The sequence below is a fragment of the Gordonia sp. X0973 genome, from assembly GCF_013348785.1.
Taxonomy (GTDB): Bacteria; Actinomycetota; Actinomycetes; order Mycobacteriales; family Mycobacteriaceae; genus Gordonia.
Map to the genome: position 1 here is coordinate 1,587,351 of NZ_CP054691.1, position 57,671 is coordinate 1,645,021.

The 57,671-nt window shown below is 67.4% G+C and carries 48 protein-coding genes and 3 rRNA genes (2 of these 51 cut by a window edge); 40 read left to right on the forward strand and 11 right to left on the reverse strand.

Annotated features, from left to right (window positions below; translation table 11 throughout):
* The 7 genes from HUN08_RS07810 to HUN08_RS07840 form a co-directional block, all read left to right on the forward strand.
* Nucleotides 1-355: the end of a branched-chain amino acid ABC transporter substrate-binding protein gene (locus HUN08_RS07810; protein WP_124248215.1), read on the forward strand. Its footprint begins 923 nt before the window's first position; the window shows 355 of its 1,278 coding nt (coding positions 924-1,278); its start codon lies off the left edge, out of view; it ends in the stop codon at nucleotides 353-355.
* A 32-nt stretch (nucleotides 356-387) separates the two neighbouring features.
* Entirely contained in the window at nucleotides 388-855 is a 468-nt protein-coding gene (locus tag HUN08_RS07815) for a phage tail protein (RefSeq protein ID WP_124248216.1), read from the forward strand.
* Nucleotides 856-994: 139 nt separating this feature from the next.
* Complete coding sequence (gene polA / locus HUN08_RS07820; RefSeq protein WP_124248258.1) at nucleotides 995-3,679, forward strand: DNA polymerase I; 2,685 nt, start codon at nucleotides 995-997, stop codon at nucleotides 3,677-3,679.
* Entirely contained in the window at nucleotides 3,679-4,563 is an 885-nt protein-coding gene (locus HUN08_RS07825; RefSeq protein WP_124248217.1) for an ABC transporter substrate-binding protein, read from the forward strand. Before polA ends, HUN08_RS07825 begins: the two co-directional genes overlap by 1 nt.
* A gap of 5 nt (nucleotides 4,564-4,568) precedes the next feature.
* Entirely contained in the window at nucleotides 4,569-5,420 is an 852-nt protein-coding gene (locus HUN08_RS07830) for an amino acid ABC transporter permease (RefSeq protein ID WP_301546942.1), read from the forward strand.
* Nucleotides 5,417-6,178: an amino acid ABC transporter ATP-binding protein gene (locus tag HUN08_RS07835; protein WP_124248218.1), complete on the forward strand. Its 762-nt coding sequence runs from the start codon at nucleotides 5,417-5,419 to the stop codon at nucleotides 6,176-6,178. The genes HUN08_RS07830 and HUN08_RS07835 overlap by 4 nt, the downstream gene beginning before the upstream one ends.
* A complete protein-coding gene (locus tag HUN08_RS07840; RefSeq protein WP_124248219.1) occupies nucleotides 6,175-7,260 on the forward strand; it encodes an isocitrate/isopropylmalate dehydrogenase family protein in 1,086 nt (361 codons plus the stop codon). Before HUN08_RS07835 ends, HUN08_RS07840 begins: the two co-directional genes overlap by 4 nt.
* Nucleotides 7,261-7,275: 15 nt before the next feature.
* Here the strand turns inward: HUN08_RS07840 and HUN08_RS07845 are convergent, their stop codons facing one another.
* The 4 genes from HUN08_RS07845 to HUN08_RS07860 form a co-directional block, all read right to left on the reverse strand.
* Entirely contained in the window at nucleotides 7,276-7,758 is a 483-nt protein-coding gene (locus HUN08_RS07845) for a PPOX class F420-dependent oxidoreductase (protein WP_124248220.1), read from the reverse strand.
* 48 nt (nucleotides 7,759-7,806) lie between these two features.
* Nucleotides 7,807-8,700 (reverse strand): undecaprenyl-diphosphate phosphatase, encoded by an 894-nt coding sequence (locus HUN08_RS07850; RefSeq protein WP_124248221.1) that lies wholly within the window; start codon nucleotides 8,698-8,700, stop codon nucleotides 7,807-7,809.
* A gap of 83 nt (nucleotides 8,701-8,783) precedes the next feature.
* Nucleotides 8,784-9,590, reverse strand: a complete 807-nt coding sequence (locus HUN08_RS07855) for a class I SAM-dependent methyltransferase (protein ID WP_124248222.1) — start codon at nucleotides 9,588-9,590, stop codon at nucleotides 8,784-8,786.
* Nucleotides 9,590-10,120: a 2'-5' RNA ligase family protein gene (locus HUN08_RS07860; RefSeq protein ID WP_124248223.1), complete on the reverse strand. Its 531-nt coding sequence runs from the start codon at nucleotides 10,118-10,120 to the stop codon at nucleotides 9,590-9,592. Before HUN08_RS07860 ends, HUN08_RS07855 begins: the two co-directional genes overlap by 1 nt.
* A gap of 193 nt (nucleotides 10,121-10,313) precedes the next feature.
* Here HUN08_RS07860 and rpsA point away from each other — a divergent pair, with 193 nt between their 5' ends.
* The 3 genes from rpsA (at nucleotide 10,314) to HUN08_RS07875 (ending at nucleotide 13,155) form a co-directional block, all read left to right on the forward strand.
* Nucleotides 10,314-11,780, forward strand: a complete 1,467-nt coding sequence (gene rpsA / locus HUN08_RS07865) for a 30S ribosomal protein S1 (RefSeq protein WP_124248224.1) — start codon at nucleotides 10,314-10,316, stop codon at nucleotides 11,778-11,780.
* 189 nt (nucleotides 11,781-11,969) lie between these two features.
* Nucleotides 11,970-12,461 carry a ferritin gene (locus tag HUN08_RS07870; RefSeq protein ID WP_124248225.1) on the forward strand — a complete coding sequence of 164 codons (492 nt, stop codon included), beginning with the start codon at nucleotides 11,970-11,972 and terminating at the stop codon, nucleotides 12,459-12,461.
* Between the two features lie 100 nt (nucleotides 12,462-12,561).
* A complete protein-coding gene (locus tag HUN08_RS07875; protein WP_124248226.1) occupies nucleotides 12,562-13,155 on the forward strand; it encodes an isochorismatase family protein in 594 nt (197 codons plus the stop codon).
* A gap of 14 nt (nucleotides 13,156-13,169) precedes the next feature.
* On the opposite strand, the gene HUN08_RS07880 is transcribed toward HUN08_RS07875, so the two are convergent.
* Complete coding sequence (locus HUN08_RS07880) at nucleotides 13,170-14,018, reverse strand: NAD(P)-dependent oxidoreductase (RefSeq protein ID WP_124248227.1); 849 nt, start codon at nucleotides 14,016-14,018, stop codon at nucleotides 13,170-13,172.
* Between the two features lie 131 nt (nucleotides 14,019-14,149).
* Between HUN08_RS07880 and coaE the strand changes: the two genes are divergently transcribed.
* Complete coding sequence (gene coaE / locus HUN08_RS07885; protein ID WP_124248228.1) at nucleotides 14,150-15,058, forward strand: dephospho-CoA kinase; 909 nt, start codon at nucleotides 14,150-14,152, stop codon at nucleotides 15,056-15,058.
* 6 nt (nucleotides 15,059-15,064) lie between these two features.
* On the opposite strand, the gene HUN08_RS07890 is transcribed toward coaE, so the two are convergent.
* Nucleotides 15,065-15,595, reverse strand: coding sequence for a DUF402 domain-containing protein (locus tag HUN08_RS07890; protein WP_124248229.1), 531 nt, complete (start codon nucleotides 15,593-15,595; stop codon nucleotides 15,065-15,067).
* A 71-nt stretch (nucleotides 15,596-15,666) separates the two neighbouring features.
* On the opposite strand from HUN08_RS07890, the gene uvrB reads away from it, so the two are divergent.
* Together uvrB and HUN08_RS07900 are read left to right on the forward strand one after the other, a co-directional pair.
* Entirely contained in the window at nucleotides 15,667-17,823 is a 2,157-nt protein-coding gene (gene uvrB / locus HUN08_RS07895; protein WP_124248230.1) for an excinuclease ABC subunit UvrB, read from the forward strand.
* A 131-nt stretch (nucleotides 17,824-17,954) separates the two neighbouring features.
* Nucleotides 17,955-18,401 carry a universal stress protein gene (locus tag HUN08_RS07900; protein WP_124248231.1) on the forward strand — a complete coding sequence of 149 codons (447 nt, stop codon included), beginning with the start codon at nucleotides 17,955-17,957 and terminating at the stop codon, nucleotides 18,399-18,401.
* A 10-nt stretch (nucleotides 18,402-18,411) separates the two neighbouring features.
* On the opposite strand, the gene HUN08_RS07905 is transcribed toward HUN08_RS07900, so the two are convergent.
* A complete protein-coding gene (locus HUN08_RS07905; protein WP_124248232.1) occupies nucleotides 18,412-20,727 on the reverse strand; it encodes an ATP-binding domain-containing protein in 2,316 nt (771 codons plus the stop codon).
* Between the two features lie 80 nt (nucleotides 20,728-20,807).
* Between HUN08_RS07905 and HUN08_RS07910 the strand changes: the two genes are divergently transcribed.
* Both HUN08_RS07910 and HUN08_RS07915 read left to right on the forward strand, forming a co-directional pair.
* A complete protein-coding gene (locus HUN08_RS07910; RefSeq protein ID WP_124248233.1) occupies nucleotides 20,808-21,461 on the forward strand; it encodes a class I SAM-dependent methyltransferase in 654 nt (217 codons plus the stop codon).
* A gap of 147 nt (nucleotides 21,462-21,608) precedes the next feature.
* A complete protein-coding gene (locus HUN08_RS07915; RefSeq protein ID WP_124248234.1) occupies nucleotides 21,609-22,823 on the forward strand; it encodes a Fic family protein in 1,215 nt (404 codons plus the stop codon).
* Nucleotides 22,824-22,837: 14 nt separating this feature from the next.
* Here HUN08_RS07915 and HUN08_RS07920 read toward each other — a convergent pair whose 3' ends face one another.
* Nucleotides 22,838-23,539, reverse strand: coding sequence for an MBL fold metallo-hydrolase (locus HUN08_RS07920; RefSeq protein ID WP_124248235.1), 702 nt, complete (start codon nucleotides 23,537-23,539; stop codon nucleotides 22,838-22,840).
* A gap of 148 nt (nucleotides 23,540-23,687) precedes the next feature.
* Here HUN08_RS07920 and uvrA point away from each other — a divergent pair, with 148 nt between their 5' ends.
* Nucleotides 23,688-26,567, forward strand: a complete 2,880-nt coding sequence (gene uvrA / locus HUN08_RS07925; protein ID WP_124248236.1) for an excinuclease ABC subunit UvrA — start codon at nucleotides 23,688-23,690, stop codon at nucleotides 26,565-26,567.
* A 13-nt stretch (nucleotides 26,568-26,580) separates the two neighbouring features.
* Nucleotides 26,581-27,387 (forward strand): SAM-dependent methyltransferase, encoded by an 807-nt coding sequence (locus HUN08_RS07930; RefSeq protein WP_124248237.1) that lies wholly within the window; start codon nucleotides 26,581-26,583, stop codon nucleotides 27,385-27,387.
* Here HUN08_RS07930 and HUN08_RS07935 read toward each other — a convergent pair whose 3' ends face one another.
* Together HUN08_RS07935 and HUN08_RS07940 are read right to left on the reverse strand one after the other, a co-directional pair.
* Nucleotides 27,388-27,666: a hypothetical protein gene (locus HUN08_RS07935; protein WP_124248238.1), complete on the reverse strand. Its 279-nt coding sequence runs from the start codon at nucleotides 27,664-27,666 to the stop codon at nucleotides 27,388-27,390.
* Nucleotides 27,667-27,696: 30 nt separating this feature from the next.
* A complete protein-coding gene (locus HUN08_RS07940) occupies nucleotides 27,697-28,047 on the reverse strand; it encodes a DUF1844 domain-containing protein (protein ID WP_124248239.1) in 351 nt (116 codons plus the stop codon).
* 282 nt (nucleotides 28,048-28,329) lie between these two features.
* On the opposite strand from HUN08_RS07940, the gene infC reads away from it, so the two are divergent.
* From infC to HUN08_RS07960, 4 genes are all read left to right on the forward strand, one after another.
* Nucleotides 28,330-28,920 carry a translation initiation factor IF-3 gene (gene infC / locus HUN08_RS07945; protein WP_124248260.1) on the forward strand — a complete coding sequence of 197 codons (591 nt, stop codon included), beginning with the start codon at nucleotides 28,330-28,332 and terminating at the stop codon, nucleotides 28,918-28,920.
* Nucleotides 28,921-29,011: 91 nt separating this feature from the next.
* On the forward strand, nucleotides 29,012-29,212 hold the full coding sequence (gene rpmI, locus HUN08_RS07950; protein ID WP_124248240.1) for a 50S ribosomal protein L35: 201 nt from the start codon (nucleotides 29,012-29,014) through the stop codon (nucleotides 29,210-29,212).
* Nucleotides 29,213-29,257: 45 nt separating this feature from the next.
* On the forward strand, nucleotides 29,258-29,638 hold the full coding sequence (rplT, locus tag HUN08_RS07955; RefSeq protein ID WP_124248241.1) for a 50S ribosomal protein L20: 381 nt from the start codon (nucleotides 29,258-29,260) through the stop codon (nucleotides 29,636-29,638).
* Between the two features lie 29 nt (nucleotides 29,639-29,667).
* Nucleotides 29,668-30,459, forward strand: coding sequence for an RNA methyltransferase (locus HUN08_RS07960; protein WP_124248242.1), 792 nt, complete (start codon nucleotides 29,668-29,670; stop codon nucleotides 30,457-30,459).
* 14 nt (nucleotides 30,460-30,473) lie between these two features.
* Here HUN08_RS07960 and HUN08_RS07965 read toward each other — a convergent pair whose 3' ends face one another.
* On the reverse strand, nucleotides 30,474-31,319 hold the full coding sequence (locus HUN08_RS07965; protein ID WP_165353482.1) for a hypothetical protein: 846 nt from the start codon (nucleotides 31,317-31,319) through the stop codon (nucleotides 30,474-30,476).
* 89 nt (nucleotides 31,320-31,408) lie between these two features.
* On the opposite strand from HUN08_RS07965, the gene HUN08_RS07970 reads away from it, so the two are divergent.
* The 19 genes from HUN08_RS07970 to rrf form a co-directional block, all read left to right on the forward strand.
* On the forward strand, nucleotides 31,409-32,779 hold the full coding sequence (locus HUN08_RS07970; protein ID WP_124248243.1) for an acyltransferase: 1,371 nt from the start codon (nucleotides 31,409-31,411) through the stop codon (nucleotides 32,777-32,779).
* A gap of 38 nt (nucleotides 32,780-32,817) precedes the next feature.
* Complete coding sequence (pheS, locus tag HUN08_RS07975) at nucleotides 32,818-33,879, forward strand: phenylalanine--tRNA ligase subunit alpha (protein ID WP_124248261.1); 1,062 nt, start codon at nucleotides 32,818-32,820, stop codon at nucleotides 33,877-33,879.
* Nucleotides 33,880-33,930: 51 nt separating this feature from the next.
* Nucleotides 33,931-36,417 carry a phenylalanine--tRNA ligase subunit beta gene (pheT, locus tag HUN08_RS07980; protein WP_124248244.1) on the forward strand — a complete coding sequence of 829 codons (2,487 nt, stop codon included), beginning with the start codon at nucleotides 33,931-33,933 and terminating at the stop codon, nucleotides 36,415-36,417.
* Between the two features lie 30 nt (nucleotides 36,418-36,447).
* Nucleotides 36,448-37,479, forward strand: a complete 1,032-nt coding sequence (locus tag HUN08_RS07985) for a hypothetical protein (RefSeq protein WP_124248245.1) — start codon at nucleotides 36,448-36,450, stop codon at nucleotides 37,477-37,479.
* Complete coding sequence (locus HUN08_RS07990) at nucleotides 37,479-38,789, forward strand: isoprenylcysteine carboxylmethyltransferase family protein (RefSeq protein ID WP_124248246.1); 1,311 nt, start codon at nucleotides 37,479-37,481, stop codon at nucleotides 38,787-38,789. The genes HUN08_RS07985 and HUN08_RS07990 overlap by 1 nt, the downstream gene beginning before the upstream one ends.
* A gap of 31 nt (nucleotides 38,790-38,820) precedes the next feature.
* The gene (gene argC, locus HUN08_RS07995) at nucleotides 38,821-39,858 is read left to right on the forward strand and encodes an N-acetyl-gamma-glutamyl-phosphate reductase (protein ID WP_124248247.1); all 1,038 of its coding nucleotides are present in this window, start codon (nucleotides 38,821-38,823) and stop codon (nucleotides 39,856-39,858) included.
* The gene (gene argJ, locus HUN08_RS08000) at nucleotides 39,855-41,066 is read left to right on the forward strand and encodes a bifunctional glutamate N-acetyltransferase/amino-acid acetyltransferase ArgJ (protein ID WP_124248248.1); all 1,212 of its coding nucleotides are present in this window, start codon (nucleotides 39,855-39,857) and stop codon (nucleotides 41,064-41,066) included. The genes argC and argJ overlap by 4 nt, the downstream gene beginning before the upstream one ends.
* Entirely contained in the window at nucleotides 41,063-41,953 is an 891-nt protein-coding gene (gene argB / locus HUN08_RS08005; RefSeq protein WP_124248249.1) for an acetylglutamate kinase, read from the forward strand. Before argJ ends, argB begins: the two co-directional genes overlap by 4 nt.
* A complete protein-coding gene (locus HUN08_RS08010) occupies nucleotides 41,950-43,146 on the forward strand; it encodes an acetylornithine transaminase (protein ID WP_124248250.1) in 1,197 nt (398 codons plus the stop codon). The genes argB and HUN08_RS08010 overlap by 4 nt, the downstream gene beginning before the upstream one ends.
* Nucleotides 43,143-44,066 (forward strand): ornithine carbamoyltransferase, encoded by a 924-nt coding sequence (gene argF / locus HUN08_RS08015; RefSeq protein ID WP_124248251.1) that lies wholly within the window; start codon nucleotides 43,143-43,145, stop codon nucleotides 44,064-44,066. The genes HUN08_RS08010 and argF overlap by 4 nt, the downstream gene beginning before the upstream one ends.
* The gene (locus HUN08_RS08020) at nucleotides 44,063-44,572 is read left to right on the forward strand and encodes an arginine repressor (RefSeq protein WP_174900900.1); all 510 of its coding nucleotides are present in this window, start codon (nucleotides 44,063-44,065) and stop codon (nucleotides 44,570-44,572) included. Before argF ends, HUN08_RS08020 begins: the two co-directional genes overlap by 4 nt.
* Nucleotides 44,573-44,646: 74 nt before the next feature.
* Nucleotides 44,647-45,846: an argininosuccinate synthase gene (locus HUN08_RS08025; protein ID WP_124248252.1), complete on the forward strand. Its 1,200-nt coding sequence runs from the start codon at nucleotides 44,647-44,649 to the stop codon at nucleotides 45,844-45,846.
* 7 nt (nucleotides 45,847-45,853) lie between these two features.
* Nucleotides 45,854-47,284: an argininosuccinate lyase gene (gene argH / locus HUN08_RS08030; RefSeq protein ID WP_124248253.1), complete on the forward strand. Its 1,431-nt coding sequence runs from the start codon at nucleotides 45,854-45,856 to the stop codon at nucleotides 47,282-47,284.
* A 110-nt stretch (nucleotides 47,285-47,394) separates the two neighbouring features.
* Complete coding sequence (locus HUN08_RS08035) at nucleotides 47,395-50,373, forward strand: AMP-binding protein (RefSeq protein ID WP_301546943.1); 2,979 nt, start codon at nucleotides 47,395-47,397, stop codon at nucleotides 50,371-50,373.
* 69 nt (nucleotides 50,374-50,442) lie between these two features.
* Nucleotides 50,443-50,658: a Trm112 family protein gene (locus HUN08_RS08040; protein ID WP_124248254.1), complete on the forward strand. Its 216-nt coding sequence runs from the start codon at nucleotides 50,443-50,445 to the stop codon at nucleotides 50,656-50,658.
* On the forward strand, nucleotides 50,655-51,962 hold the full coding sequence (gene tyrS / locus HUN08_RS08045) for a tyrosine--tRNA ligase (protein ID WP_124248255.1): 1,308 nt from the start codon (nucleotides 50,655-50,657) through the stop codon (nucleotides 51,960-51,962). The genes HUN08_RS08040 and tyrS overlap by 4 nt, the downstream gene beginning before the upstream one ends.
* A gap of 451 nt (nucleotides 51,963-52,413) precedes the next feature.
* Nucleotides 52,414-53,934: ribosomal RNA gene (locus tag HUN08_RS08050) — 16S ribosomal RNA — on the forward strand.
* Between the two features lie 481 nt (nucleotides 53,935-54,415).
* A 23S ribosomal RNA gene (locus HUN08_RS08055) occupies nucleotides 54,416-57,545 on the forward strand.
* 123 nt (nucleotides 57,546-57,668) lie between these two features.
* A 5S ribosomal RNA gene (gene rrf, locus HUN08_RS08060) occupies nucleotides 57,669-57,671 on the forward strand (it continues 114 nt past the right edge of the window).
* The 16S, 23S and 5S rRNA genes sit together here, the layout of an rRNA operon.

The following is a 57,671-nucleotide window of genomic DNA, read 5'->3' on the forward strand; positions in this document are numbered from 1 at the left end:
CGCGGTACGCATCGCCGCGGGCAGCGAGGCCAACAACGCGCGGTTCGTCGACCTGGCCGGAGATGCAGCATCCGGCGCGAACCTGTCCTGCTCCTGCGCGCCCGACGCCGACCCCTTCACCGCGGCCTACACCGCCAAGTTCGGTGCGCCGCCCGCCCGGTACTCGCTGGAGGCCTACGACCTCGCGACCATCCTGATCCGCGGGATCGCCGCGAAGAAGCAGAACCGCGAGCAGCTGCGCGGCTACGTCGCCACGTACTCGGGAAACGGACTGTCGCGCCGCTACCAATGGGCGCCGACCGGCGATCTCATCGGCAACTCGGTGTGGCTCTACCGGGTCGTCGAGAAGCACTAATCTCGTCACAGAACCGATCACGAGGGGATCGCATGGGCTACATCGTCGACTTCACCGACGTCTCCACCGTCGGGCTCGAGTCTTCGCCGGTCGCGGAGGCGCTGGCCGGACTGCGCGCGAACGAGGCACGCTACCTCAAGAACAAGTACGACCACGATCTCGACCTCGATCCCGCCGACGAGGCGTCGGCGACGATCGCCTGGATCGACGGTGTTCTCGGTGAGCGCGACATCGCGATTGCCTCACCCGCCTTGGAGGCCTCGGCCTTCGAGGTCGAGGGCATCCGGATGGCGTACGTCTTCTATCGGAGCGGCTTGTCGATCAACGTGATGTACACCGTCGACGACCCGAAGAAGCGCGCCGTCGGCTTCAAGCTTTCGGAGGGGATGGACGTGCCCGCCGAACTCGCCGACAAGTTCAAATTCGCCCGGCAGCGCTCCAAGTTGGCGGGGACGATCCGCGGCTCCTACTTCACCATCAAGGAAGAACATCCCTGGTGACCGGTCGGGGTTCGCCCGGCGTCGATGACCCTCGGCCGGCCGTCGGTGCCCACCACTAGACTTGCGCACTGTGAGCCCAGCGCAGAAGACCGCACCGAAGAATGCCGCCGCGACCACCGGCGACGACCGACCGTTGCTCATGCTCCTCGACGGGCACTCGCTGGCCTATCGGGCGTTCTTCGCGCTGCCCGCGGAGAACTTCAAGACCGCGGGCGGGCAGACCACCAACGCCGTCTACGGCTTCACGTCGATGCTGATCAACCTGCTGCGCGACGAGGAGCCGACGCATATCGCCGCCGCCTTCGACGTGTCGCGGCAGACGTTCCGCTCGGAGCGGTACCCGGAGTACAAGGCGCAGCGCGACAAGTCTCCCGACGAGTTCCGCGGGCAGGTCGATCTCACCAAAGAAGTCCTCGGCGCCCTGTCCATCCCGGTGTTCGCGGTGGAGAACTACGAGGCGGACGACGTCATCGCGACGTTGACCACCCAGGCCCGCGCGAAGGACTACCGGGTCCTGGTCGTGACGGGTGACCGGGACGCGTTGCAGCTCGTCGACCCGGACACCACCGTCCTCTACCCGAAGCGCGGCGTCTCCGAATTGACCCGGTTCACACCGGAGGAGGTGGAGGCCAAATACGGCCTCACGCCGCAGCAGTACCCGGACTACGCGGCACTGCGCGGCGACCCGTCGGACAACCTGCCCGGCATCCCGGGCGTCGGAGAGAAGACCGCCGCGAAGTGGATCCGCGAATACGGCACATTGGCCGGCCTGGTCGACCACGTCGACGAGGTGCGCGGCAAAGTCGGTGACGCCCTGCGAACCCACCTCTCCTCGGTCCTGACGAATCGGGAGCTGACCGAGCTGGTGCGCGACGTCGACCTGCCGCTCGGCCCCGACGACCTCGCGCTGGCCGGCTGGGATCGCGAGCAGATCCACAAGTTGTTCGACGACCTCGAGTTCCGCGTGCTGCGCGACCGCCTCTTCTCCACCCTGTCCTCGCCGGAACCCGAGGCCGAATCCGGCTTCGACGTCGACGGGGAGGTCCTTGCGCCCGGCGGAGTACGCGCCTGGCTGGACGCGCACGCGCGCACCGGGCGCAGCGGCGTCATGGTCAGCGGTCCGCAGCGGGTCGTCGACTCCGACGTCGACGCCGTGGCGATCGCCGCCGCCGACGAGGCGTGCGCCTTCGTCGATCCGACGACGCTGACCCCCGACGACGAGGAGGCGCTCGGCGACTGGTTCGCCGACCCGTCCGCGGACAAGGCCCTCCACGAGGCGAAATGGGCCTTCCACGCGCTGCGCGGGCGCGGTTGGAAGCTGGCCGGGGTCAGCAGCGACACCGCGCTGGCCGCCTACCTCGCGCGGCCGGGGCAGCGGAGCTTCAACCTCGACGACCTCGCCGTGCGCTACCTGCGCCGCGAACTGCGCGTCGACACGACCGCGCCCGACGACGGCCAGCTCTCGCTGCTCGACGGCGACGACGAGAACGACGCGAAGCGCGCCGACGAACTGATGCTGTCCGCCCGCGCGGTCGCCGAACTCGCGACGGCCTTCGACGAGGAGTTGGAGCGCCTGTCTGTGCGTGACCTGCTCGCCGACGTGGAGCTGCCGCTGCTATTCGTCCTCGCCGACCTCGAGGCCACCGGTATCAGCGTCGACACCGACTACCTCTCGACCCTCGAGGAGGGGTTCGCCGAGCGGGTCCGCGCCGCCGCGGACGCCGCCTACGACGTGATCGGCGAGCAGGTGAACCTCGGCTCGCCCAAGCAGTTGCAGACCATCCTCTTCGACAAGCTCGAGATGCCGAAGACGAAGAAGACCAAGACCGGCTACACGACCGACGCCGACGCGCTGCAGAGCCTCTACGAGAAGACCGGACATCCCTTCCTCGAACACCTCCTGGACCACCGCGACGCCACGCGGCTGAAGGTCACCGTCGAGGGGTTGCTCAAGTCGGTGGCACCCGACGGCCGCATCCACACTACGTTCAACCAGACCGTCGCGGCCACCGGGCGACTCTCGTCGACCGACCCCAACCTGCAGAACATCCCGGTGCGCACCCCGGCCGGACGGCAGATCCGCAACGGGTTCATCGTCACCGAGGACATGGCAGGCGGCACCGACTTCGACTGCCTGATGACCGCCGACTACAGCCAGATCGAGATGCGGATCATGGCCCACCTGTCCGAGGACGAGGGGCTGATCGAGGCCTTCAACACCGGCGAGGACCTGCACAACTTCGTCGGGGCGCGCGCATTCGGCGTGCCGATCGACGGGGTGACAGCGGAGATGCGTCATCGGGTGAAGGCAATGTCGTACGGGTTGGCCTACGGGCTGTCCGCCTTCGGTCTGGCCGCGCAGCTGGGGATCTCCCGCGACGAGGCCAAGGAGCAGATGGAGGCGTACTTCGCGCGGTTCGGCGGGGTGCGCGACTACCTGCACAACGTCGTCGACGTGGCGAGGCGCAACGAGTACACGGCCACCGTGTACGGCCGGCGCCGCTACCTGCCCGACCTCAACAGCGACAACTGGCAGCGGCGTCAGGCCGCCGAGCGGATGGCTCTCAACGCCCCCATCCAGGGCAGCGCCGCCGACATCATCAAGGTCGCGATGATCAACGTGCACCGGCGCCTGGGTGCCGACGGGCTGCGCAGCCGCATGCTGCTGCAGGTCCACGACGAGCTGGTGCTCGAGGTGGCGCACGGGGAGCGGGAGGCCGTGGAGGCGCTGGTGCGCGAGGAGATGGGCGGGGCGATCAGCCTGTCGGTGCCGCTGGACGTGTCGATCGGCTACGGCCGCTCCTGGGACGACGCGGCGCACTGATGACCACCCGTCGAGTCGTCGGGATCGCCGCGGCGGCGGTGCTCATGTTCGTCGGCGGGTGTACCAACGACGAGTCTGCGCTGGACACCAAGCCGATCACCGTGCCGGTCTCGGTGCAACCGGACATCGCCGCACTCGTCCCGTCTTCGATCCGCGATGGCGGAGTGCTGATCGTCGGGACGAATGTGCCGTATCAGCCGAACGAGTTCAAGAACCGCAACGGCGAGATCATCGGCTACGACATCGACGTGACCCGCGCCCTGGCCCAGGTACTCGGCCTGCGGGTGCGCTTCGTCGAATCCGAGTTCGCCAAGATCATCCCGGCCATCCAGGCGGGCACCTTCCACATGGGGATCTCGGCGTTCACCGACACCGTCGAACGGCAGAAGCAAGTCGATTTCGTCGACTACTTCACCGCCGGCATCCGATGGGCGCGCCGCACCGGCACCGACATCACACCGGAAACCGCATGCGGCCACCGCGTCTCGGTGAAGGCGGCGACGGTGCAGTTCACCGAAGAGGTACCCGCGAAGTCGGCGGCCTGCGTCAAGCGCGGCGAGAAGCCGATCCGCATGGTGAAGTTCGAGAACCAGGACGCGACGGTCAACGCGGTGCTGCTGGGGCAGGCCGACGCGCTGTCGGCCGACTCCCCGGTCACCGAGTACGCGGTGAAGAAGACCGACGGGCAATTGGAGACGGTCGGGCCGACCTTCGACTCGGCGCCCTACGGAATGCCCGTCGCCAAGGGCTCGGCGCTGGGTCCCGCGCTGCGCGACGCCCTGCAGTACCTCATCGATCACGGCTACTACGGGAGGATCTCCCACCATTGGGGTGTCGCTGCTGGAATGATTCACACGTCGGTGATCAACGGCGCGAAGGAGTAGGACTGGTGGCGCACCCCGCCGAACAGGACGCCCAGATCGAAGCGGTGCCGCTGCGCCACCCCGGGCAGTGGCTGGCGGCCGCGGTCGTGCTGGTCCTCGCCGGGCTCTTCGTCTACGGCGCGGCCACCAACCCCGCATACCGTTGGTCCACGTACGCGGACTACCTCTTCGACACCCGGGTGTTGGCCGGCGTCGGCTACACGCTGGCGCTGACGGTGCTGGCAATGCTGATCGCGGTCGTGTTGGGAGTCGTGCTGGCGGTGATGCGCCTGACCGACAACCCGGTGCTGCGCTACTGCGCGTGGGTCTACCTGTGGATCTTCCGCGGTACACCGGTGTACGTGCAGCTGGTGTTCTGGGGGCTGTTCGGCTCGATCTACAAGCACATCGACCTCGGCATCCCCTTCGTCGCCGAGTTCGCGCACATCAACATCCAGACGCTCAACGCCGCCTTCTTCTTCGCGGTCATCGGGCTGGGCCTCAACGAGGCCGCCTACATGGCGGAGATCGTGCGCGCCGGGATCAACTCGGTCGGACCGGGGCAGACCGAGGCTTCCACCGCCCTGGGCATGTCGTGGGCGCAGACCATGCGACGGACCGTGCTGCCGCAGGCGATGCGCGTGATCATCCCGCCCACCGGCAACGAGCTGATCAGCATGCTCAAGACCACCAGCCTCGTGGCGGCCGTGCCGTTCAGCCTCGAGTTGTACGGCCGCACCACCGACATCTCCGGCGTCAACTTCCAGCCGATCCCCATGCTGCTGGTGGCGTCGACCTGGTATCTCGCGGTAACCAGCGTGCTGATGGTTGGGCAGCACTTCGTGGAGAAGCACTTCAGCAGGGGAGAGCGCTCATGACGCCGATGGTCTCGGCGCAGTCGGTGGGGAAGTCGTTTGGGTCGCTGCGCGTTCTCAACGGGGTATCGCTCGACGTCGCGCGCGGTGAGGTCGCCTGCGTCATCGGCCCGTCGGGATCGGGCAAGTCGACGTTTCTGCGGTGCGTCAACCACCTCGATCGGATCAACTCCGGGCGGCTCTACGTCGACGGGGAGCTGATGGGATACCGCGAGCGGGGCGACAAACTGTACGAGCTGAGCCCGAAACAGGCCGCCAAACAGCGCCGGGACATCGGCATGGTGTTCCAGCACTTCAACCTGTTCGGCCACCGGACCGCGCTGGAGAACGTGATCGAGGCGCCGATCCAGGTGAAGGGGAAGTCGCGCGACGAGGCGGTGGCGCAGGCGTACGAGCTCCTCGACCAGGTCGGGCTGGCCGATCGTGCCGATCACTATCCGGCCGAGCTGTCCGGTGGACAGCAGCAACGCGTCGCGATCGCCCGGGCACTGGCGATGGAGCCCAAGCTCATGTTGTTCGACGAGCCGACGTCGGCGCTGGACCCCGAACTCGTCGGCGACGTGCTCGCCGTGATGCGGGGTTTGGCCGACGCGGGAATGACGATGCTCGTCGTCACCCACGAGATGGGCTTCGCGCGGGAGGTCGCCGACCAGCTGATCTTCATGGACGCCGGCGTCGTGCTGGAGAGCGGCGATCCGCGGAAGATGCTGGCCGATCCGCGGCATGAGCGGACCCGTGCGTTCCTGGCGAAGCTGCTGTGAACGGGCAGTTGCGCGTCGGGGTGATCGACGGCGACGGCATCGGACCCGAGATCGTCCCGGTCGTCCGCGAGATCGCCGACGCGGCGGTGCGCGGAGCCGGGTTGACCGTCGAGTGGGTCCCACTGGCGATGGGGCTCTCGGCCATCGAATCCGACGGCGATCCGCTGCCCGCCGCGACGCTTGACGCACTCGACGGACTGGACTGCTGGATCCTGGGGCCGCACGACTCGGCCGGCTACCCGGATCGGTTCCGGGGCAGCCTCACTCCGGGTGCGGTGATCCGCAAGCGGTACGGGCTCTACGCCAACCTGCGGCCCGCCCGGGCCTATCCCGGCGTCGCGGCCGTCCGCCCCGACATCGATCTGCTGATCGCACGGGAGAACAGCGAGGGGCTCTACGCCGACCGCAACATGGCGCTCGGCTCCGGCGAATTCATGCCGACGCCCGACGTCGCACTCGCCGTCGGCGTGATCACCCGGGCCGCCTCGCAGCGCATCGCGCGGGTCGCGTTCGAGCATGCCCGCCGTCGGCGCAACCACGTCACCGTCGTACACAAGGCCAACGTCCTCACCATGACCACCGGACTGTTCCGCGACGCCTGCCTGGCGGTGGCGCGCGACTACCCCGAGGTGACCGTCGACGAGCAGCACGTCGACGCCATGGCTGCATTGCTGGTGCGCCGTCCCGGCGACTTCGACGTCATCGTCACCGAGAACCTCTTCGGCGACATCCTGTCCGACCTCACCGCGGAGCTGGCCGGATCACTCGGCCTCGCGGCCTCCATCAACGCCTCCGACGAGAAGGCCATGGCCCAGGCGGGGCATGGCGCCGCACCGGATATCGCCGGGCAGGACAGGGCCAATCCGGTGGCACTCGTCGAATCGACGGCGATGCTGCTCGACTGGTGGTCGGTCCGCGGACACGACGATCGGGGTGCCGCGGCCGCCTCGGCGATCCGGGCCGCCCTGTCGGAGACGTTGGCGGCGGGGGAGGCCACCGCCGACCTCGGCGGCAGCATGGGAACCGCGGAGTTCGGCGCCGCCGTGCTGGGCCGCATCAGCGGCCAGCGGATCACCGGATAGGTCCGCCGCGACCGACTATTCGGCCGCGTCGAGGCGCTGCGCGACGTCGGCGGGAAAGCCGCCGGTGGCGATCGGTCCCCAGCGGGTGGGAGTGATGCGGATCAGCGACTTGTTCTGCAGACGCATCGCGGCGCGGTACTCCTCCCAGTCCGAGTGCTCGCCAGCGATGCACCGGAAGTAGTCGACCAGTCCGTCCTCGGAGTCGGGCATGTCGAGGACCTCGGCGGTCCCGTCGACCTGCACCCACGCGCCGTTGAAACCGTCGGACAGGACGCACACGCTGACCCGCGGGTCGCGCTTGGCATTGGCCGTCTTGGCGCGGCCCGGGTAGGTCGCGACGACGATGCGCCCCTGCTCGTCGACCCCGGCCATGACCGGTGAGATCTGCGGCGCCCCGTCGGCGCGGCGTGTCGCGAGGATCATGTTGTGGCGGGGCCGGACGAACGCCAGAAGGGTGTCGCGGTCGACGACGGACTCGGTTGCGATTGTGCGGGCCATGATTGCGAAGCTACTCCCGTCGGGAATGGGGTTATGGGCCGGTCGTGGTCACGCGAAACGGATGATGCTGGCGATCCCGGCGATGAGGCAGTACGCCACGAACGGGTAGAGCGTGCGGGTGTGGAAGAACTTGGCGAGGAACGCCGTCGAGGCCAGGGCGGCGACGAACGCGCAGACCGCCCCGACGACGACCTGCCCGCCCATGCCGTGGGCGTCGGGGCCGAAGAGTTCGGGGATCTTGAGGGCGCCGGCCGCCAGGATCACGGGCGTGGCCAGCATGAACGCGAACTTCGCAGCGCGCTCGTGGTCGAGCCCGGCGACGATTCCCGCGGAGATGGTTACGCCGGAACGGGAGATGCCGGGAAACAGGGCGAGGATCTGCGACGCACCCACGGCCGTTCCCCGCGGTAGGCCCAACTCGGTGATGTCGGAGCCGTCGTCGCCGGCATGGCGATGCCGACCCGCGGGCGCCGACTGGGAGCGGCGCTTCAACAATTCGGCGCCCAGCAGGATCCCGCCGTTGACGGTGAGGAAGACGGCGGCGGCCAGGGGACTGGCGAACAAGGTGCGCAGCGGCTTCTCCGCGACGAGTCCGACGATGCCGACCGGGATGGTCCCGACGATCAGCAGCCAGGCCATCTTGGCGTCGGCCCCGGTGATCCGACGATGGCGGATCGAGTCGACGAACCCGGAGACGACCGCCACCCAGTCGCGCCAGTAGTAGGCGATGAGCGCGACCGCCGTCGCGACGTGCAGCGCGACGACGAAGGCCATGAACGGGGTGTGACCGCGTTGGGCGGACTGGGTCACCAGGTCTTTCCAACTGCCGCCGAGCCAGGCGGGGACCAACAGCGAGTGTCCGAGACTCGACACCGGGAACAACTCGGTCACGCCCTGCAGCAATCCCATCACCACCGACTGCTCGTACGTCAGCCCCGTCATCGTCCGCTCCGTCCCGTTGACACGAGCGGCGACGGTACCGGTCCCCGCTGTGTGCCAGCTGTGCGGCGGTCGGCGCCCCGTGGCTATTCGGGCTTGCGGCAGCAGAAGATGGCGGTGCCGGGGAAGAAGGCGCCGCGCAACGGCGACCACTGCCCCCATTCCTGATCGAAATCCTCGGGCCACTCGGGTTCCACCACGTCGTCGAGGACCAGACCGGCCGCACGGATCTCGCGCACCCGGTCGCCCATCGTGCGGTGGTGCTCGACGTACGAGATCTCGCCGTCCTCATCGCGCTCGACGTACGGCGTCCGGTTGAAATACGGGATCGCGACGGTGAGCCCGGCGGGCCCCGGATCGTCGGGGAACATCCAGCGCATCGGGTGGTTGACGGCGAACACCCAGCGCCCGCCCGGTCGCAGGACTCGTGCCGCCTCGGCCATCACCCGCGCCGAGTCGGAGACGAACGGGACCGCGCCGAACGCCGAGCAGACCAGGTCGAAGGATTCGTCGGCGAAGGGCAGGTGTTCGGCGGTGGCCTGCACCAGTGGCACGGGCCGGTCGTCGTCGGTCATCGCCGCGACGCCGCGGCCCAGCATCCCGCGAGAGAGGTCGACTCCGACGGGGTGGGCGCCGTGGGCGGCCAGCCAGCGCGAACAGGGCGCCGAGCCGCAGCCGATCTCGAGGACGGTGCGCCCCTCGACGTCGCCGAGCAGACCGATGTCGGCCTCGTGCAGGTTCTCCGGACACCACACGAAGTCGCCGCCGCGCCGGTCGACGCCCAGGTAGGCGCCGTGTTCGTCGTGGTAGGCCTGCGCGTCGGAGTCCCACCAGGAGCGGCTGGCGCGGTCGCTGGCGGTCGAGTCGACCGGTCCGAGCTGGTGTGGCCCCATCAGCACGCCCGTCCCGGGAGCACCGTCTCGGTCTTGGCCTCGCCGTCCCAGAGACGGATACCGGTGACGACCGCGGGACGGTCGGCCGCCGTGGACAGGATCTCGAGGGCGGGCCCCAGCCGGTCGACGGAGAGCCGCCGTGCGACCGTCACATGAGGTGACCACCCGCCCGGCCTCGAATGGTCGAATGCGCCGTCGACGTGATCGGCGGCCAACCGCACGACGGTGGACTGGATCCCGAGCAACTCGGCGGAGGGGACGACCGAACGGGCGACCACGTATCCGCGGTCGGCGCCGTCGGGGGAGAAGACGATCGGGGCGCCCAGGAGCACGGTGATCGGCAGGCGCTGCGCGGCCGGGGCGAGCGCGGTCAACGCCGCCGGGGAGATCGTCGGCGCGGCGACGAGGGTCACGTGCGGGCGCTGATCGCGGTGCGGGTTGCGCAACCCGGCATCGGCAAGCGCGTTCATCTCGGCGATCACCGTCGCATCGGTGTCGTCGTCGAAGACCAACTCGAGAGAATGGACCACGCTTCTCTCCTCGGGGAGTGGGCGCCGGCGGCGCATTTGTGCAGGATAGGGGGCCTAGCGTAATGTTGGACGCGCGTGTGACCAGGGCTCGCAGAGCTTGCCGTGCTCACATTGTTGACCAGCGCATTCCGTGCTGGATGACCGCAAACCACAACCTGTACCTACTAGATACCTGTCCGGAGCAACCCAACACATGTCGTCCCCCACTATCTCCTCGCCGCAAGTAGCCGTCAACGACATCGGCTCGGCCGAGGATTTTCTCGCCGCCATCGATTCCACGATCAAGTACTTCAACGATGGCGACATCGTTGAAGGGACGATCGTCAAGGTTGACCGCGACGAGGTCCTGCTTGACATCGGTTACAAGACCGAAGGCGTCATCCCGTCCCGCGAGCTTTCCATCAAGCACGACGTCGACCCCAGCGAGGTCGTCAACGTCGGCGACGAGGTCGAAGCCCTGGTCCTCACCAAGGAGGACAAGGAAGGCCGCCTCATCCTGTCCAAGAAGCGCGCCCAGTACGAGCGCGCCTGGGGCACCATCGAGGAGCTCAAGGAGAAGGACGAGGCCGTCAAGGGCACCGTCATCGAGGTCGTCAAGGGCGGCCTGATCCTCGACATCGGCCTGCGCGGCTTCCTGCCCGCGTCGCTCGTCGAGATGCGTCGCGTCCGCGACCTCCAGCCGTACATCGGCAAGGAGATCGAGGCCAAGATCATCGAGCTCGACAAGAACCGCAACAACGTGGTGCTCTCGCGCCGCGCCTGGCTGGAGCAGACCCAGTCCGAGGTTCGCAGCGAGTTCCTGCACCAGCTCCAGAAGGGCCAGGTCCGCAAGGGCGTCGTGTCCTCGATCGTCAACTTCGGCGCCTTCGTCGATCTCGGCGGCGTCGACGGCCTGGTGCACGTCTCCGAGCTGTCGTGGAAGCACATCGACCACCCGAACGAGGTCGTCACCGTGGGCGACGAGGTCACCGTCGAGGTCCTCGACGTCGATCTCGACCGCGAGCGCGTTTCGCTGTCGCTCAAGGCCACCCAGGAAGACCCGTGGCGTCAGTTCGCCCGCACCCACGCGATCGGTCAGATCGTGCCGGGCAAGGTCACCAAGCTGGTGCCGTTCGGCGCGTTCGTCCGCGTCGAGGAGGGCATCGAGGGCCTGGTGCACATCTCCGAGCTGGCCGAGCGCCACGTCGAGGTCCCGGATCAGGTTGTCGCCGTCAACGACGATGCGCTGGTCAAGGTCATCGACATCGACCTCGAGCGTCGTCGTATCTCGCTGAGCCTCAAGCAGGCCAACGAGGACTACACCGAGGAGTTCGACCCCTCGAAGTACGGCATGGCCGACAGCTACGACGAGCAGGGCAACTACATCTTCCCCGAGGGCTTCGACGCTGACACCAACGAGTGGCTCGAGGGCTACGAGGAGCAGCAGAAGGCCTGGGAGGCGCGTTACGCAGAGGCGGAGCGTCGTCACAAGATGCACACCACCCAGATGGAGAAGTTCGCGAAGGCGGCCGCCGAGGCGGAGAACGCCCCGAGCGACTACTCCTCCTCGTCCTCCGACGAGGGCAAGGGCGGCTCGGACGAGCCCGCCTCCTCCGGTGGTTCGCTGGCCAGCGACGAGCAGCTCGCCGCACTGCGCGAGAAGCTCGCCGGCAACGCCTGAGCATTCATCGAATAACAACGACTCCCCGGCCCGGAATGGGTCGGGGAGTCGTTGTCTGTACCGGGCCGATACCGACACATCGGACACCCAGGTAAGCGAAACCTATCGTCGTAAAGGCTTGCCGAAGTTGTCTTAGTGCAGGCAATCATTGCTGGTAGAGGGCGTTTTTCCCGCCTACTATTACATCCTATGAAGATGACAGCAGACCTTGAGAAGGCGTTTATCAAGCAGATCATCAAAGAGTACGAATCGGCGATGCTCTACCGGCAGCTGGCCATCGAACTCGAGCTGATGAACCTGCCCGGCATCTCCCGATGGCTCAAGACGCAGTCCGTCGAGGAGTTCACCCATGCTGACAAGCTGATCAAGCACCTCACCGACCGCGACAACCATCCGGTCATCGGCGACATCAAGACGCCCAAGGTGAAGGTCACCAGCGTCACCGAGACCTTCGACGTGGCGCTGGAGGCCGAACGCGGCGTCTCGGCGTCCATCCGCGAGCTGTACGACGCGGCCGACAAGGCCCGCGACATCGATTCGCGCTCCCTGCTCGACTGGTTCGTCAACGAGCAGATCGAGGAAGAGGCGACCGTCAGCGAGATCCTCGGACGCGCACGCATCGTCAACGAGGACGGCTCGGGGATCCTGCGTCTCGACGCGGAACTCGGCGCCAGCGCCTGACGGCGAACGCCACCACGACCTGGCCCTCAGGACAACGGCCCGTCGCACCTCCAGCCGGAGGGCGGCGGGTCGTCGCGTTTCGGCGACTAGGATCGGTCCCATGACCGGGAAGGCGCTGATCATCGTCGACGTCCAATACGACTTCTGCGAGGGCGGCTCGCTGGCCGTGCCCGGCGGCCTCGCCGTCGCCGATCGACTTGCCGGAGCACTGCGCGATCCGGGGTTCCTCGCCCGGTACGACCTCGTCGTGACGACACAGGATTGGCATATCGATCCCGGCGAGCACTTCGCGCGCGACGGGCAGGAACCCGATTTCGCGGTCTCGTGGCCGGTCCACTGCGAGGCGGGCAAACCCGGCGCGGCCATCGTCGCGGTATTGGCCCGGGCCGTGTCCGGTGTCGACCTTCCGGTCGTCACGGTGTTCAAGGGCCAATACGAGGCCGCCTACTCGGGCTTCGAAGGGGCGACGAGCGACGGGGAACTCCTCGTCGACGTATTGCGGAGCCGGGGGATCACCGCGGTCGACGTCGTCGGCCTCGCGACGGATTTCTGCGTGAAGCAGACCGCGCTCGACGCGGCTCGCGCCGGATTCCAGACCACCGTCCTCGAGGAGTACAGCGCCGGGATCGATGCGGCGGCCGTTCGCGAGCTACGCGATACCGGGTTCGCGGCGGCGGGTGTCGCCGTCGTCTGAGGCGGGGATCGGCCCTACGGGTCGACGAAGAAGTCGTATTCGAGCGGTTCCGTTCCGCCGTAGACGGTCAGGTCCGCGACGCCGGCCTCGCGGACCAGGTCCGCGTCGATGAAGCACCGTCCGGTCACGTCGACCGGTTTGGCGGCGAGGACCGCGGCCGCGTCGCCCATGATCTCCGGTATCCGCGAGTGGTCGACCGCCTCGTCGCCGCCGAGGAGGTTCTTCACCGCCGCGGTGGCGATCGTCGTCTCCGGCCACAAGCAGTTCGCGGCGATTCCGCGATCGGCCCATTCTGCCGCGAAGCCCATTGTGAGCAGTGACATCCCGTACTTGGAGAGCATGTAGGCGGGAAATCTTCCGAGCCAGTGCGGCTCCAGGTTGATCGGCGGCGAGAGGGTGATCACCCGCGCGTGGTCGGAGGTGGTCAGATGCGGCAGGCAGGCCTTCGTCAGTGAGAACGTGCCGCGCGAGTTGATCTGCTGGATGAGGTCGTAGCGCTTCATCTCCAAATCGGCGGTCGGCGTCGGCGCCAGCGCGCTCGCGTTGTTCACGACGATGTCGATTCCGCCGAATTCGTCGACGGCGGTCGCCACCAGGTGTGCCACGTCCTCGTCCTTGCGCAGGTCGCCGACGACGCCGGTGGCCTGCGCGCCGGTCTGCCGGATGGCCTCGACGGCAGTGTGGATGGTTCCCTCCAGCCGCGGGTCGGGGGTGTCGGTCTTGGCCAACATGACGATGTTGGCACCGCGCTCGGCGAGCGCGAGGGCAATGGCAAGCCCGATGCCGCGGCTGCCGCCCGACATCACGACGGTGCGTCCGTCGAAGGTTCCCGGGCCGGGGTCGGTGATCAGTTGGTCCGCCATGAGCTCCTCATTTCAGTTAATCCGTATTAACTGTAACCCGGCCGACTTGGTTTGGCCAGGGAATCGTCGGATGGATCGCATGTGCGGGACACGCCGCACACTCTGATGCCGCGTTTGCCACACTGGTGGGCGTGATCCGAGTGGGACTGACTGGTGGGATGGGCGCGGGTAAGTCGACGGTGGCCGCGACCTTCGTCGAGCGAGGTGCGTACCTGATCGACGCGGACAAGATCGCGCGCGAGGTGGTGGCTGCCGGGACGCCGGGGCTGGCCGCCCTGGTGGAAGCGTTCGGCGACGACATCCTCGACCCCGCTGGGGAGCTGAACCGGCCCGGGCTGGCCGCGAAGGCATTCGTCGACGACGAGTCGCGCGCGACGTTGAACCGCATCACCCACCCGCTGATCGGCGCGCGCACCACCGAGTTGCTCGACGCCGCGCCCGGCGATGCGATCGTCGTGCAAGACACGCCGCTGCTCGTGGAGGGGCACATGGCGCCCTTCTTCCACTCCGTCATCGTGGTCGATGCCGACGTCGAGATGCGGGTGCATCGCCTGGTCAACTCGCGCGGACTCGACGAGGCCGACGCGCGGGCCCGCATCGCCGCCCAGGCCACCGAGGAACAGCGCCGCGCGGTGGCCGATGCGTGGCTGGTCAACCACGGGACACACGACGACTTGGCGCAGCAGGCGACGGACCTGTGGACCCAGCGCCTCGTGCCCTACGAGCTCAACGTCCGCCGCGGGATCGTCGCCGAGCCGGTCGCCGAACTCGTCGCCGCCGATCCCGATCCGGCTGTGCTGGGCACTCGACTGACCAACCGGCTGTGGGCGCTGGCGGGGGAGCGGGCGACGGCGGTCGAGGTGATCGGGGCGGCCACCGGCATCCGCGCGGTGACCGCGTTGCAGATCACCGCGCGCGACGAGGCGGCGGCTACGGAACTGCCGGACCTCCTGCGCGCCGGCGGCTTTCCGGCCGACGGCGACGGCGCGTACGCCTCGGCCGACCCGGGGCGTCCGGCGCGGGTCACCGTCGTCGCATAGCAGCGGCTACGGGCGGTCCGACCAGGTCAAGTGCGTGCCGACGGCCTCGTCGAGCCACGCCTGGACGTCGTCGCCGTGGCGCGCCGCGCCGGTGAGCGCATGGGTGGCGGCCTCCACCGCGCGTTGGCACTCGTCGGTGGTGAGGAAACCCGCGCCGTGGGCGTCGAACAGCTCGTCGACGTCGATGAGTCGCAGCGGCTCGCCCGTGACGTCGACCAGGTCCAGATACCAGTCGACGGCATACCAGCGGCCGTCGGAATCGGGGCCGGAGAACTCGCCGACGTCGATGTAGAGCCGTTGCCCCGGGCGGTATTCGGGGTCGCGGAAATGGAAGATGTTGGCGCGCAGCCCGAGCCGGGGCAGCAGCCAGGTCTCCAGTCGGTGGAAGTGTGGGTGGTCGGCGAACCGATCCATGTAGAGGCCGTGGGCGGTCTCTCGATAGGTCTCGACCGCGCGCACGAACCCCTTGTTGTCGGTGTTGGTCATCGCCGGGACGTCGAACACCTCGCGTTTGGCGGGATGGGCGGTTGCGGTCATGGTCCCAAGCTAGCCGTCGGCTCTGACTTTGCGGGCCGCAAGTGTCAGAGGTCGCGCCTATCCTGTGAAACATGGCTTTCCCAGCAGAGAAACCGGTCCTCGCGCATTCCGAGTTCCGTCCGATCGGTGAGGTCGAGCGGGCGGACGGCCGGTTCGAGGTGGTCAGCGAATACGAGCCGGCCGGAGACCAGCCCACCGCGATCGACGATCTGGAACGGCGGATCACGGAGGGGGAGCGCGACATCGTCCTGCTGGGTGCCACGGGTACGGGCAAGTCGGCGACGACGGCGTGGCTGATCGAACGCGTGCAGCGCCCGACGCTGGTCATGGCGCCGAACAAGACGTTGGCCGCGCAGCTGGCCAACGAACTGCGCGAGATGCTGCCGAACAACGCCGTCGAGTATTTCGTTTCGTACTACGACTACTACCAACCCGAGGCGTATATCGCGCAGACCGACACCTACATCGAGAAGGACAGCTCGATCAATGACGACGTGGAACGCCTGCGGCATTCGGCGACGTCGAGTCTGCTCTCGCGGCGTGACGTCGTCGTCGTCGCCTCCGTGTCCTGCATCTACGGCCTGGGCACCCCGCAGTCCTACCTGGACCGGTCGGTGGAGATGGCGGTCGGCGACGAGATCGACCGCGATGCCCTGCTGCGGCTCCTCGTCGACGTGCAGTACACCCGCAACGACATGTCGTTCACCCGCGGCAGCTTCCGAGTGCGCGGCGACACGGTCGAGATCATCCCGTCCTACGAGGAATTGGCCATCCGCATCGAATTCTTCGGCGACGAGGTCGAGGCGCTCTACTATCTGCACCCGCTGACCGGCGACGTCGTCCGACAGGTCGACACCGTGCGGATCTTCCCGGCGACCCACTACGTCGCCGGGCCCGAGCGGATGGAACGGGCGATGAAGGGCATCGAGGCGGAGTTGGAGGAGCGCCTCGCGGAGTTGGAAAGCAAGGGCAAGCTGCTGGAGGCGCAGCGGCTGCGGATGCGCACCAGCTATGACCTGGAGATGATGCGGCAGGTCGGGTTCTGCTCCGGGATCGAGAACTACTCCCGCCACATCGACGGACGCGGGGCGGGTTCGGCGCCGGCGACGCTGATCGACTACTTCCCGGATGACTTCCTGCTGGTCATCGACGAATCGCATGTCACGGTGCCGCAGATCGGCGGCATGTACGAAGGCGACATGTCGAGGAAGCGCAATCTCGTTGACTACGGCTTCCGGCTTCCGTCGGCCGTCGACAACCGACCGTTGACCTGGGACGAGTTCGTGGACCGAATCGGCCAGACGGTTTACCTCTCGGCGACTCCCGGGCCATACGAGCTGGGGCAGAGCAACGGTGAATTCGTCGAGCAGGTGATCCGTCCGACGGGCCTGTTGGACCCGAAGGTGGTCGTGAAACCGACCAAGGGACAGATCGACGACCTGGTCCACGAGATCCGGGAGCGCACCGAACGCGACGAACGCGTCTTGGTGACGACGCTGACCAAGAAGATGGCCGAAGACCTCACCGACTATCTGTTGGAGATGGGCATCCGGGTCCGCTACCTGCACTCCGAGGTCGACACCCTGCGGCGGGTGGAGCTGCTGCGCCAACTGCGGTTGGGGGAGTTCGACGTCCTCGTCGGCATCAACCTGCTGCGCGAGGGCTTGGACCTCCCGGAGGTGTCGCTGGTCGCGATCCTGGATGCGGACAAAGAGGGATTCCTGCGCAGCACCACGTCGTTGATCCAGACGATCGGCCGCGCCGCGCGCAACGTGTCCGGCGAGGTCCACATGTACGCAGACAAGATCACCGACTCCATGCAGAACGCGATCGAGGAGACCGATCGGCGCAGGCAGAAGCAGATTGCGTACAACGAGGCGGCCGGAATCGACCCGCAGCCGCTGCGCAAGAAGATCGCCGACATCCTCGACCAGGTGTACAGCGAGGCGGATGACGAGGTGACCGTCGGCGGATCGGGCCGCAACGCGACTCGCGGTCGCCGTGCGCAGGGCGACAACCCGAAGGGATCGACGAGCGCCGGGGTCATCGAGCGCCGCGATGTGTCGGCGATGCCGCGTGCCGAACTGGCCGATCTGATCGGGCAGCTCACCGATCAGATGATGTCGGCGGCGCGTGATCTACAGTTCGAGTTGGCGGGCCGCCTGCGCGACGAGATCGCGGATCTGAAGAAGGAGTTGCGCGGGATGGATGCGGCGGGAATCTCATAAAGCGCGGATGTGTGCTGTTTGCAACTGTGCCGAGCATTACGATTGTCCCGCAGGTGGTCCGGGCAGCAACTAGCCTTGGTGCGGAGTAATCGATGCTTCGCGATGAATGCGAATCTGGAGGGATTAGATCAATGTCTGCATACAACACCGTGGTGGTCGGCACCGACGGCTCCGAGTCGTCCATGAAGGCGGTGGAGCGTGCCGGTGCGATCGCGGGGGACTCGACGACGCTGGTGATCGCCTGCGCGTACTTCCCGAACGAGGGTCGTGACGTGAACGCGATGTCCGACGTCCTCAAGGACGAGGCCTACCAGGTCCACGGCTCCGCACCGACCGAGGAGATCCTCCGCACCGCCAAGGAGCGGGCCACCGCCGCCGGGGCCAAGCTCGTCCAGCAGCGCCCCGTCAAGGGCGCCCCGGTCGATGCGCTGCTCCAGCTGGTCGTCGACGTGAAGGCCGATCTGCTGGTCGTCGGCAACAAGGGTCTCAACACCCTGTCCGGCCGCCTGCTCGGCTCGGTGCCCGCCGACGCCGCGCGCAAGGCCGATGTGGACGTCCTCATCGTCCACACGACGTAGCGAGGGCTTTCTAGCTTTCTTGCCACCCGGGTAGGTCCGCCAACTCGGGTGGCAAGTCGCTTTCGGACACGACGACGAGGCGTTGCGTCGCGCGGGTGAGGGCGACGTACAGGTCGTTCCATCCGCGATCGGATTCCGCGATGATCGCGGCCGGCTCCACGACGACGGTGTTGTCGAACTCCAGCCCCTTGCAGCCGGTGACCGTGTGCACCGCGATATCCGGGTGCTCGGCCAGCGCGTCGACGGCGAAGTCGAGATCGTCGTCGGCGACGATGATCCCGGTCAGCCCCGGCCACTGCGCGTCGATCGCCAGCTTGATCGCGTCGAGGGTCGCGCGACCGAAGCCGGCGCGGATCGCCGTCGGCTCGATCCCGTTCGCCCGCAGCGACGTCGGCGGTGTCAGACTCGGGTCGATGCGTTCCAGGATGCGGGCGGCGTAGACCATGATCTCGGCCGGCGTCCGGTAGTTGACCGTGAGTTCGTGCAGTTGCCACCGTTTGGCGACATAGGGCTCGAACACATCCGACCAGGACGTCGAGCCGGCCGGGTTCGACGTCTGGGCCGTGTCGCCGATGACGGTCATCCAGCGGTTCGGGATCCGGCGCATCACCATCCGCCACGCCATCGCGGAGAGTTCCTGTGCCTCGTCGACGATCACATGACCAAAGGTCCACGACCGATCGGCGTGCGCGCGTTCCGCCGTCGTCCGGTATTCGGTCACCGTCTGGCGCTGCGCGAGTTGTTCGGCGTCGATGAGGTCGTAGGCCATGAGGATTTCGGGATCGATCTCGTCCTCGAGGTCTTGCGGGGCGGAGCCGGTCAGGATGTCGAGGGCATCCTGCGCCTCGGCGAGCTTCGCGCGCCACTGCGCCTTCTGCGCCGCCCGGTCGTCGTCGGTGCCGGCGCCGATCAGCTCGGCGATCTCGTCGAGCAGCGGGACGTCGCCGACGGTCAGCGGATCGTTCGGGGTGCGCTCCAATGCGGCCCGGTCTTCGTCGGACCAGCCGCGGGTGGCCGACGCGATCGCTCGCGGGGACGTCAACAGGTCGGTCAAGACCCGGACCGGCTCGAGTCGCGGCCAGAAGGCGAGGACTTCGCGGACGAGATCGTCGTCGGCGCGCATCTCGTCGCGGATGTCGGCGATCTCCGCACCCGAGAGCATCTGCGTCCCGTCGAGTAACGACGACCCGATGCGGCTGGCGTGCGCGGAGGCCAGGCCGTAGAGGGCGGCGCGGAGGAACTCCCGTTGTGCCTGGTTGTGGGCGCGCCGAGTGTTGCGCGCTTTCGTGCGGGCGCGCTTGATCAGCTCCGAGTCGATGCTCAGCGGATAGCCGTCGAACTCGACGGTGATGGGTTTGCGCGGCAGTGACTGGTAGGAGCGCACGTGGCTCTTGAGAACCGGCAGGATATCGAGTGATCCCTTGAGGACGGCGGCGTCGGGACGGTCGAGGGCTTCGGTCTCGATGCCGGGCAGCAGGTTCCCGACGGTGCTGAGCAGGACGCCGGTCTCGCCGAGCGACGGCAGCACCTGCGAGATGTAGCGCAGGAACTCCGGGTTCGGGCCGAGGATGAGGACGCCGCTGCGCGCCAGCAGGTCACGGTGGGTGTAGAGCAGGTACGCCGCGCGATGCAGGGCGACGGCCGTCTTGCCGGTGCCCGGACCGCCCTGCACAACGGTGACGCCGCGGTGCGACGAGCGGATGATCAGGTCCTGCTCGCGCTGGATGGTCTCGACGATGTCCACCATCTCGCCGGTGCGCGCGGCGTTGAGGGCGCTGACCAGCGCTGCCTCGTTGACGACGTCGCCTCGGGTCACCACGGCTCCGCCGTCTTCGGATTGGTCCACCGCCCGACCGTCGAGCACCTCGTCGGACACCGTTCGCACCTGGCGGTTGTTCGTCCGGATGTGGCGACGGACGCTCACCCCGTCCGGATCGGCCGGGGTGGCCAAGTAGAACGGGCGGGACAGGGGAGCGCGCCAGTCGAGCAGCAGCGTGGTGTCCTGGGCGTCGTCGTCGAGGACCCCGATGCGTCCGATGCGCCGCGTCTCCGGCTGTCCGTCGCGGCCCTCGTCGGCACCGTCTCCATCCCGGTGGACATCGAGCCGGCCGAAGTAGAGGTTGTGCTCGGCGGCGTCGAGTTTCGCCAGGTCGTCGACGTAGAGGCGCTCGTAGGACTCCCGCTCGGACTGGGCCTGCGGGGTGCCGCCGCTCTCGGCGAGGGTTTCGGACAGACGGCGGTTCGTGGTGCTCCGCATCCGGTCGATACGACCGTAGACGGCGTCGAGATGACGTTGCTCGTCGACTATGCGCGGGTCGGGACTCACAGTTGATCCAGTGTACGCGGACCGAGGGGTGGTCGCCGTATGTCCAACGTGAGTTTAATGACAATGGTTATTATCTAGGTATGAGCAATGGCGGACGCTTGAACGGGCCGACGAACTCCGTGCTGGATGCGGTCGCGCGCCAGCTGTCGCGACCCCATGGGCTGATCGGCCGCAGCGTGGTGGCGCGAATGCTCGACCGTGGCAACGGGGCCATGATCCGTTCCGCAGTCGACGCGTTGCGCGTCGCGCCGGGGCAGGCGGTTGCCGACGTCGGGTTCGGCGGGGGTGCTGGGCTCGAGGCCCTGCTCGCGGCAGTCGGTCCGGACGGGCGCGTCATCGGCTGCGATGCGTCGCCCGACATGCTCGGTCGCGCTGAATCCCGATTCGCCGGTCCGCTACGCGATGGTCGGCTGTCGCTCACCGCGGACATCGCCGACCTTGCCGACGCGCAGCTGGACGCGCTGATGTGCGTGAACACGATCTACTTCGTCGACGACCTCACCGCATTCCTCCGCGCCGCCGCGCAAGCCATCCGCGGCGACGGGCGGATGGTCATCGGTATCGGCCGGCCGGAGATGATGCGCAAGATGCCCTTCACTCGGTCGCGTTTTACGATCCGCGAGGTCGACGAGATCGTTCAGTCGGCGACCGAGGCAGGTTTCGTCGCAGGGGAGAAGCTTTCCGACAGCGGTGGTAAGTCGGCCTACGACATCCTCGGTTTCAGTCGAATCTGACCGGTCGGTGACGGCCTCCCCTCGTCGCACGGGCACCGGTCCCGTCCTCGCGGGATGACCGCAAACCTGAACTGATCTGGACGCTATTCCGACTTTCTTATATAAACTCGAAATAATAGTCGGTCTAGTTCGGGTTGGAGGGGGCGCATGGACGACGACGAGCCGTCTGGCGCAGTCAGCTGGCCGGCCCACGCCAGTCGGGTTGTGCCGTGGCGGCAGCAGTTCCGGGCAGGCGTGCGAGCCGATCGTGTCCTGACCGAGGTGGAGGTCAGCCTCCCGCCGATGATTGCCACCTTGGATGTACAGGTGCCCTCTGATCTGGCCGCCGACATGGAGGAGGCGCTGCGCGAAATCACGGCGTTGGACGCCGGGTACGCCGATGATCTCGGCGCGCTGGGGACCATGCTGCTGCGCACCGAGTGCGTCGCATCGTCGCGGATCGAGGAGATCGATGCTCGGGTCGATGACTACGCACGGGCGCTGCACGGCGTACGCGCGAACTCGTCGGCAACATCGATGGTGTCTGCGACCGCCGCCACCGACGTATTGCTCACCACGGTGAGCCAGACCCGCGCCATCACGCTGGACGACCTGCTGGCCGCCCATCGCGAACTCATGCGCGACGAGGTTCTCGAGCGGGACTACGCCGGCCGCCTACGGGACATGCATAACTGGATCGGTGGCAGCGATCATTCGCCGCGCGACGCGCTCTACGTCCCGCCGCCACCGGACACCGTCGCTGACTACATGCGGGACCTGATTCGCTATGTCAATCGCGACGACCTTCCGGTGCTCGCCCAGGTCGCGATAGCCCACGCACAGTTCGAGTCCGTCCATCCGTTCACAGATGGCAACGGCCGCATCGGTCGGGCACTGATCAACAGTATTCTGCGCCGACGAGGCGTGACCAGCACCGTCGTCGTGCCACTGGCATCGGCGCTGGTGGCACATCGGGACCGCTACTTCGACGATCTCGAGTCCTATCGCGAGGGAAATCCTGCACCGCTGATGCGCTCCTTCGCAGCGGGATCACGTATCGCCGCCGTCGAGTCGCGGCGTACCGCTGCACTCCTCTCCGCAATTCCCGATCACTGGCACCACCTTCTCGGACCCATGCGCAGCCACAGCGCTGCTGCGAAGATCACGGCCTCGCTGATTGCGGCTCCGATATTCACCGCCGAGGAGGTGGCCCAGCGTCTCGGGTTGAAGCCGACAAGCACCTATGCGGCCATCGAACGACTGCACGACGCCGATGTCATCCGTCCGTTGACGAGTCGAAAGCGAGACCAGGTTTGGGGTGCCGGTCTGGTTCTAGACGAACTCGAAGCCCTCGGCGCGCGTATCAAGAAGGCAGCGACCTGACTGTTAGCCGGTACTCACCAGCCCCGCGCACGCCACTCGTCGAGCTTCGGACGTTCCGCGCCGAGCGTCGTGTCGCTGCCGTGGCCCGGGTAGACGGCGGTGTCGTCGGGATAGGCGTCGAACAGTTTCGTCGTCACACCGTCGAGCAACCGCTCGAAGTCGCCCGGCTGCCAGGTCTTGCCGACGCCGCCGGGGAAGAGGCAGTCGCCGGTGAACAGCTGCACGGAGATCGGTCCGGCGGCGTCGTCGCTGGGATCGTGCAGGGCCAGCGCGATCGACCCCTCGGTGTGGCCGACGAGGTGAATCGCACGAAGGACGAGATTTCCGACGGTGATCTCGTCGCCGTCATCGAGCAATTTGTCGGGCGTGATGGGAAGCTCCTTCGCGTCGGCGCGGCCGGCCGTCGTCGGCACGCCGGTGGCCTTGGTCACTTCCGCGAGCGCCTGCCAGTGGTCGAAGTGCCCGTGCGTCGTGAGGACGCCGCGCAAAGTGCCGGGTAGCTCCCGGAGCAGCGCGAGAATGGCCGGCGCGTCGTTGGCGGCATCGATCAGCAACTGGTCACCGGTCTCGGTGCAGGTGAGCACGTAGGTGTTGTTGTCCATCGGGCCGACCGACATCTTGACGATCGTCGCGTGGGCCGTGGTGCGTCGCATCGGATGGTGCGGACCGGCGACGGTGCCGGTGTAATCGTCGTCGACGGGGCTGATGTCGGTCATGGCTCCCACGGTAGCCGCGAACAGGCCCGATTTGGTTCCGGCGCATAGACTGGACTCCGAATGTCAGACGTCGCCGGTATATGTGGACGCGACTGTATTGACGGGCGTCGGACGGGCGGCGCCGCACCAACCGTGAGGAAGAATAGCTGTGGTCGATCGCTTGATCGTGCGCGGTGCGCGCGAGCACAACCTTCGTGGAATCGACGTCGACCTGCCGCGTGACTCACTGATCGTTTTCACCGGGCTATCCGGGTCGGGCAAGTCGTCGCTGGCCTTCGATACGATCTTCGCCGAAGGGCAGCGCCGCTACGTCGAGTCGCTCTCGGCCTACGCGCGCCAGTTCCTGGGCCAGATGGACAAGCCGGACGTCGACTTCATCGAGGGACTGTCGCCGGCGGTGTCGATCGACCAGAAATCGACCAACCGCAACCCGCGTTCGACGGTCGGGACCATCACCGAGGTCTACGACTACCTACGACTGCTGTATGCGCGGGCGGGAACAGCGCACTGCGCGCAGTGCGGCGAGAAGATCGCGAAGCAGACTCCGCAGCAGATCGTCGACCAGATCCTGGCGATGGACGAGGGCACCCGGTTCCAGGTGCTCGCCCCGGTCGTGCGGTCGCGCAAGGGGGAGTTCGTCGACCTGTTCGCCGCTCTGCAGACCCAGGGGTTCGCCCGCGCGCGGATCGACGGCCGGGTGTACCCGCTGACCGAACCGCCGACGCTCAAGAAGCAGGAGCGCCACGACGTCGACGTCGTCGTCGACCGGCTCGCCGTGAAGGCGACGGCCAAGCAGCGACTGACGGACTCGATCGAGACGGCGCTGCGGCTCGCCGATGGGATCGTCGTCCTCGACTTCGTCGACGTCGACGAGGGGGATCCGAAGCGTGAGCGACGATTCTCCGAGAAGATGGCCTGCCCCAACGGCCACATCATCGCGATCGACGACCTCGAGCCGCGGTCGTTCTCGTTCAACTCGCCCTACGGTGCCTGCCCGGCGTGCGACGGCCTCGGGGTCAGCAAGGTGATCGACGAGGAACTCGTCGTCCCGGACCCGGATCTGAGCCTGGCGGAGGGGGCGATCGCGCCCTGGTCGAGCGGGCACAACGCGGACTACTTCCTGCGGTTGCTCTCCGGCCTGGCCGATCAGATGGGTTTCGACCTCAACGCCCCGTGGAAGAAGCTTCCCGCAGCGGCGCGCAAGGCGATCCTGGACGGCAGCGATCACCAGGTCCACGTCCGGTTCCGTAACCGGTACGGGCGCACGCGATCGTATTATACCGAGTTCGAGGGCGTCATGGCCTTCCTCTCGCGGCGGTCGGACCAGACCGAGTCCGAGGCGATGAAGGAGCGCTACGAGGGCTATATGCGCGACGTTCCCTGCGCGGTGTGCCACGGTGCGCGCCTGCGGCCGGAGATCCTCGCCGTCACACTGGACTCGGCGGAGTTCGGCCCCAAGTCGATCGCCGAGGTCAGCTCGCTGTCGGTCGCCGCCTGTGCCGAGTACCTCGGCAGCCTGACCCTGGGCGCCCGCGAGGAGGCCATCGCCGGTCGCGTGCTCAAAGAGGTGCAGGCGCGGATCCGATTCCTGCTCGACGTCGGGTTGGAATATCTCTCGCTGTCGCGGGCGGCGGGCTCGCTCTCGGGCGGTGAGGCGCAGCGCATCCGGTTGGCGACGCAGATCGGCTCCGGACTCGCCGGGGTCCTCTACGTCCTGGACGAGCCGTCGATCGGGCTGCACCAGCGCGACAACCGCCGACTCATCGACACCCTGGTGCGGCTGCGCGACCTCGGCAACACGCTCATCGTCGTCGAACACGACGAGGACACCATCCGGGCGGCCGACTGGATCGTCGACATCGGTCCGCGCGCCGGCGAGCACGGCGGACACGTCGTCCACAGCGGCAGTTACGAGGGCCTGCTGGCCAATGTCGATTCGATCACCGGCGCCTACCTGTCCGGCCGGGAGACGCTGCCGACACCGGAGATCCGTCGCCCGATCAGCAAGCGCAAACAACTCACGGTCGTGGGCGCGAACGAGCACAACCTCAAAGACGTCGAGGTCTCATTCCCCCTCGGCGTGTTGACGGCGGTGACCGGCGTGTCGGGTTCGGGTAAGTCGACGCTGGTCAACGACATCCTGGCGTCGGTCCTGGCCAACAAGCTCAACGGTGCCCGCCAGGTACCCGGACGGCACAAGCGTGTGAAGGGACTCGACCAGCTGGACAAACTCGTGCAGGTCGACCAATCGCCGATCGGCCGCACGCCGCGCTCCAACCCGGCGACCTACACCGGCGTCTTCGACAAGATCCGCACCCTGTTCGCCGCCACGACCGAGGCAAAGGTGCGCGGCTACCAGCCGGGTCGCTTCTCCTTCAACGTCAAGGGCGGGCGCTGCGAGGCGTGCACCGGCGAGGGCACGATCAAGATCGAGATGAACTTCCTGCCCGACGTCTACGTCCCCTGCGAGGTGTGCCACGGCGCGCGCTACAACCGGGAAACCCTCGAGGTGCACTACAAGGGCAAGACGATCGCCGAGGTCCTGGACATGCCGATCGAAGAGGCGGCCGACTTCTTCGAGGCGGTCACCTCGATCCACCGCTACCTGAAGACGTTGGTCGAGGTGGGGTTGGGCTACGTGCGGCTCGGCCAGCCGGCGCCGACGCTCTCCGGCGGCGAGGCGCAGCGCGTCAAACTGGCCGCCGAACTGCAGAAGCGTTCCACAGGCCGCACCGCATACATCCTCGACGAGCCGACCACGGGACTGCACTTCGAGGACATCCGCAAGCTGCTCAAGGTCATCAACGGCCTGGTCGACAAGGGCAACACGGTCATCGTGATCGAGCACAACCTCGACGTCATCAAGGCTGCCGACTGGATCATCGACATGGGGCCGGAGGGCGGCGACGGCGGCGGCACGGTGGTCGCCACCGGGACTCCGGAAGAGATCGCCGCGGTCCCGCAGAGCCACACCGGCCGGTTCCTCGCCGAGGTCCTCGAGCCGGAGCGGGTCGCGAACGTCGGGTAGCGGCTCGAGGGCCGTGGACGCCGACGTGGACGAATTGGTGACCGAGCTCCGCTCGGCCGGCTGCGTGTTTGCCGAGGACGAGGCGCAGATCCTGCGGTCGCGTGCTGCCGACGGCGAGCAACTCGCCCGATGGGTTCGTCGCCGGGTGGCCGGGGAGCCGCTCGAGCACATCGTCGGGATCGTGGAATTCGCCGGACTCGACCTCGTCGTCGGGCCCGGGGTGTTCATCCCGCGACAGCGCAGCCGATTGCTGGCGGCGGTCGCGAGTGGGGAAGTGCGGGCCACGCCTGACTCAAAGACCCCCGTGTTCATCGAGCCGTATTGCGGGGTCGCGCCGCTCGCGGCGGTCGTCGCCCGCGATCATCCCCACGCGGCGGTCGTCGTCAGCGACGTCGATCCCGTCGCGCTCGACTATGCGAGGCGCAATGTGGGCCCGCGGGCACGGGTCTGCGAAGGGGCGGGTTTGTCTGGACTGCCGTCGGAGTTGCGGGGCGGCGTCGCCGTGATCGCCGCCGTGCCGCCGTACGTCCCCGACGACGAGCTGGATCTGATGCCGGGGGAGGCCCGCGACCACGAGCCGGTGGCGACGCATGCCGGCGGGGCTGCCGGGCTCGCCGAGGTCCGCCGGCTGATCGTCGATGCCGCGGAATGGCTCGCGCCGGGCGGCGTGCTGGCCGTCGAGATGCACCGGGACCAGACCGATGAGGCCGCCGGGCTCGCGACGCGTAGCGGGTCGACGGCGACGGTGGTGACCGAACACCCCGCCTATGCCGACGACGGGCACACGGCGGTGCTGGTCATGCGCGGACGGTCGGACTGACTAGGCAGCGAGACGAGCCGCGTAGGCCTCGACGGCATCCTTCGCCGCCTTCAGCCCGGCACCGGTCGCGACACGGTAAGCGCGGATGGCAGCGACCGTCTGACCTTGTTCGGCGAGCTCCCGCACCTCGGTGGTCAGCCCGGGATCGGATTCGACGAGGAGCCGGGCGAGTTCGTCGCCGTCCACCCCAGCGCGCTCCGCGATCAGGCCTTCGAGCTTCCATATCCGGGCCTGCAGCTGATCGATGTGCTGTTCTGCGCGTCGCAGTCTTCCGAACATGATTGTCTCCCTCAGATGTCTACGGTGCGCTCAGACGAGCTTCTCGCCGGGGCCCTCACCCGGCTCGTCGGGGAAGGCGCTGGCCTCGCGGAACGCGGCTTGCAGTCCCTTGACGCCGTCGCGGATCGGGTTCGCGTGCAGGCCCAGGTCGCGACGGGAGGCGTCGAAGAGTCCGGCCAATGCCGTGATGAGTTTGCGCGCCTCGTCGAGGTCGACATCGTCCTCCGAGGCGCCCTCGGCCAGTCCGAGTTTCTCGGCCGCCGAACTCATCAGCATGACGATCGCGCGGGTGATGACCTCGATGGCGGGGATCTCGCCCAATTCGCGCACCTGCTCGGCGTCGACGGGCTGCTCGGACATCGAATTGGGGTCATCGGCCATGACTGTTAGACTGTCATAGTGCGACCGTCCCGGATTACCGGGGCAGGCAAGTGGAGTTCCGCTCCCACCGTGCGACGCAGTTCAGCAATGACGCAGTTTCACGGTCCGACGCGCCCCGGGTGAATCCGTTTCACCCGGCGTCAGCGTGTTGGTCGGCATCGGAGCCCTTCGGGTATTGGTCTCGCAACCGGTACGCGACGGGCTTTCTTGTTGAGGCAGCTCCATCGTGGCCCGCGATCTTGCGGCGGTCGGACGGCAGAACCGACCTACCAAGGAGGCCCCATCAGCACTGAGACTCGCATCAACGAGCGCATCCGCGTACCCGAAGTCCGACTCGTCGGACCGAATGGGGAGCAGGTGGGCATCGTGCGTGTTGAAAATGCGCTCCGCCTGGCCGAAGAAGCTGATCTCGACCTGGTGGAAGTTGCGCCGGACGCGCGCCCGCCGGTGTGCAAGATCATGGACTACGGCAAGTTCAAGTACGAAGCCGCGCAGAAGCAGCGCGAGTCGCGTCGCAACCAGCAGATGACCGTCATCAAGGAGCAGAAGCTCCGGCCGAAGATCGACGACCACGACTACCAGACCAAGAAGGGCCACGTGGTCCGCTTCCTGGAAGCCGGTTCGAAGGTCAAGGTCACGATCATGTTCCGCGGTCGCGAGCAGTCGCGTCCCGAACTCGGTTATCGCCTGCTGCAGCGCCTGGGCAACGACGTCGCCGAATACGGCTTCGTGGAGACCTCGGCCAAGCAGGACGGACGCAACATGACGATGGTCCTAGCACCGCACAAGGGCGCGAAGACCCGTGCCAAGGCGGCCCAGCAGTCCGAACAGCCGGCGAAGGCTCCCGAAGCCTCGCCCGCCGAATCGGAATAGCGCCGCCGCACGACAAACCTCAGGGGCTGCGCCACTACGGCGGAGTCCACGATCCCGGATGGGAATCCGGGCGAACGAACAGGAATAACCCATGCCAAAGGCAAAGACCCACAAGGGCACCGCGAAGCGATTCAAGGTGACCGGCAGCGGCAAGATCGTCCGTCAGAAGGCGAACAAGCGCCACTTGCTCGAGCACAAGTCGTCGAAGCAGAAGCGCGCGATGGACGGTACCGTCGTCGTCTCCGAGAACGACGCGCCGCGCATCAAGCGCCTGCTCAACGGCAACGGCTAAGCCCTCCCCACCAGACCAACCAGACCGAAGTAAAGAGGTTCAGACATGGCACGCGTGAAGCGGGCAGTAAACGCCCAGAAGAAGCGTCGGACGACCCTGGAGGCGTCGAAGGGGTACCGCGGGCAGCGCTCGCGCCTGTACCGCAAGGCCAAGGAGCAGCAGCTCCACTCGATGACGTACGCCTACCGCGACCGTCGTGCGCGCAAGGGCGAGTTCCGCAAGCTGTGGATCTCGCGCATCAACGCCGCGGCCCGCGCCAACGACATCACCTACAACCGCTTCATCCAGGGCCTCAAGGCCGCCGGTGTCGAGGTTGACCGCAAGGTGCTCGCCGAGATCGCCGTGAGCGACCCGCAGGCCTTCACCGGCCTCGTCGAGGTCGCGCGCAAGGCGCTGCCGGACGACGTGAACGCGCCGGCCGCCTGATTTCGCCACACAGCACGGACCGACCCGCGATGGACGTTCTCACCGAACGCTCGTCGCGGGTCGTTTCGTACGCCAAACTGCATCGCGCCGCCACCCGACGGGAACAAGGACTGTTCCTCGTCGAGGGCGCGAACTCGGTCACGGCCGCCATCGAGACCGGTCGCGCCCGCGTCCTCCTCGTCGGGGAATCGGCACAGGCGCGCCATGGCGACCTCCTTGCGCTGGCCGCCGATCGGGTGCTCGACGTGCTCGTGATCACCGATCGTGCCGTCGCCAAACTTGCCGATTCGACGACGCCGCCCGGCATCTTCGCCGTCTGCGGTCTCCTCGACACGCCGCTGGACGAGGTCCTCGCGGTGCGGCCACGCCTGCTGGCCGTCGCCGTCGAACCGGGTGAACCGGGCAACGCCGGCACCATCGTCCGCTGCGCCGACGCGATGGGCGCCGACGGCGTGGTCTTCCTCGGCGACGCGGTGGACCCGCACAACGGCAAATGCGTGCGCGCGAGCGCCGGCAGCGTCTTCCACCTTCCGATTTCGCGGGAGCGGTCGGTCGACGATGGGTTGGCGGCCTTGCGCGCGGCCGGTCTCACCCTGCTCGCCACGACCGCCGACGGCGAACTCGGACTTCCCGACGCGGGCGACGTACTGGCCGGGCCGACCGCCTGGTTGTTCGGCAACGAGGCCCACGGACTGCCCGCCGACGTGGTGGCGGCCGCCGACCATCGGGTGTCGATTCCGATCCGCGGGCGCGCCGAGAGCCTGAACCTCGCCACCGCCGCCGCGATCTGCCTATACGAGAGTGCCCGGGCGCAGCTCTGAGGCACTCGGTGTGATCATCGCTGGTTGACCGTGTCCGACTCCCAGGTCATCTCATCGCCCTCGTGCACCTCGAAGGACTCGAACCGGTCGTCCGCCAGGATCGTGTCGATCAACGCGCGCGTACCCCCGACCAGGGTCCAGTTGAAGTCGATCTCGGTGGCGACCGCCCAGGACAGATCCGACGGCCAAATCATGTTCGGACCGGGGCCGGGTCGAAAGCCCCGCGGCCAGAGCCCGGCGCGATAGCCGTAGTCCGGGTCGGCCAACTCACCCAGCGTGGCGTCGAACAGGATCATCTCGCGGGCGGGCCACGCGAAGTGGGATCCGCGCTCGGCGGCCTCCGCCACGGCCGGATCGATCTCCCGCTTGACCGGCGGAGTGCTCGGCCCGGTCGACATGATGAGCGACACCTCGGTGCGCAACTCGCCCCAGCCCGCCCAGATTGCGACGGTGACGTCAGCCGTAGTGGTGAACGGCCGCAAGACGCCGGTCAGGGCGGACAGCAAAGCCGGGGGGAGGTCGCCCTCGTATTCGACGTTCAGGTGCCAGCCGTTGGGCAGGTTGACGCTGTACGAGTCGCCGTGGTCGTCGCCGAGCCGACGTCCCAGCACCGCCCACCACTGGACCTGCGGGTGCATGGTCGCGCCGGTCACCGCGGCTACCTCCGCCCAGCTCACCTCGACGCGCCCGTCCTCGCCGAGACGGTCGTCGTCGGCGTAGCGGGAGACCGGATGCAGAATCCGCGCATAGGCGTCGAATCCGGTCCCCACGACCCCGCCGACCGTCGCGAAGTCGCCGGCCCGAGCCAGCAGGGCGCCGCCGCGTCGGCCGATCTCGTCGTTGTCGGTGATAACTCGCACCTCGCGATCGTAGGGCTCGTCACCCCGGCACCGCGATTGAGTATTTCCCCCGACGACGCGTCGCCCGCGCGCGACAATCATCGGTAGGTATGACCACCACTGGGAAGCTCTCGCGCGGCCGTATCGACGCCGCCGACCTCGACCGACTGACCGGAGACACGCGCGATCGCGTCGTCGACGTGCTGCGTCTGGCGAGCCTGCTCGTCGTCGTCGCCGGCCACTCGGTCATGTTGACCGTCGCACCGCCGCCGCCCGGCGGAGATCACCTGGTCCTGGGCAACCTCCTGGGCGACCACCCGCTGCTCCAAGCCGCGACGTGGCTCCTGCAGGTCCTGCCGCTGTTCTTCTTCGCCGGGGCGGCCGCCGCCGTCTACGGGTTGCGGCCCGGCACCGCGCCCGGGCATTGGCTGTTCCGACGGTCGCAGCGCTTGCTCCGCCCGGTGTGGTGGTACCTGCTGGCCATCGGCGCAGCACTCGGTGCGGCGACCTGGATGCGGTCTCCGGCGGCGGTCGACGTGATCGCCCGCCTGGGCGTGCAACTCCTGTGGTTCCTCGGGGCCTATCTGGTCATCCTGGCGGCGGTCGCCTTCCTGCAGCGGATCTCGACCACCCGACAGGTTGTCGTGGCGGTCATCGCCTGCTACGGGCTGACCGCGGTCGGCGACGCCGCGCGCTTGCACGCCGACGGACCGGCACCGACATGGACGATGCTCACCTTCGCGACGGCGTGGACGATCCCGGCGATCCTCGGCATCGCCTACGCGAAGAGGCTGATCCGCCCGCGCACTGCGGGAATCGGCGCTCTCGCGATGCTGGCCGTCGACGCCGGGCTGGTGGCCTTCGGCCCCTACGACGTCTCCATGGTGACGGTCCCCGGTCAGCGGTTGTCCAACATGAGCCCGCCGAGCGTGCTGCTCGCCGGCCACGCGATCGTCCTGTGCCTGCTGGCCATCGCCGGTGCGGGCGCGATCGCCCGCTGGGCCCGTCGCCCGCGTGTCTGGTGGTGGGTGGCCCTCGGAAACCGCTCCGCGATGACCCTGTACCTGTGGCACCTGCCGCTGCTCGGGCTGATCATCGGCACCGGAATGCTCCTCGGATACACCCGTGACAACCCGGCCTCGACCGGTCACCTGATCGTCGTCGGCGTCCAGACTCTGCTGCTCTTGGTGTTGCTCGTGCCCACGGTCGCACTGCTCTCGCCGTTGGAAAACCATCCACTCCGGTGGTGGGACGATCGTCGGGAAACGACGTTGTCTGCGACGCCGAAGAACCGGTTCCGCGACGCCGCCGTGCTGCTCCTGGTGGTGGTGGCCGGCGTCGCGCTACTGCTGTTCGCCCGCGACGGCATGCTGGCCGGTGCGCCGATGCTGGCGGTATCGGTCGCGGGGGCGGTCGGTGCTCGTCTCATCAGCGTCGGGCAGCGTCAACCCGCAGGTCAGCGGGCCTCGACAATCGACTAGTCTTGACGGTCGTGGCGAAACAGAACGACGATTCCGGAATCGACCCCGGCACGGTGGACGCGTCTGCCCTCGATCCTGCTGCGCTGGACTCTGCGGCCGACGCGGCGATCGCAGCTTTCGCGGCGGCCGCCGACCTCGACGAATTGGCCGTGGCCAAGACCGAGCACCTGGGGGAGAAGGCCCCGGTCTCGTTGGCCCGACGTGCGCTCGGAAGTCTGCCCGGCGATCAGCGCGCTGCCGCGGGCAAGGCCGTCAACGCGGTCCGGACCCGCGTCAACGACGCGTTCGCGGCGCGGACCGAGGCATTGGCGGCGCAGCGCGATGCCGAGGTCTTGGAAGCTGAATCGATCGACGTCACCTTGCCCAGCGGGCGACGACGAGTCGGGGCGCGCCACCCGATCACCGTGATCGCCGAGCAGATCGCCGACGTCTTCGTCGGCATGGGCTGGGAAATCGCCGAGGGCCCCGAGGTGGAGGCCGAGCACTACAACTTCGACGCGCTGAACTTCCTGCCCGACCACCCGGCGCGCTCGATGCAGGACACCTTCTACATCGCCGGCGAGGGAGATGCGAGCTCGCGCCAGGTGCTCCGCACCCACACGTCGCCGGTCCAGGTGCGGGCCATGCTGAACCGCGAACTGCCGATCTACGTCGCCTGTCCCGGGCGCACCTTCCGCACCGACGAGCTGGACGCCACGCATACCCCGGTGTTCCACCAGATCGAGGGCCTGGCCATCGACAAGGGGCTGACTCTGGCCCATCTGCGCGGTGCGTTGGAGACGCTCGCGCGCGCACTGTTCGGCCCCGACACGACGACCCGGATGCGGCCGTCGTACTTCCCGTTCACCGAGCCGTCCGCCGAGGTCGACGTCTGGTTCCCGGGTAAGAAGGGCGGCGCCGGCTGGGTCGAGTGGGGCGGCTGCGGCATGGTCAACCCGAACGTGCTCCGATCCAGCGGGATCGACCCCGAGGTGTACAGCGGATTCGCCTTCGGGATGGGCTTGGAGCGCACCCTGCAGTTCCGCAACGACATCTCCGACATGCGCGACATGGTCGAGGGCGACATCCGCTTCACCGCACCCTTCGGCCCGGCGGCCTAGCCGACGCACCGCAGACACCGACCGACCTACCAACCGAAAGCAGCAACCACCGTGCGCGTCCCCCAGTCCTGGTTGACCGACGTTCTCGACACCACCGAGGCCCAGCCGTTCACCGCCGAGCAGATCGACGCTGCCTTCGTCCGCGTCGGATTCGAGATCGAGGACGTCGAGCCGTTCGGTGCGATCGACGGCCCGCTCGTCATCGGACGGGTGCAGAGCATCGAGGAACTCACCGAGTTCAAGAAGCCGATCCGGTTCTGCCATGTCGCGGTCGGCGAGGACGCCCCGCGCGAAATCGTGTGCGGCGCGCGCAACTTCACCGAGGGGGACCTCGTCGTCGTCGCGCTGCCCGGAACCACGCTGCCGGGGGGATTCCAGATCGCCTCGCGCAAGACCTACGGCAAGACGTCGGACGGCATGATCTGCTCGGTCACCGAACTCGGCGTGGGCGACGACCACACCGGCATCCTGGTACTGCCCGCCGGGTCGGCCGAGCCGGGCGACGACGCGCGCGCCTTCCTCGGCTTGCCGGACACCGCGATCGAGGTCAACGTCACCCCCGACCGCGGATACGCCTTCTCGGTCCGGGGTCTCGGACGGGAATTGGCCGGCAGCCTCGGCGTCGGCTTCCGCGAGCCCGGGGCGGACATCGATCCGGGAGTCGCCGGCGACGGCGGCACCGCCGTCGAGATCGACCCCGCCACCGGCGCCACCCGCTACACGGCGCGCGTCATCACCGGCGTCGACCCGACGGCGGCCTCGCCGTGGTGGATGCGCAAGCGCCTGCTCATCGCAGGGATCCGCCCGATCTCGGCGATCGTCGACGTCACCAACTACGTGATGATCGAGTCGGGACAGCCGTTGCACGCCTTCGACGCCGATCGCGTGCGCGGCGGCATCACCGTGCGCAACGCGCATGCGGGGGAGAAGTTGACCACCCTCGACGGGGCCGAGCGCGTCCTGGACGCGCAGGACGTGGTCATCGCCGACGAGTCCGGGGCGATCGCCCTGGCCGGTGTGATGGGCGGAGCGTCGACGGAGGTCGGCGACGAAACCGTCAACGTGCTCCTGGAGTCGGCCACCTTCGACCCGGTTCGCGTTTTCCGCACCGGCAAGCGCCACAAGCTCAGTTCGGAGGCCGCCAAACGGTTCGAGCGGACCGTCGATCCGGAGATCACCGCCCGCGCGTCGGCGCGCGCGGCCGAACTCATCGTCCAGATCGCCGGCGGAACGCTGGAGAGCGCGTGGACCGACGAGCGGCTGCCGGTCGAGCCGACCCCGGTGATCGCCTTTGCCGCCGACGCGCCCGACCGCACCGCCGGGATCGTCTACCCCGAGGGCACCTCGGCGCGGCGCCTGCGCGAGGTCGGTTGCGCGGTCGAGGAACACGACGGGCTGCTGGCGGTCACCCCGCCGTCCTGGCGACCCGACCTGCGCCAATCGGCGGATCTCGTCGAGGAGGTGCTGCGCCTGGAGGGGCTCGAAGACATCCCCGCCGTCGTGCCGCGCGCTCCGGGTGGCCACGGGTTGACGCCGGAGCAGCGCCGCCGTCGCAGCATCGGACGCACGTTGGCGCTCGACGGCTTCACCGAGGTGCTGCCGTACCCGTTCATGCCGGCGGGGGTGTTCGACACCTGGGGACTGCCGTCCGACGACCCGCGCCGCGCCAGCGTCTCGGTGCTCAACCCGCTCGAGTCCGATCGACCCGAACTCAACACGACCCTGCTGCCCGGGCTGCTGGAGATGGTTGGGCGCAACATCGCCCGCGGTCAGCGCGATTTGGCTCTGTTCACCATCGGCCAGATCGTGCTCGGCGGCACCGGCAGCGGTGAGACCGTCGAGGCACTGGACGTGACCCACCGTCCGTCCGACGCCGACATCGCCCGCCTGAACGCGAGTCTGCCCGACCAGCCGCTGCACGTCGCCGCGGTCCTGACCGGCTTGGCCGAACCCGCCGGACCGTGGGGTCCCGGTCGCGCCGCCGATGCCGCCGACGCATTCGAGGCGGTCCGTTCGATCGCGCGCGCCGCGGGGGTCGACGTCGAACTCGAGGCCGACGACCGCCTGCCGTGGCACCCCGGGCGGTGCGCCCGCGTCGTCACCACGCACGACGGGGAGCCGGTGACCGTCGGATGGGCCGGCGAGCTGCACCCGGCGGTGTGCGAGCGGGCCAACCTTCCGAAACGGACGTGTGCGCTCGAATTGTCCATCGACGCGCTCGGGGCGTCGACGAAGCTCCCGGCGCCGAGTCTCTCGGTGTTCCCGGCGGTCCTGCAGGACGTGGCCGTCGTCGTCGACGCCGACGTGCCGTCGGCGCGCGTCGCCGCCGCACTGGGCGAGGGGGCGGGCGAACTGCTCGAATCGCTGGAACTCTTCGACGTCTACACCGGTGACCAGCTGGGCGAAGGCAAGAAGTCGTTGGCCTTCGCGCTCCGGTTCCGGGCCGCCGATCGCACCCTCACCGAAGACGAGGCGAGCGCGGCGAAGATGGCCGCGGTCGAGCACGCCGCGAGCGCGGTGGGCGCGCGTCTGCGCTGAGGACTCGATCGCCCGGCTAGGGTGATCGCAATGACCAACCAGAATCCGCCGTCCCGCGACGAGTTCCCCGGGGAGTTCGGGCCACCGGCCGAGCCGGTCCGGGGCTATCGGCCGTCCGGCTCGCAATGGGCGGTCGCCGGGCTCGTCCTCGCGTTCGGTTGTGGTGCACTGGCCTACCGACTGGTCAAGCATGAAGGTCAATACCAGTCGGCGGCCCTCTACGTCGGCATCCCGATCGTCCTCGCCCTCGTCCTGGTGCTCACCGCGCCGGCGGGCCGGGCCGCCGGGATGGCGATGAAGGTGACCACGATCCTGCTCCTCCTCTCGGTCCCGGTGCTCGGCGAGGGGGCGTGCTGCGTCCTGATGGCCGCGCCGATCTTCTACCTGTTCGTGTACCTCGCCACCGCGTCGCTGGACCGGTACCGCACCGCCGGGCCCGATGATCGGGGGCCGTTCCTGCTGATCGCGCCGGTGATGCTCGTCGCGATGGCGCTGGAGGGCACCACGCCCGCGCTTACGTTCCCCGGTGCCGCGACCACCACCGCCACCCGGACGATCGATGTCCCCGAAGACCGGGTGGCCGACGCGCTGGCGCTGCCGATGCGGTTCGACGCGACACCGCGGACCGGGATTCTCGCGATCGGGTTCCCGGTGCCCCGTCACGACAGCGGCGGGCTCGCCGTCGGCGATCTGCGGACCATCGAGTTCGACGGAGCACACCACCGCCACGGCCCGATAGCCCAGCACCATTGGGGTACCCATCCGTCGGCGCTGGTGCTGCGCGTCGCGGCGCGCACCGATCGGTCCGTCGTATTCGTGCCGGTCTCCGATACGACGCCCGTCGCCACCTGGCTGCGGTGGGATCGGATCGAGGTGAGTTGGCGCGATGCCGGCGCCGGTCGCAGCGAGGTCCGATGGCAGCAGCACTACACACGGCTGCTGTCTCCGTCCTGGTACTTCGGCCCGATCGAGCGGTTCGTCACCCAGCGGGCCGGCGACTACCTGATCCGCGCCGTCGACACCCGGGCACCCGATCCGATGCAGCACGCCCACCACACCTGATGCCGCACGTCGACGTCACAGCATTGCGCCCGTTGATCGTGCTGGTGCCGGTCGTGCTCGCAGCCGGGCTGTGGCTCGCCGACGCCGACCATCGTCGACGAGGCGCCGCAGTCCTCGCGCTGCTCTGGAACCTGATCGGCCTGACGGCCCTGAACATCCTGGCCGTGAAGACGGGGTGGTGGGCCTTCGCGAACGGGGGCCCGGCGTTGATGCGGATCCCCCTCGACCTGCTCGTCGCCTGGGCGGTGGCGTGGTCGATGATTCCGGTGCTGGCATCGCGATGGATCCCGCTGCGATATTCGGCGGTGGGCCTGGTACTCGTCGACCTGTACGGCATGGCCGCACTGCACCCGGTCGTCGTGCTGCGCGACGACTGGTGGTGGGGCGAGACCGCCGCGGTCCTCACCTGCCTGGTCCCCGGGTTGGTGTTGGCCGGGCTCACGCTGAGTCGTACCAGGCTACGGCTTCGCGTCGCCCTGCAAGTCGTGCTCTTCACCGCCGTGCTGTTCGCCGCTATCCCGGTGCTGGGTGGCGCGGCCGCCGAGCACGGTCCGTCCACCGCTTGGCTGGCCGGCGGCGACCACCGGGTCGGCGGCGCCCTCGACGTCATCGCCATTCAGTTGGCCCTCGTCGTCGGCCTCGTCGCCTTGGCGGCGGTCGTCGAGTTCGTGCGCGCCGGGGGGACGCCCTGGCCGTGGGATCCGCCCGACTCGTTGGTCACCACCGGCCCGTACGCCTACGTCGCGAATCCCATGCAGTTGTGCGGAACGGTGTTGATCCTGATCACGGCGGTCGTGCTGTCGATGCCGATCCTGGTCGTCGCCGCGGTGGTGGCCGCGGCCTTCTCGTCGGGAATGGCCGCGTGGGTCGAGGATGAGGCACTGGCCGGAAGATTCGGCCGTGCGTGGAGCGCGTACCGGTCATCGGTGCGGGATTGGCTGCCCCACTGGCGGCCCATGCCGACGATCCCGCCCGCCCGGGTCTATCTGGCCCGCGGCTGCGACCCGTGCAGCGAATTGGCCGGCTGGATCGTCGCGCACGAGCCGGTTGGGCTGACCATCTGCGACGCGGAGGACTACCCGGGGCATCTCCGCAGGATGCGCTACGTATCCGGACGCGGGGACCGGCGCGACGGCCTGCGCGCCCTGGCGGCGACGCTGGCACACGTCAACCTGGCGTGGGCCGTCGTCGGATGGGTCATCGGTGCGCCGGTGATCGCACCGATACTCCAGTTGCTGGTCGACGCCTGCGGTGGCGGGCCGCGCGCGATCGGGACTCGCGGCAGCACGGGTGCGCCCACCCAATCGTGAATACAATTGCATTAGCGCGCATAATGATTCCATGACGATTTCCGTAGCGGTCGCCGGTGCCTCCGGGTACGCGGGCGGCGAGATCCTGCGCTTGCTCCTGGGGCACCCCCGCGTCGCGTCCGGGGAGGTGGAGATCGGCGCGCTCACCGCCGGGGGCAATGCCGGGACGCTGCTGCGCGAGCACCACGCCAATCTGCTGCCGCTGGCCGACCGGGTGCTCGACGAGACGACCCCCGACGTGTTGGCCGGGCACGACGTCGTCTTCCTCGGCCTCCCGCACGGCACGTCGGCGAAGATCGCCGACGCCCTGCCGCCCGCGACGCTGATCATCGACTGCGGCGCCGACTTCCGGCTCACCGACTCCCACGATTGGGAGACCTACTACGGCGGCGAGCACGCCGGGACCTGGCCCTACGGGCTGCCCGAGCTTCCGGGCAACCGGGAGAAGCTCGCATCGGCCAGTCGGATCGCGGTCCCCGGCTGCTATCCGACGGTGTCGATCCTTTCGCTGCTGCCCGCGCTCGCGAACGGTCTCGTCGACCCGCACGTCACCGTCGTCGCCGTCAGCGGCACATCGGGGGCCGGGCGCTCGCTGAAAGTCGATCTGCTCGCCTCGGAGGTCATCGGCTCGGCACGCGCCTACGGTGTCGGCGGCACCCACCGGCACACCCCGGAGATCTCCCAGGCTTTGTCGGACGCCGCGGACTCACCGGTCGCGGTGTCGTTCACCCCGGTCCTCGCACCCATGTCGCGGGGGATCCTGGCGACCTGTACGGCGCGGACCGTCGCGTCCGAGTCGGAGATCCGGGCCGCCTATGAGAAGGCGTACGCGGACGAGCCGTTCGTCCACCTTCTCCCCGAAGGACAACTGCCCGCCACGTCGTCGGTCATCGGCTCCAACGCCGTCCAACTCGCCGTGTCCGTCGACGAGCGCGCCGGGACGCTGGTGGCCGTCGGCGCGGTCGACAACCTGACCAAGGGCACCGGCGGCGCCGCAGTCCAGTCGATGAACCTCGCCCTCGGGTTCGGCGAAACCGAGGGCCTGACCACCGTGGGAGTGGCCCCGTGACAACCGAACCCGTTTACCGGCTCCTGCGCACCCAGGGGGTGACCGCACCGCTGGGCTTCCGCGCCGCGGGGATCCCGGCCGGCATCAAGGCGAGCGGCAACCACGATCTCGCCCTGGTCTTCAACGAGGGCCCCGAGTACGGTGCCGCCGGCGTGTTCACGAGCAATCGTGTTAAGGCGGCGCCCGTGCTGTGGTCGCAGAAGGTCCTGGAGACCAAGCGGTTGCGCGCGGTCATCCTCAACTCCGGCGGGGCCAACGCCTGCACCGGGCCGGAAGGCTTCGGCGACACGCATCAGACGGCAGAGGCCGTGGCGCGCGAGCTGTCGAACTGGGGGACCGAGACCGGTGCCATCGAGGTCGCCGTTTGCTCGACCGGGCTGATCGGAGACCGGCTCCCGATGGACAAGGTGCTGGCCGGCGTCACCGAGATCGTGCACGAGATGGCCGGCGGCCTCTCCGGCGGCACCGACGCCGCCTACGCGATCATGACCACCGACACCGTTCCCAAGCAGGCCGCGGTCCACCACCGGGGCGGTTGGAACGTCGGCGGCATGGCGAAGGGGGCCGGCATGCTGGCGCCCGCGCTCGCGACCATGCTCGTCGTCCTGACCACCGACGCCCTCGTCGACCCCGACCAACTCGACCTGGCTTTGCGGCGCGCGACGGCGAAGACCTTCGACCGGCTCGACGTCGACGGCGCTTGTTCGACCAACGACACGGTCCTGCTGCTGTCCTCGGGTGCGAGTGAGATCCGGGTGGATCAAGACGACCTCGACGCCGCGGTGTTCGCCGTCTGCGACGACCTCGCCGCTCAACTGATGGCCGACGCCGAGGGCGTCACCAAGCGGGTCGTCGTCGAGGTGACCGGCGCGAACGACGAGCAGCAGGCGCTGATCGCGGCGCGCACCATCGCACGCGATTCGCTGGTCAAGACCGCGTTGTTCGGATCCGATCCCAACTGGGGGCGGATCATGGCGGCGGTCGGCATCGCCCCGATCGACCTGGACCCGGACAAAATCGCCGTCTCCTTCAACGGCAGCGAGGTCTGCCGCAACGGCGTCGGGGTGCCCGGCGCGCGCGAGGTCGACCTGTCCGGGGCGGATATCCACCTCCTCGTCGACCTGGGAATCGGACCGGGCACCGCGTCGATCCGGACCACGGATCTCTCCCACGCCTACGTCGAAGAGAACTCGGCGTACTCGTCATGAGCGCCGCATTCGAACGGGCGCGGTTGCTCGCCGAGTCGTTACCCGCGCTGCAGGGGTTGCACGGGCGGGTCGTCGTCGTGAAGTACGGCGGCAACGCGATGGTCGACGACGCGCTCAAATCCGCCTTCGCCGACGACATGGTGCTGCTGCGGGCCTGCGGCATCCATCCGGTGGTCGTGCACGGCGGCGGCCCGCAGATCTCGACGATGCTCGACCGCGTCGGGCTGGCCGGCGAGTTCCGCGGCGGCTTCCGCGTCACCACGCCCGAGGTGATGGACATCGTGCGGATGGTGCTGTTCGGGCAGGTGGGCCGCGAACTCGTCGGCCTGATCAACGCCCACGGCCCCTATGCCGTCGGCATCACCGGCGAGGACGCACACCTGTTCACCGCCACCAGGCGGACCGTCGTGGTCGACGGGCAGGACACCGACATCGGGTTGGTCGGCGACATCACGTCGGTGAACACCTCGGCCGTCGATGACCTGATCGCCGCCGGCCGGATCCCGGTCGTGTCGACCATCGCCCCGGATCGCGACGGCGTCGCGCACAACATCAACGCCGACACCGCGGCGGGCGCGCTCGCCGAGGCGCTCGGCGCGCAGCGGCTGGTCATGCTCACCGACGTGCCCGGGCTCTACACCGACTGGCCGGACCGCTCGTCGTTGACGGCGCATATCGGTGCCGACGCGTTGGAGCGGCTGCTGCCGTCGCTGGACTCGGGGATGATCCCCAAGATGGAGGCCTGCCTGCGGGCGGTGCGCGGCGGCGTCGGGGCCGCGCACGTGATCGACGGCCGCGAGCCGCATGCCGTATTGGCCCGCCTGCTGACCGCGGGCGACGACGAATCCCTCGGCACCACCGTCGACGAGAACGGAGAGCAGCAATGACCGGCACCGACACCGCGGCCTGGCAGCAGCGCTGGGACGCGGCGATGATGAACAACTACGGGACGCCGCCGGTCGCCCTCGTCCGCGGCACCGGTGCGACGGTGACCGATGCCGACGGGCGCGAATACCTCGACCTGCTCGGCGGCATCGCCGTCAATGCGCTCGGGCATGCCCATCCGGCGGTGATGGAGGCGGTCACCGGGCAGATGGCACAGCTGGGCCATACCTCCAACCTCTACATCTCCCCACCGGCGGTGGAACTCGCCGAGCGGCTGCTCGACAAGTTCGGCGTCGACGGTTCGCGCGTCTTCCTGTGCAACTCGGGCACCGAGGCCAACGAGGCCGCTTTCAAGCTCGCCCGCCTCACCGGGCGCGGCGGGATCGTCGCCGCCGAGAAGGCTTTCCACGGGCGGACGATGGGTGCGCTGGCGATGACCGGCCAACCCGCCAAGCGGGCGCCGTTCGAACCGATGCCCGCCGGGGTGTCCTTCGTGCCCTACGGTGACGCGCAGGCCCTCGACGCGGCGGTCGGCGCCGACACCGCAGCGGTGATCCTCGAGCCGATCCTCGGTGAGAGCGGCGTCATCGTCCCGCCCGCCGACTATCTGGCGCACGCGCGGCGCATCACCGCCGAACGCGGCGCGCTGCTGATCTTCGACGAGGTGCAGACCGGGGTCGCGCGCACCGGCTCCTTCTTCGCCCATCAGGCCGCCGGAATCGTCCCCGACGTCATGACCCTGGCCAAGGGACTCGGCGGCGGGTTCCCGATCGGGGCGGTGATCGCCGGACCGGGTGCGGCCGGGCTGTTCGGCCCGGGGATGCACGGCACCACCTTCGGCGGCAACCCGATGAGCGCGGCTGCCGCGCTCGCGGTGCTGCGGACCATCGACGACGAGGGGATCGTCGAACACGTCGGGGCGGTGGGGAAGTCGCTGGCCAGCGGGATCGAGGCACTCGATCACCCGCTGGTCGACCACGTCCGCGGGTCGGGGCTGCTGCTCGGCGTGGTGTTGCGCGCCGACATCGCGAAGCAGGCCGAGGCCGCTGCCCGCGCGGCCGGATTCCTCATCAACGCCCCCGACGCGAATGTGCTGCGCCTCGCGCCGCCGCTGATCATCACCGAGCAGCAGGCGCAGTCATTCGTCGACGCGCTGCCGTCGATCCTCGACAACGCATTTCAAGGAGAGAAATGACCCGCCACTTCCTGCGCGACGACGACCTGACGCCCGACGAGCAGGCGCAGGTGCTCGCACTCGCCGCGGAACTGAAGGCCGATCCGTTCGCCCATCAGCCGCTGGCCGGGCCCAGGGGCGTCGCCGTGCTGTTCGACAAGAACTCCACCCGCACGCGGTTCTCCTTCGATGTGGGGATCGCCCAGCTCGGCGGCCACGCCGTCGTCGTCGACACGTCGTCGACCCAGATGGGCCGCGACGAGACGCTCGCCGACACCGCGCGGGTCCTGTCCCGGTTCGTCGACGCGATCGTGTGGCGGACGTTCGGGCAGGAACTTCTCGAGGAGTTGGCCGAGTTCTCGTCGGTGCCGGTGGTCAACGCGCTCTCCGACAGTTTCCACCCGTGCCAGATCCTCGCCGACCTGCAGACGATCATCGAGCACAAGGGCGGCGCGGCGGGCCTGACGATGACCTATCTGGGGGACGCGGCCAACAATATGGCGCACTCGCTGATGCTCGGCGGCGTCACCGCCGGGATGCACGTGCGCGTCAGCGGCCCCGAGGGCTTCACCCCCGACCAGGCGATCCTCGCCGCCACCGCAGAGCGGGCCCGGCTGACCGGGGGATCGGTGGCGGTGGTTACCGATCCGGTGGCGGCCGCCACCGGCGCGGACGTGTTGGTCACCGACACCTGGATCTCGATGGGTCAGGAGGAGGACGGGAAGGATCGTGCCGCGCCGTTCCGGCCCTATCAGATCAATTCCGAGCTGCTCGGCCACGCCGCCGACGGCGCGATCGTCCTGCACTGTCTGCCCGCGCACCGCGGCGACGAGATCACCGACGAGGTGATGGACGGTCCGGCCAGCGTCGTCTTCGACGAGGCGGAGAACCGCCTGCACGCCCAGAAGGCCCTACTCGTCTGGTTGCTGGCGAACCAATGAGCTCCGCGAGTCCGATGCCGGCCGACGCCCGCGCCACGACGCGGGCCGGACGTCATGCGCTGATCGGCGCGATCCTCTCGCGGCAGACGGTCGGTTCGCAGACCGAGCTGGCGGCGCTGCTGGCCGACGAGGGGGTCGACGTCACCCAGGCGACCCTGTCCCGCGACCTCGACGAGCTCGGCGCCGTCAAGCTCCGCGGCCCCGACGGCGGGCCGTGGGCCTACGTCGTGCCCGAGGACGGCTCGCCGGTTCGGGGCGTCGTCGGGGGCACCGCCCGCCTGGCGCGCATGCTCGGCGAGATGCTCGTCGGCACCGATGCGAGCGGCCAGCTCGCGGTGCTGCGCACCCCGCCGGGTGCCGCCGGATACCTCGCCAGCGCCCTGGATCGCGCCGGCCTGCCGGAGGTGGTCGGCACCATCGCCGGCGACGACACCATCTTCGTCGCCGCGCGCGAGCCGATGACCGGTGCTGAACTGGCGAAACACCTGCAAGAACTGGTGGGGTGACCCGGCGTACCGACGCCGCCGCCCGGCCAGCACAATAGAAGCAATCACCCGATAGACCGAGGAGTACTCAACCCATGGCCGAACGCGTCATCCTGGCATATTCCGGAGGCCTCGACACCTCCGTCGCGATCAGCTGGATCGCCAAGGAAACCGGCAAGGAAGTCGTCGCCGTCGCCATCGATCTCGGCCAGGGCGGCGAGGACATGGAGGTCGTGCGGCAGCGTGCCATCGACTGCGGTGCGGTGGAAGCCGTCGTCGTCGACGCCCGCGACGAGTTCGCCGACGACTACTGCCTGCCGACGATCACCGCCAACGGCCTCTACATGGACCGGTACCCGTTGGTGTCGGCGATCAGCCGCCCGCTGATCGTCAAGCACCTCGTCGCGGCCGCCCGCGACCACGGTGGCACGGTCGTCGCCCACGGCTGCACCGGCAAGGGCAACGACCAGGTCCGCTTCGAGGTCGGTTTCAACACCCTTGCCCCGGAACTCGAGGTACTCGCGCCGGTCCGCGACTACGCGTGGACCCGGGAGAAGGCCATCGCCTTCGCCGAGGAGAACGCGATCCCGATCAACGTTACCAAGCGCTCGCCGTTCTCGATCGACCAGAACGTGTGGGGCCGCGCGGTGGAGACCGGTTTCCTCGAGGACCTGTGGAATGCGCCGACCAAGGACGTCTACGACTACACCGAGGATCCGACGGTCAACTTCAACGCTCCCGACGAGCTGATCCTGAGCTTCGACAAGGGCCGCCCGGTCGCCATCGACGGCAAGCCGGTCTCGGTGCTCGAGGCCATCGAGCAGCTGAACCGCCGCGCCGGGGCGCAGGGCGTCGGCCGCCTCGACGTCGTCGAGGATCGTCTCGTCGGCATCAAGAGCCGCGAGATCTACGAGGCGCCCGGCGCGATGGTGCTGATCACCGCGCACGAGGAACTCGAACACGTCACCCTCGAGCGCGAGCTGGGCCGCTACAAGCGCCACATCGACCAGAAGTGGGCCGAGCTGGTCTACGACGGCCTCTGGTACTCGCCGCTCAAGCGCGCGCTGGACACCTTCGTCGACCACACCCAGGAGCACGTCTCCGGCGACATCCGCCTGGTGCTGCACGCCGGTGCGATCATCGTCAACGGGCGTCGTTCGGCCGAGTCGCTCTACGACTTCAACCTGGCCACCTACGACGAGGGCGACACCTTCGACCAGTCGAATGCCAAGGGCTTCGTCCAGTTGCACGGCCTCTCGTCGAAGATCTCGGCCCGGCGCGACCTGGGGCTGTGACGCGCCGATGAGTTCGCAGGACTCCACCGGCCAGACCAACGAGGGTTCGCTGTGGGGCGGCCGCTTCGCCGACGGCCCGGCCGCCGCGATGGCCGCGCTGAGCAAGTCCACCCACTTCGACTGGGTGCTCGCGCCCTTCGACGTCGAGGCATCCAAGGCGCACGCCCGCGTGTTGCACAAGGCCGGACTGCTCACCGATGGTGATCTGACCGGGATGCTCGCCGGTCTCGACCGGCTCGCCGCCGACGTCGAGAGCGGGGAGTTCCGCCCGGCCGACTCCGACGAGGACGTCCACGGGGCATTGGAGCGCGGACTCATCGAGCGGGTCGGCCCGGAACTCGGCGGGCGCCTGCGCGCCGGGCGTTCGCGCAACGACCAGGTGGCGACGCTGTTCCGGATGTGGCTGCGGCAGGCGTTCACCCGGGTCGCGCGCGGGGTCCTCGACGTCGCGGGTGCGCTCGTGGACCAGGCCGCGGCCAACCCGGATGTCGTCATGCCGGGCAAGACCCATCTGCAGGCGGCTCAGCCGGTGCTGTTGAGCCACCAGCTGTTGGCCCACGTCCACCCGTTGCTGCGCGATCTCGAGCGTCTCGCCGACGCGGACCGGCGCACCGCGGTGTCGCCCTACGGGTCGGGGGCCTTGGCGGGCTCCTCGCTCGGCCTCGACCCGGCGGCCATCGCCGCCGATCTCGGCTTCGACGGTCCGATGGCCAACTCGATCGACGCCACCTCCTCGCGCGACTTCGCCGCCGAGGCGGCGTGGGTGTTCGCGATGATCGCCGTCGACCTGTCCCGGCTGGCCGAGGAGGTCATCGCCTGGAGCACACCCGAGTTCGGCTATGTCACGCTGGCCGACGCGTGGTCGACGGGCAGCTCGATCATGCCGCAGAAGAAGAATCCCGACGTCGCCGAGCTGACCCGGGGCAAGAGCGGTCGGCTGATCGGCAACCTCACCGGGCTCCTGGCCACGTTGAAAGCACAGCCGCTCGCCTACAACCGCGACCTGCAAGAGGACAAGGAACCGGTCTTCGACTCGGTCGCGCAGCTGGAACTGCTCCTGCCCGCGATCGCCGGGATGGTCGGCACACTGACCTTCCACGCCGATCGGATGGCCGAACTCGCCCCCGCGGGATTCACCCTGGCGACCGATATCGCCGAGTGGTTGGTCCGGCGCGGCGTGCCGTTCCGGGAGGCGCACGAGGCGGCCGGCGCCTGCGTGCGGGCCGCCGAGGAGGCCGGTACCGACCTCGCCGGATTGGACGACGCGGCATTCGCGGCCATCAATCCGTCGCTTACCGCCGAGGTCAGGGAGGTGCTCACGGTGCGCGGCTCGATCGACTCCCGGGACGCCCACGGCGGGACCGCGCCGACCGCGGTCGCCCGCCAGCTCGCCGACGTGCGGACCGGACTCGGCGAGCACGCCGGGCGCTGGAGTTAGACGTTTCCCGTCGGGCGTAGAGTGACGTGGATCACTGATCCGCGCCGAGTCGCCATCCGGCCCGACGCGGATTCGAGCATTTGGGACATCACCGATAGGGAGGGTGAAGGGTGCAGCTTCCACTGGGGATCGGCGGGGCCGTCAACCGGGTTCTGGCCACGGCGCAGAACGGACTCGAGGTACTGCGATTCGGCGGCTTGGAGACGGGTACGCAACCCGCGCCGTACCAGGTCGTCGAAACCGAGAAGATGTTCCGGCTGCGCCGCTACTTCCCCGACGACCCCGGTACCGACAGCCCCCACGTGATCCTCGTCCACCCGATGATGGTCTCGGCCAACATCTACGACGTCACCGAGGAGAAGGGGGCGGTGTCGGTACTGCACCGCAACGGCATCATCCCGTGGGTCGTGGACTTCGGGTCCCCCGATCGCGAAGAGGGTGGGATGGAGCGCACCCTCGCCGATCACATCGTCGCGCTGTCGCGCATCGTCGACATCGTGCGCGAGGCCACCGGTCGCGACGTCCACCTGGCCGGCTATTCGCAGGGCGGGATGTTCGTCTACCAGTGCGCCGCGCTGCGCCGCTCCAAGGGGCTGGCCAGCGTCATCACCTACGGTTCCCCGGTGGACGTCCTGGCCGCCCTGCCGTTGGGGCTGCCGGCCGGGATCGTGGCGCCGGGCGCGGAGTTCCTCGCCGACAAGGTCTTCCCGCACATCTCGATTCCCGGTTGGCTGGCGCGCACCGGTTTCCAGATGCTGGACCCGGTCAAGACCGCGCGCAGCCGGCTGGACTTCCTGCGCCAGCTGCACGACCGCGACGCACTGCTCCCGCGCGAGGACCAGCGCCGCTTCCTGGAGGCCGAGGGCTGGGTGGCGTGGTCCGGTCCGGCCGTGGCCGAGCTGCTGCGCCAATTCGTCTCGCACAACCGCATGATGTCGGGTGGGTTCGTCATCAACGGCGACCTCGTCACGCTGGCCGAGGTGACCTGCCCGGTCCTGGCCTTCGTCGGCGATGCTGACGACATCGGCCAGCCGGCCGCCGTGCGCGGGATCCTGCGGGCCGCCCCCAAGGCCGACGTGTGGGAGTCCCGCCTCCCCGTCGGACACTTCGGGCTGGTCGTCGGGTCGGTCTCGGGATCGCAGACCTGGCCGACGACGTCGGAGTGGATCCGCTGGCGCGACGGCACGGGGGAGCGGCCCGCCGACATCGAGCCGATGACCGACGTCGCCTCGGGTCCGGGCTCGGGCGTCACCCTCGCCTCGCGGGTCCAGCACGGCCTGAACGCCGTCGCCGACGCCGGTGTCACGGCCGGGCGGGACATCGTCGACTCGGCGGTGTCGGTGCAGCGCACCTCGCGCGCGATCGCCGCCGAATCGGTCCGGACGGTCCCGCGACTGTTCCGCCTCGGTCAGATCCAGCCGAGCACGCGGATCTCGCTGGGCAAGCTGATGTCGGAGAACAACCGTCGCGCCCGGCACAAGGAACTGTTCCTCTTCGAGGACCGCGTTCTCACGCACGACCAGGTCAACACCCGCATCGACAACGTCGTGGCGGGTCTGATCTCCTGCGGCATCCGGCCCGGCCAGCGCGTCGGCGTCCTGATGGACACCCGCCCCAGCGCCCTCGTCGTCGTCGCCGCGCTCTCCCGCTTGGGCGCCGTCGGGGTGCTCTTGACCACCGACCTGGACATCGGTGCCGGAATCACGCTCACCGAGGCGCGGGTGGTGATCGCCGATCCCAACCACCTGGAGATCGCGCGGGCCCATTCCGGTCGGGTGCTCGTCCTCGGCGGCGGCAGCGGCGACGCGCGGGTGATCGAGGCGGCCGACGGCGAGTCGGTGGTCGACATGGAGCAGATCGACCCGGCCGCCGTCGACATGCCGTCCTGGTACCGACCCGACCCGGGGATGGCCGGCGACCTCGCCTTCATCTTGTTCACCCGCGGCGCGACGTTCGAACTCACCCCGTGGCCGGTGACCAACCACCGGTTCGCGGTGTCCGCCTTCGGTGCCGCGACTGCGGCCGGGCTGACCAACAACGACACGGTGTACTGCCTGCCGCCCCTGAGTCATCCGTCGGGTCTGCTCACGACCCTCGGCGCGACATTGGTCGGCCGGTCGCGCATCGCGCTGTCGAACGGGGTCGACGCGCAGACCTTCGCCACCGAGGTACACCGCTACGGGATCACGGTGGTGTCCTACACCTGGACGATGATGCGCGAGATCGTGCGCTCGCCGGAGTTCGAGATCAACCAGCACAACCCGATCCGGTTGTTCATGGGCTCGGGTATGCCGATGGGGCTGTGGTCGGAGGTGCTCGACTCCTTCCCACGGGCCCACGTGCTGGAGTTCTTCGCGACGGCGGACGGCTCGGCGATCCTGTCCAACGTCTCCGGCGCAAAGCTGGGGGCGATGGGGCGCCCGCTGCCGGAGACCTCCGACGTCAAGGTCGCGGGGGTCGACCGGGGCAGCGACTCGCTGCGGGTCGGCGCCGACGGCTTCATCGAGGAGGCCCGGCCGGACGAGGTGGGCGTTCTGCTGTCGGCCGCACGCCTGCGTTTCGCCACGAACGGGCCGGTCCTGGCCGACGTCTTCGCCAAGCACGACCGCTGGGAGGTGTCCAACCACCTGTTCCGCACCGATGCGCAGGGCGACCTCTGGTACATGGGGGCCATCCCCTCGGTCGTCGTCTCGAAGGACGGGCCGGTCTACCGCCCGCCGATCGAGCAGGCACTGTCGTGTGCGCGCGGTGTCGACCTCGTGGCGGTGTACCGGACGCAGGTCGGCGGCGGCGCCGAGAACGGGGGAGACGACCTGGCCGTCGCCGCGATCACCGCCCGCGACGGCGAGGCCGACGCGATCACGGTGTCTTCCTTGCGCGTCGCGCTGGGCGGTCTGCCCGCCGCGGAGCGGCCACACCTGATCCGCCTGGTGGACAAGATCGCGCTGAGCGAGTCGTATCGCCCGCTGACCGGCGAACTCGTCGCCCAGGGCGTGCCGAAACCCGGGGTGCGCGTCTGGTACCGCGACGAGCAGGGCGGTTATCGCCGCTTCACCAAGGCGGTGGCCGCCGAGCGCGGGTGGCAGTAGTGCCCGCCCCGGCCGCTAGAGTGGCTTTCGTCCAGTCGGCCGCACTGATCACCGGAGAGAACCGCACCTATGTCCCGCGCTGCTGAAATCGATCCGATCGTCCGCGAACGGCTCGTCTGTCCCACCGATCACGGCCCGCTGATCGATGCCGGCGACGAGCTGTACAACCCACGTCTGCGCGTGGCGTACCGGATCGACGCCGACGGAATCCCGGTGATGCTGGCCGGGGAGGCACGTCCGGTCGACGACGCCGAACACGCCGCTCTCACCGGCGCGCAGCAGTGACGCAGACGGCGGTCGGCGGTGTCACCGACATCGTCGACGAATTGCAGTGGCGCGGTCTGATCGCGGCATCCACCGACCTCGACGCGCTGCGGGACCATCTCGCCGCCGGGCCGGTCACCCTGTACGCGGGCTTCGACCCCACCGCCGCCAGCCTGCACGCCGGCCACTTGGTGCCGCTGCTGACACTGCGGCGCTTCCAGGAGGCGGGCCACCGGCCGATCGTCCTGGCCGGCGGCGCCACCGGACTGATCGGCGACCCCCGCGACGTCGGTGAGCGGACCATGAACTCGACCGACACCGTCGCCGAGTGGGCCGATCGGATCGGCGGGCAGCTGCGGCGCTTCGTGCGCATGGACGACTCCCCGCAGGGGGCGGTCGTCGTCAACAACATGGAGTGGACCGGCAACCTGAGCGCGTTGGAGTTCCTGCGCGACGTGGGGAAGCACTTCTCCGTCAACGTGATGTTGGCGAGGGAGACGGTGAAGCGACGACTCGAGAGCGACGGGATCAGCTACACCGAGTTCAGCTACCTGCTGCTCCAATCGAACGACTTCGTGGAACTCAACCGCAGATACGGATGCACGCTGCAGATCGGCGGATCCGATCAGTGGGGAAACATCGTGGGCGGCGTCGATCTTGCCCGACGACTCGACGGGACCTCGCTGCACGCGCTCACGGTGCCGTTGGTGACATCGTCGGACGGCAAGAAGTTCGGCAAGTCCACCGGTGGGGGGAGTTTGTGGCTCGACCCCGCGCTGACCGTGCCGTACGCCTGGTACCAGTACTTCGTGAACACCGCCGACGCCGACGTGGTGCGCTACCTCAAGTGGTTCACCTTCCTGAGCCGAGAAGAGATCGACGAACTCGCCGCGGCCACCGAGGAGAAGCCGCACCTGCGGTTGGCGCAGAAGCGGCTCGCGGCCGAGATGACCACGATGATCCACGGCGCCGACCAGACGGCCGCCGTCGAACAGGCCAGTGCGGCCCTGTTCGGGCGCGCCGAACTGGCCGGTCTGGACGAACCGACGATCGCCGCCGCGCTGGGGGAGACGAGCGTCGCCGCCTACCCGACCGAGGCCCGGCCGACGATCGTCGAACTCCTCGTCGACAGCGGACTGGTCGACTCGAACAAGGCGGCCCGGCGGACGATCGGTGAGGGCGGCGCGTACGTCAACAACGCCAAGATCGACGACGAGAACTGGGTGCCGACGGCCGACGACCTCCTGCACGGACGGTGGTTGGTGCTCCGACGCGGAAAGAAGACCTTCGCCGGTGCGCGCATCGGTGCCGAACAGGACGCGTGAAAAGGTCTCTGACCAGTCGATTTGACCTTGGTCGTGCAACCTGTGTAACTTACTAATCGCACCGCAGCGAGCAGCAGAAACCGGATCGCCTCAGCGATTTGGAGATTGCCACCGCGCCTGGTAACATCGGTAACCCGAGTCGTTGAGACCGGTTCCGATGTTGGGAAACGGATCAAGCGGCGCCAAACCCCGAGAACGAGGACGTGGTTACTTACTGCGCCCTGGGGTAGCTTCGCGGAACGGGCCCGATGGGCAACGTCGCGGGGGTGTGTGTTCTTTGAGAACTCGATAGTGTGTGACAAATTTTGTTGTTTGATGCCATATTTTTTGTGGTGTCATTGTTTTTTGATGCCAGTTTGTTTTTTGGATTGTTTTTGCTGGGGTTTTTGCCTCTGTGAGGATTGTTCTGAGGATGGCTGACTCTTTTTGGGTTGGTTGTTTTCTTTGTTTTTTCATGGAGAGTTTGATCCTGGCTCAGGACGAACGCTGGCGGCGTGCTTAACACATGCAAGTCGAACGGAAAGGCCCCACTTGTGGGGTACTCGAGTGGCGAACGGGTGAGTAACACGTGGGTGATCTGCCCCAAACTTTGGGATAAGCCTGGGAAACTGGGTCTAATACCGGATATGACCTTCTCCTGCATGGGGGTTGGTGGAAAGCTTTTGCGGTTTGGGATGGGCCCGCGGCCTATCAGCTTGTTGGTGGGGTAATGGCCTACCAAGGCGACGACGGGTAGCCGACCTGAGAGGGTGATCGGCCACACTGGGACTGAGACACGGCCCAGACTCCTACGGGAGGCAGCAGTGGGGAATATTGCACAATGGGCGCAAGCCTGATGCAGCGACGCCGCGTGAGGGATGACGGCCTTCGGGTTGTAAACCTCTTTCGCCAGGGACGAAGCGTAAGTGACGGTACCTGGAGAAGAAGCACCGGCCAACTACGTGCCAGCAGCCGCGGTAATACGTAGGGTGCGAGCGTTGTCCGGAATTACTGGGCGTAAAGAGCTCGTAGGCGGTTTGTCGCGTCGTCTGTGAAATTCTGCAACTCAATTGTAGGCGTGCAGGCGATACGGGCAGACTTGAGTACTACAGGGGAGACTGGAATTCCTGGTGTAGCGGTGAAATGCGCAGATATCAGGAGGAACACCGGTGGCGAAGGCGGGTCTCTGGGTAGTTACTGACGCTGAGGAGCGAAAGCGTGGGGAGCGAACAGGATTAGATACCCTGGTAGTCCACGCCGTAAACGGTGGGTACTAGGTGTGGGTTCCATTTCACGGGATCCGTGCCGTAGCTAACGCATTAAGTACCCCGCCTGGGGAGTACGGCCGCAAGGCTAAAACTCAAAGGAATTGACGGGGGCCCGCACAAGCGGCGGAGCATGTGGATTAATTCGATGCAACGCGAAGAACCTTACCTGGGTTTGACATACACCAGACGACGGTAGAGATATCGTTTCCCTTGTGGTTGGTGTACAGGTGGTGCATGGCTGTCGTCAGCTCGTGTCGTGAGATGTTGGGTTAAGTCCCGCAACGAGCGCAACCCTTGTCCTGTATTGCCAGCGGGTTATGCCGGGGACTTGCAGGAGACTGCCGGGGTCAACTCGGAGGAAGGTGGGGATGACGTCAAGTCATCATGCCCCTTATGTCCAGGGCTTCACACATGCTACAATGGCGCGTACAGAGGGCTGCGATACCGTGAGGTGGAGCGAATCCCTTAAAGCGCGTCTCAGTTCGGATTGGGGTCTGCAACTCGACCCCATGAAGTCGGAGTCGCTAGTAATCGCAGATCAGCAACGCTGCGGTGAATACGTTCCCGGGCCTTGTACACACCGCCCGTCACGTCATGAAAGTCGGTAACACCCGAAGCCGGTGGCCTAACCCTTGTGGAGGGAGCTGTCGAAGGTGGGATCGGCGATTGGGACGAAGTCGTAACAAGGTAGCCGTACCGGAAGGTGCGGCTGGATCACCTCCTTTCTAAGGAGCTATCAACATGTCCTGTTTCGGGCCCGAGTGTGGTTCGGCGGGGTTGATGTTCATGGGTGAAACGTCGAACAACGGCCGTGATGGATGGGTCTGCCCTAGGTGGTGGGTTCGTCTGGTTTCCTGTCTCCCACAGTCGTGGGGGGTGGGGGTTTGTTGCACACTATCGGGGTTCTGAGGGAACACACGGATGTGTGTTGGTCTCGGATGCCGGCCGACTACCGCCCGTGAAGGCATGGTCCTTGTGGATTGTGTGGGTGTTGGGGTGGGTGGGTGTGTGTTGTTTGAGAATTGCATAGTGGATGCGAGCATCCGAAGCAGTCCCTGTGTGGGGTTGTTTTGTGTGCTGCAATTTCTAATGGTTTTTGTAAGCATTGTGTGTTCCGCGCCCTGTGGGTGTGGGCACAGTTTTGTGCACTGTTGCGATGGTTACATTCGTGTCCCAGCTTCATGTTGGGTGTGGGTGTAGGTGTTGTTGTAAGTGTGTAAGGGCGTTCGGTGGATGCCTTGGTACCAGGAGCCGATGAAGGACGTGGGAGGCTGCGATAAGCCTCGGGGAGCTGTCAACCGAGCTGTGATCCGAGGGTGTCCGAATGGGGAAACCCAGCACGAGTGATGTCGTGTTACCCACCGTTGAATGTATAGGCGGTGTGGAGGGAACGTGGGGAAGTGAAACATCTCAGTACCCATAGGAAGAGAAAACAATTGTGATTCCGTGAGTAGTGGCGAGCGAAAGTGGAGGAGGCTAAACCATGCGCATGTGATACTCGGCAGGGGTTGTGTGTGTGGGTTGTGGGGTCGTGTTGTCCGGTGCTGCCGTGCTGGAGGCGAGTGAGAAAACTGCATGTTAGGCGAAGTGGCCTGGAATGGTCCGCCGTAGACGGTGAGAGTCCGGTAGCTGAAAGTGTGTGGTCTCGTTTGACGCGTGTCCCCAAGTAGCAGCGGGCCCGTGAAATCTGCTGTGAATCTGCCGGGACCACCCGGTAAGCCTGAATACTTCCTGGTGACCGATAGCGGACTAGTACCGTGAGGGAAAGGTGAAAAGTACCCCGGGAGGGGAGTGAAATAGTACCTGAAACCGGACGCTTACAATCCGTCAGAGCCTGCGCCCTTGTGGGTGGGTGATGGCGTGCCTTTTGAAGAATGAGCCTGCGAGTCAGTGCTCAGTGGCAAGGTTAACCCATGTGGGGTAGCCGTAGCGAAAGCGAGTCTGAATAGGGCGATTTGAGTCGCTGGGTCTGGACCCGAAGCGGAGTGATCTACCCATGGCCAGGGTGAAGCGACGGTAAGACGTCGTGGAGGCCCGAACCCACTTCAGTTGAAAATGGAGGGGATGAGCTGTGGGTAGGGGTGAAAGGCCAATCAAACTCCGTGATAGCTGGTTCTCCCCGAAATGCATTTAGGTGCAGCGTCCCGTGTTTCTTGCCGGAGGTAGAGCTACTGGATGGCCGATGGGCCCTACTAGGTTACTGACGTCAGCCAAACTCCGAATGCCGGTAAGTGAGAGCGGGGCAGTGAGACTGCGGGCGATAAGGTTCGTAGTCGAGAGGGAAACAGCCCAGATCGCCGGCTAAGGCCCCTAAGCGTGTACTAAGTGGAAAAGGATGTGGGATCGCGAAGACAACCAGGAGGTTGGCTTAGAAGCAGCCACCCTTGAAAGAGTGCGTAATAGCTCACTGGTCAAGTGGTCCTGCGCCGACAATGTAGCGGGGCTCAAGTACACCGCCGAAGCCGCGGCACTCACACAAGACATCGGCATCGTTCTACGGGATGGTGTCTAGTGGTGTGGGTGGGTAGGGGAGCGTCCTGCATCCGTGGAAGCAGCGGAGTGATCCAGTTGTGGAGGGTGTGGGAGTGAGAATGCAGGCATGAGTAGCGAAAGCAGAGTGAGAAACTCTGCCGCCGAATGACCAAGGGTTCCTGGGCCAGGTTAATCCGCCCAGGGTGAGTCGGGACCTAAGGCGAGGCCGACAGGCGTAGTCGATGGACAACGGGTTGATATTCCCGTACCCGTGTATCCGCGCCCAGTGGCGAATCAATTGTACTAACCATCCAAATCCCTATGGACCGCCTTCGGGTGGCCGGCGGGTGCTGCATGGGACCTCGGTTGTAGTAGTCAAGCGATGGGGTGACGCAGGAAGGTAGTGGGGCCAGTCGATGGTAGTGCTGGTGTAAGCCTGTAGGGAGGAACATAGGCAAATCCGTGTTCCATATATCCTGAGAGGTGATGCGTAGCCGTTGAGGCGAAATCCATGATCCTATGCTGCCGAGAAAAGCCTCTAGCGAGCTGGTACACGGCCCGTACCCCAAACCGACACAGGTGGTCAGGTAGAGAATACTAAGGCGATCGAGAGAACTGTGGTTAAGGAACTCGGCAAAATGCCCCCGTAACTTCGGGAGAAGGGGGACCAGCCCTGGTGACCGGCTTTACGCTGTGAGCTGGGGGTGGTCGCAGAGACCAGAGAGAAGCGACTGTTTACTAAAAACACAGGTCCGTGCGAAGTCGTAAGACGATGTATACGGACTGACGCCTGCCCGGTGCTGGAAGGTTAAGAGGACCGGTTAGCCACTTTGGTGGCGAAGCTGAGAATTTAAGCCCCAGTAAACGGCGGTGGTAACTATAACCATCCTAAGGTAGCGAAATTCCTTGTCGGGTAAGTTCCGACCTGCACGAATGGCGTAACGACTTCTCTGCTGTCTCAACCACAGACTCGGCGAAATTGCAGTACGAGTAAAGATGCTCGTTACGCGCGGCAGGACGAAAAGACCCCGGGACCTTCACTATAGCTTGGTATTGGTGTTCGGTTCGGTTTGTGTAGGATAGGTGGGAGACTGTGAAACTCGCACGCCAGTGTGGGTGGAGTCATTGTTGAAATACCACTCTGACCGTATTGGACCTCTAACCTCGGACCATGATCTGGTTCAGGGACAGTGCCTGGTGGGTAGTTTAACTGGGGCGGTTGCCTCCCAAAAAGTAACGGAGGCGCCCAAAGGTTCCCTCAGCCTGGTTGGCAATCAGGTGTTGAGTGTAAGTGCACAAGGGAGCTTGACTGTGAGACGTACATGTCGAGCAGGGACGAAAGTCGGGACTAGTGATCCGGCACCGGCAAGTGGAAGCGGTGTCGCTCAACGGATAAAAGGTACCCCGGGGATAACAGGCTGATCTTCCCCAAGAGTCCATATCGACGGGATGGTTTGGCACCTCGATGTCGGCTCGTCGCATCCTGGGGCTGGAGTAGGTCCCAAGGGTTGGGCTGTTCGCCCATTAAAGCGGCACGCGAGCTGGGTTTAGAACGTCGTGAGACAGTTCGGTCTCTATCCGCCGCGCGCGTAAGAAACTTGAGGAAACCTGTCCCTAGTACGAGAGGACCGGGACGGACGAACCTCTGGTGTGCCAGTTGTTCCACCAGGAGCACCGCTGGTTAGCTACGTTCGGAAGGGATAACCGCTGAAAGCATCTAAGCGGGAAGCCTGTTCCAAGATGAGGTTTCTCACCACCTACGCGTGGGTAAGGCCCCCCACAGACCATGGGGTTGATAGGCCAGAACTGTAAGCACAGCAATGTGTTCAGGTGACTGGTACTAATCGGCCGAGGACTTACAACAACACTTCACCACCACAAATTGGTGACTCCAACAAGTGTTGAACAGCATCAACCAACAAGAAAACACGCATCCACTATGCAACTCTGAAACAACACACCCTGCGGTGTGCTAATTTCACAGAGTTAC

Excerpts from the sequence above, each read along its gene's own strand:
- HUN08_RS07850 (WP_124248221.1), bottom strand. The coding sequence starts at position 8,700 with ATGACGGGGCTGACGTACGAGCAGTCGGTGGTGATGGGATTGCTGCAG.
- polA (WP_124248258.1), top strand. The coding sequence starts at position 995 with ATGCTCCTCGACGGGCACTCGCTGGCCTATCGGGCGTTCTTCGCGCTG.
- argH (WP_124248253.1), top strand. The coding sequence starts at position 45,854 with ATGAGTTCGCAGGACTCCACCGGCCAGACCAACGAGGGTTCGCTGTGG.
- HUN08_RS07940 (WP_124248239.1), bottom strand. The coding sequence starts at position 28,047 with ATGGCCGATGACCCCAATTCGATGTCCGAGCAGCCCGTCGACGCCGAG.
- HUN08_RS07920 (WP_124248235.1), bottom strand. The coding sequence starts at position 23,539 with ATGACCGACATCAGCCCCGTCGACGACGATTACACCGGCACCGTCGCC.
- HUN08_RS07880 (WP_124248227.1), bottom strand. The coding sequence starts at position 14,018 with ATGGCGGACCAACTGATCACCGACCCCGGCCCGGGAACCTTCGACGGA.
- rpmI (WP_124248240.1), top strand. The coding sequence starts at position 29,012 with ATGCCAAAGGCAAAGACCCACAAGGGCACCGCGAAGCGATTCAAGGTG.
- HUN08_RS07815 (WP_124248216.1), top strand. The coding sequence starts at position 388 with ATGGGCTACATCGTCGACTTCACCGACGTCTCCACCGTCGGGCTCGAG.
- HUN08_RS07870 (WP_124248225.1), top strand. The coding sequence starts at position 11,970 with ATGAAGATGACAGCAGACCTTGAGAAGGCGTTTATCAAGCAGATCATC.
- HUN08_RS08025 (WP_124248252.1), top strand. The coding sequence starts at position 44,647 with ATGGCCGAACGCGTCATCCTGGCATATTCCGGAGGCCTCGACACCTCC.
- HUN08_RS08020 (WP_174900900.1), top strand. The coding sequence starts at position 44,063 with ATGAGCTCCGCGAGTCCGATGCCGGCCGACGCCCGCGCCACGACGCGG.
- HUN08_RS07915 (WP_124248234.1), top strand. The coding sequence starts at position 21,609 with ATGGACGACGACGAGCCGTCTGGCGCAGTCAGCTGGCCGGCCCACGCC.
- HUN08_RS07900 (WP_124248231.1), top strand. The coding sequence starts at position 17,955 with ATGTCTGCATACAACACCGTGGTGGTCGGCACCGACGGCTCCGAGTCG.
- HUN08_RS07970 (WP_124248243.1), top strand. The coding sequence starts at position 31,409 with ATGACCACCACTGGGAAGCTCTCGCGCGGCCGTATCGACGCCGCCGAC.
- HUN08_RS07985 (WP_124248245.1), top strand. The coding sequence starts at position 36,448 with ATGACCAACCAGAATCCGCCGTCCCGCGACGAGTTCCCCGGGGAGTTC.
- HUN08_RS07875 (WP_124248226.1), top strand. The coding sequence starts at position 12,562 with ATGACCGGGAAGGCGCTGATCATCGTCGACGTCCAATACGACTTCTGC.
- argF (WP_124248251.1), top strand. The coding sequence starts at position 43,143 with ATGACCCGCCACTTCCTGCGCGACGACGACCTGACGCCCGACGAGCAG.
- HUN08_RS07855 (WP_124248222.1), bottom strand. The coding sequence starts at position 9,590 with ATGGGGCCACACCAGCTCGGACCGGTCGACTCGACCGCCAGCGACCGC.
- HUN08_RS08010 (WP_124248250.1), top strand. The coding sequence starts at position 41,950 with ATGACCGGCACCGACACCGCGGCCTGGCAGCAGCGCTGGGACGCGGCG.
- rpsA (WP_124248224.1), top strand. The coding sequence starts at position 10,314 with ATGTCGTCCCCCACTATCTCCTCGCCGCAAGTAGCCGTCAACGACATC.
- HUN08_RS07845 (WP_124248220.1), bottom strand. The coding sequence starts at position 7,758 with ATGGCCCGCACAATCGCAACCGAGTCCGTCGTCGACCGCGACACCCTT.
- HUN08_RS07960 (WP_124248242.1), top strand. The coding sequence starts at position 29,668 with ATGGACGTTCTCACCGAACGCTCGTCGCGGGTCGTTTCGTACGCCAAA.
- HUN08_RS07890 (WP_124248229.1), bottom strand. The coding sequence starts at position 15,595 with ATGACCGCAACCGCCCATCCCGCCAAACGCGAGGTGTTCGACGTCCCG.
- argB (WP_124248249.1), top strand. The coding sequence starts at position 41,063 with ATGAGCGCCGCATTCGAACGGGCGCGGTTGCTCGCCGAGTCGTTACCC.
- HUN08_RS08040 (WP_124248254.1), top strand. The coding sequence starts at position 50,443 with ATGTCCCGCGCTGCTGAAATCGATCCGATCGTCCGCGAACGGCTCGTC.
- HUN08_RS07935 (WP_124248238.1), bottom strand. The coding sequence starts at position 27,666 with ATGTTCGGAAGACTGCGACGCGCAGAACAGCACATCGATCAGCTGCAG.
- HUN08_RS07825 (WP_124248217.1), top strand. The coding sequence starts at position 3,679 with ATGACCACCCGTCGAGTCGTCGGGATCGCCGCGGCGGCGGTGCTCATG.
- argC (WP_124248247.1), top strand. The coding sequence starts at position 38,821 with ATGACGATTTCCGTAGCGGTCGCCGGTGCCTCCGGGTACGCGGGCGGC.
- rplT (WP_124248241.1), top strand. The coding sequence starts at position 29,258 with ATGGCACGCGTGAAGCGGGCAGTAAACGCCCAGAAGAAGCGTCGGACG.
- HUN08_RS07835 (WP_124248218.1), top strand. The coding sequence starts at position 5,417 with ATGACGCCGATGGTCTCGGCGCAGTCGGTGGGGAAGTCGTTTGGGTCG.
- HUN08_RS07910 (WP_124248233.1), top strand. The coding sequence starts at position 20,808 with ATGAGCAATGGCGGACGCTTGAACGGGCCGACGAACTCCGTGCTGGAT.
- uvrB (WP_124248230.1), top strand. The coding sequence starts at position 15,667 with ATGGCTTTCCCAGCAGAGAAACCGGTCCTCGCGCATTCCGAGTTCCGT.
- HUN08_RS07990 (WP_124248246.1), top strand. The coding sequence starts at position 37,479 with ATGCCGCACGTCGACGTCACAGCATTGCGCCCGTTGATCGTGCTGGTG.